Annotated in this window: 47 protein-coding genes (2 of these 47 running past the window's edge); 12 read left to right on the top strand and 35 right to left on the bottom strand. The window is 42.9% G+C overall.

The window, feature by feature from the left end:
• Positions 1-369, bottom strand: the start of a protein-coding gene (gene sufC, locus LKO28_RS10625) for a Fe-S cluster assembly ATPase SufC (protein ID WP_227694816.1). The gene continues 390 nt to the left of window position 1, outside the view; the window shows 369 of its 759 coding nt (coding positions 1-369); the start codon lies at positions 367-369; its stop codon lies beyond the left edge, outside the window.
• A 30-nt stretch (positions 370-399) separates the two neighbouring features.
• Positions 400-1851, bottom strand: coding sequence for a Fe-S cluster assembly protein SufB (sufB, locus tag LKO28_RS10620; RefSeq protein WP_227694815.1), 1452 nt, complete (start codon positions 1849-1851; stop codon positions 400-402).
• 329 nt (positions 1852-2180) lie between these two features.
• Between sufB and LKO28_RS10615 the strand changes: the two genes are divergently transcribed.
• Positions 2181-2651 (top strand): Lrp/AsnC family transcriptional regulator, encoded by a 471-nt coding sequence (locus LKO28_RS10615; RefSeq protein ID WP_227694814.1) that lies wholly within the window; start codon positions 2181-2183, stop codon positions 2649-2651.
• Positions 2652-2666: 15 nt separating this feature from the next.
• Positions 2667-3743, top strand: a complete 1077-nt coding sequence (locus LKO28_RS10610; protein WP_227694813.1) for a DUF6695 family protein — start codon at positions 2667-2669, stop codon at positions 3741-3743.
• Positions 3744-3776: 33 nt separating this feature from the next.
• Here the strand turns inward: LKO28_RS10610 and ung are convergent, their stop codons facing one another.
• The gene (gene ung / locus LKO28_RS10605) at positions 3777-4448 is read right to left on the bottom strand and encodes a uracil-DNA glycosylase (protein WP_227694811.1); all 672 of its coding nucleotides are present in this window, start codon (positions 4446-4448) and stop codon (positions 3777-3779) included.
• A gap of 98 nt (positions 4449-4546) precedes the next feature.
• Between ung and LKO28_RS10600 the strand changes: the two genes are divergently transcribed.
• Positions 4547-5086, top strand: a complete 540-nt coding sequence (locus LKO28_RS10600; RefSeq protein WP_227694809.1) for a DUF2892 domain-containing protein — start codon at positions 4547-4549, stop codon at positions 5084-5086.
• Between the two features lie 19 nt (positions 5087-5105).
• Here the strand turns inward: LKO28_RS10600 and LKO28_RS10595 are convergent, their stop codons facing one another.
• Together LKO28_RS10595 and LKO28_RS10590 are read right to left on the bottom strand one after the other, a co-directional pair.
• Positions 5106-5570 carry a hypothetical protein gene (locus LKO28_RS10595; RefSeq protein WP_227694807.1) on the bottom strand — a complete coding sequence of 155 codons (465 nt, stop codon included), beginning with the start codon at positions 5568-5570 and terminating at the stop codon, positions 5106-5108.
• Positions 5567-6040, bottom strand: coding sequence for a DUF4293 domain-containing protein (locus LKO28_RS10590; RefSeq protein ID WP_227694806.1), 474 nt, complete (start codon positions 6038-6040; stop codon positions 5567-5569). The genes LKO28_RS10595 and LKO28_RS10590 overlap by 4 nt, the downstream gene beginning before the upstream one ends.
• A gap of 363 nt (positions 6041-6403) precedes the next feature.
• Here LKO28_RS10590 and truA point away from each other — a divergent pair, with 363 nt between their 5' ends.
• Positions 6404-7171 (top strand): tRNA pseudouridine(38-40) synthase TruA, encoded by a 768-nt coding sequence (truA, locus tag LKO28_RS10585; RefSeq protein WP_227694804.1) that lies wholly within the window; start codon positions 6404-6406, stop codon positions 7169-7171.
• Positions 7168-8994 carry an ABC transporter ATP-binding protein gene (locus LKO28_RS10580; RefSeq protein ID WP_227694803.1) on the top strand — a complete coding sequence of 609 codons (1827 nt, stop codon included), beginning with the start codon at positions 7168-7170 and terminating at the stop codon, positions 8992-8994. The genes truA and LKO28_RS10580 overlap by 4 nt, the downstream gene beginning before the upstream one ends.
• 42 nt (positions 8995-9036) lie before the next feature.
• On the opposite strand, the gene LKO28_RS10575 is transcribed toward LKO28_RS10580, so the two are convergent.
• Positions 9037-11151 (bottom strand): M3 family metallopeptidase, encoded by a 2115-nt coding sequence (locus LKO28_RS10575; protein WP_227694802.1) that lies wholly within the window; start codon positions 11149-11151, stop codon positions 9037-9039.
• A gap of 74 nt (positions 11152-11225) precedes the next feature.
• Here LKO28_RS10575 and uvrA point away from each other — a divergent pair, with 74 nt between their 5' ends.
• Positions 11226-14036: an excinuclease ABC subunit UvrA gene (gene uvrA / locus LKO28_RS10570; protein WP_227694801.1), complete on the top strand. Its 2811-nt coding sequence runs from the start codon at positions 11226-11228 to the stop codon at positions 14034-14036.
• Between the two features lie 152 nt (positions 14037-14188).
• A complete protein-coding gene (locus tag LKO28_RS10565; protein WP_227694800.1) occupies positions 14189-15091 on the top strand; it encodes an AraC family transcriptional regulator in 903 nt (300 codons plus the stop codon).
• Between the two features lie 18 nt (positions 15092-15109).
• Here LKO28_RS10565 and LKO28_RS10560 read toward each other — a convergent pair whose 3' ends face one another.
• The 21 genes from LKO28_RS10560 to LKO28_RS10460 all read right to left on the bottom strand — a co-directional run bounded on the left by LKO28_RS10560 (position 15110) and on the right by LKO28_RS10460 (position 43883).
• A complete protein-coding gene (locus LKO28_RS10560) occupies positions 15110-17971 on the bottom strand; it encodes an alpha-L-rhamnosidase (protein WP_227694799.1) in 2862 nt (953 codons plus the stop codon).
• A 49-nt stretch (positions 17972-18020) separates the two neighbouring features.
• Positions 18021-19766, bottom strand: a complete 1746-nt coding sequence (locus LKO28_RS10555) for an alpha-L-rhamnosidase C-terminal domain-containing protein (protein ID WP_227694798.1) — start codon at positions 19764-19766, stop codon at positions 18021-18023.
• A 24-nt stretch (positions 19767-19790) separates the two neighbouring features.
• A complete protein-coding gene (locus LKO28_RS10550) occupies positions 19791-20180 on the bottom strand; it encodes a RidA family protein (protein WP_227694797.1) in 390 nt (129 codons plus the stop codon).
• 86 nt (positions 20181-20266) lie between these two features.
• On the bottom strand, positions 20267-21958 hold the full coding sequence (locus tag LKO28_RS10545) for a hypothetical protein (RefSeq protein ID WP_227694794.1): 1692 nt from the start codon (positions 21956-21958) through the stop codon (positions 20267-20269).
• Positions 21959-22029: 71 nt separating this feature from the next.
• On the bottom strand, positions 22030-22689 hold the full coding sequence (locus LKO28_RS10540) for a hypothetical protein (protein WP_227694793.1): 660 nt from the start codon (positions 22687-22689) through the stop codon (positions 22030-22032).
• A gap of 9 nt (positions 22690-22698) precedes the next feature.
• Entirely contained in the window at positions 22699-23964 is a 1266-nt protein-coding gene (locus LKO28_RS10535) for a hypothetical protein (protein WP_227694792.1), read from the bottom strand.
• A 14-nt stretch (positions 23965-23978) separates the two neighbouring features.
• On the bottom strand, positions 23979-25751 hold the full coding sequence (locus tag LKO28_RS10530; RefSeq protein WP_227694790.1) for a DUF4091 domain-containing protein: 1773 nt from the start codon (positions 25749-25751) through the stop codon (positions 23979-23981).
• Positions 25752-25792: 41 nt separating this feature from the next.
• The gene (locus LKO28_RS10525) at positions 25793-27013 is read right to left on the bottom strand and encodes a DUF1735 domain-containing protein (RefSeq protein WP_227694789.1); all 1221 of its coding nucleotides are present in this window, start codon (positions 27011-27013) and stop codon (positions 25793-25795) included.
• Positions 27014-27045: 32 nt separating this feature from the next.
• Positions 27046-28779 (bottom strand): RagB/SusD family nutrient uptake outer membrane protein, encoded by a 1734-nt coding sequence (locus LKO28_RS10520; RefSeq protein WP_227694788.1) that lies wholly within the window; start codon positions 28777-28779, stop codon positions 27046-27048.
• Between the two features lie 33 nt (positions 28780-28812).
• On the bottom strand, positions 28813-31974 hold the full coding sequence (locus LKO28_RS10515) for a SusC/RagA family TonB-linked outer membrane protein (protein WP_227694787.1): 3162 nt from the start codon (positions 31972-31974) through the stop codon (positions 28813-28815).
• 152 nt (positions 31975-32126) lie between these two features.
• Positions 32127-33494 (bottom strand): hypothetical protein, encoded by a 1368-nt coding sequence (locus tag LKO28_RS10510; RefSeq protein ID WP_227694786.1) that lies wholly within the window; start codon positions 33492-33494, stop codon positions 32127-32129.
• A 185-nt stretch (positions 33495-33679) separates the two neighbouring features.
• A complete protein-coding gene (locus tag LKO28_RS10505) occupies positions 33680-35161 on the bottom strand; it encodes a DUF4998 domain-containing protein (protein WP_227694785.1) in 1482 nt (493 codons plus the stop codon).
• 172 nt (positions 35162-35333) lie between these two features.
• Positions 35334-36935, bottom strand: coding sequence for an SLC5 family protein (locus LKO28_RS10500; protein WP_227694784.1), 1602 nt, complete (start codon positions 36933-36935; stop codon positions 35334-35336).
• A 25-nt stretch (positions 36936-36960) separates the two neighbouring features.
• Positions 36961-37668 carry a PIG-L deacetylase family protein gene (locus LKO28_RS10495; protein WP_227694783.1) on the bottom strand — a complete coding sequence of 236 codons (708 nt, stop codon included), beginning with the start codon at positions 37666-37668 and terminating at the stop codon, positions 36961-36963.
• Between the two features lie 37 nt (positions 37669-37705).
• Positions 37706-38389: an RraA family protein gene (locus LKO28_RS10490; RefSeq protein WP_227694782.1), complete on the bottom strand. Its 684-nt coding sequence runs from the start codon at positions 38387-38389 to the stop codon at positions 37706-37708.
• 30 nt (positions 38390-38419) lie between these two features.
• On the bottom strand, positions 38420-39202 hold the full coding sequence (locus LKO28_RS10485) for an MBL fold metallo-hydrolase (RefSeq protein WP_227694781.1): 783 nt from the start codon (positions 39200-39202) through the stop codon (positions 38420-38422).
• 8 nt (positions 39203-39210) lie between these two features.
• Entirely contained in the window at positions 39211-40356 is a 1146-nt protein-coding gene (locus LKO28_RS10480) for a mandelate racemase/muconate lactonizing enzyme family protein (protein ID WP_227694780.1), read from the bottom strand.
• A 35-nt stretch (positions 40357-40391) separates the two neighbouring features.
• On the bottom strand, positions 40392-41396 hold the full coding sequence (locus LKO28_RS10475; protein WP_227694779.1) for a zinc-dependent alcohol dehydrogenase: 1005 nt from the start codon (positions 41394-41396) through the stop codon (positions 40392-40394).
• Positions 41393-42256, bottom strand: coding sequence for an amidohydrolase family protein (locus LKO28_RS10470; protein ID WP_227694778.1), 864 nt, complete (start codon positions 42254-42256; stop codon positions 41393-41395). Before LKO28_RS10470 ends, LKO28_RS10475 begins: the two co-directional genes overlap by 4 nt.
• A gap of 146 nt (positions 42257-42402) precedes the next feature.
• The gene (locus LKO28_RS10465) at positions 42403-42591 is read right to left on the bottom strand and encodes a hypothetical protein (protein ID WP_227694777.1); all 189 of its coding nucleotides are present in this window, start codon (positions 42589-42591) and stop codon (positions 42403-42405) included.
• 11 nt (positions 42592-42602) lie between these two features.
• The gene (locus LKO28_RS10460; protein WP_227694776.1) at positions 42603-43883 is read right to left on the bottom strand and encodes a glycoside hydrolase family 2 protein; all 1281 of its coding nucleotides are present in this window, start codon (positions 43881-43883) and stop codon (positions 42603-42605) included.
• 319 nt (positions 43884-44202) lie between these two features.
• Between LKO28_RS10460 and LKO28_RS15450 the strand changes: the two genes are divergently transcribed.
• From LKO28_RS15450 to LKO28_RS10450, 3 genes are all read left to right on the top strand, one after another.
• Complete coding sequence (locus LKO28_RS15450; RefSeq protein ID WP_262906084.1) at positions 44203-44556, top strand: alkaline phosphatase family protein; 354 nt, start codon at positions 44203-44205, stop codon at positions 44554-44556.
• Positions 44493-45839 carry an alkaline phosphatase family protein gene (locus LKO28_RS10455; protein WP_262906083.1) on the top strand — a complete coding sequence of 449 codons (1347 nt, stop codon included), beginning with the start codon at positions 44493-44495 and terminating at the stop codon, positions 45837-45839. The genes LKO28_RS15450 and LKO28_RS10455 overlap by 64 nt, the downstream gene beginning before the upstream one ends.
• Positions 45840-45907: 68 nt before the next feature.
• Entirely contained in the window at positions 45908-46342 is a 435-nt protein-coding gene (locus LKO28_RS10450) for an RrF2 family transcriptional regulator (protein WP_165294678.1), read from the top strand.
• Positions 46343-46364: 22 nt separating this feature from the next.
• Here LKO28_RS10450 and LKO28_RS10445 read toward each other — a convergent pair whose 3' ends face one another.
• The 5 genes from LKO28_RS10445 to LKO28_RS10425 form a co-directional block, all read right to left on the bottom strand.
• Complete coding sequence (locus LKO28_RS10445) at positions 46365-47675, bottom strand: UDP-N-acetylmuramoyl-tripeptide--D-alanyl-D-alanine ligase (protein WP_227694775.1); 1311 nt, start codon at positions 47673-47675, stop codon at positions 46365-46367.
• Between the two features lie 56 nt (positions 47676-47731).
• Positions 47732-48616, bottom strand: a complete 885-nt coding sequence (locus LKO28_RS10440) for an SMP-30/gluconolactonase/LRE family protein (protein ID WP_227694774.1) — start codon at positions 48614-48616, stop codon at positions 47732-47734.
• 66 nt (positions 48617-48682) lie between these two features.
• Entirely contained in the window at positions 48683-51091 is a 2409-nt protein-coding gene (locus LKO28_RS10435; RefSeq protein ID WP_227694772.1) for a TonB-dependent receptor domain-containing protein, read from the bottom strand.
• Between the two features lie 3 nt (positions 51092-51094).
• Positions 51095-52819: a PspC domain-containing protein gene (locus LKO28_RS10430; RefSeq protein WP_227694770.1), complete on the bottom strand. Its 1725-nt coding sequence runs from the start codon at positions 52817-52819 to the stop codon at positions 51095-51097.
• A gap of 33 nt (positions 52820-52852) precedes the next feature.
• Positions 52853-53188 carry a PadR family transcriptional regulator gene (locus tag LKO28_RS10425; RefSeq protein WP_227694768.1) on the bottom strand — a complete coding sequence of 112 codons (336 nt, stop codon included), beginning with the start codon at positions 53186-53188 and terminating at the stop codon, positions 52853-52855.
• Positions 53189-53401: 213 nt separating this feature from the next.
• Between LKO28_RS10425 and LKO28_RS10420 the strand changes: the two genes are divergently transcribed.
• The gene (locus LKO28_RS10420) at positions 53402-53785 is read left to right on the top strand and encodes a VanZ family protein (protein WP_227694767.1); all 384 of its coding nucleotides are present in this window, start codon (positions 53402-53404) and stop codon (positions 53783-53785) included.
• An 8-nt stretch (positions 53786-53793) separates the two neighbouring features.
• Here LKO28_RS10420 and LKO28_RS10415 read toward each other — a convergent pair whose 3' ends face one another.
• Both LKO28_RS10415 and rlmN read right to left on the bottom strand, forming a co-directional pair.
• Entirely contained in the window at positions 53794-54624 is an 831-nt protein-coding gene (locus LKO28_RS10415; protein WP_227694766.1) for a ComF family protein, read from the bottom strand.
• A 121-nt stretch (positions 54625-54745) separates the two neighbouring features.
• Positions 54746-55804, bottom strand: a complete 1059-nt coding sequence (gene rlmN, locus LKO28_RS10410; protein WP_227694764.1) for a 23S rRNA (adenine(2503)-C(2))-methyltransferase RlmN — start codon at positions 55802-55804, stop codon at positions 54746-54748.
• Positions 55805-55856: 52 nt separating this feature from the next.
• Here rlmN and LKO28_RS10405 point away from each other — a divergent pair, with 52 nt between their 5' ends.
• Positions 55857-57035, top strand: a complete 1179-nt coding sequence (locus LKO28_RS10405) for a dicarboxylate/amino acid:cation symporter (RefSeq protein ID WP_227694763.1) — start codon at positions 55857-55859, stop codon at positions 57033-57035.
• 68 nt (positions 57036-57103) lie between these two features.
• On the opposite strand, the gene LKO28_RS10400 is transcribed toward LKO28_RS10405, so the two are convergent.
• A protein-coding gene (locus LKO28_RS10400; protein WP_262906082.1) for an Atu2307/SP_0267 family LLM class monooxygenase crosses the window boundary here: on the bottom strand, positions 57104-57671 show its 3' portion. The gene runs 470 nt beyond the window's last position; 568 of the gene's 1038 nt are visible here — the last part of the coding sequence; its start codon lies beyond the right edge, outside the window; the stop codon is at positions 57104-57106.

The raw sequence follows: 57671 nt of genomic DNA, 5'->3' as shown, positions 1-57671 counted from the left end.
CAACTGTAAAAATTCTTTCGCTTCCATAGGCGGCAAGCCTTTGTATTCCCGAATATCATTTACAGCTGTCTTCAAGAAATTGATGTTAGATACTCCCGGGATTTCTACCGGATATTGGAAAGCTAGGAAAAGGCCTTCGCGAGCACGATCTTCCGGAGCTAACTCCAATAAATCAATATTTTCCAACAATGCTGTACCTTCTGTAACTTCGTAAGCGTCACGTCCGGCCAATACATTACCTAATGTACTTTTACCGGCACCGTTCGGCCCCATGATCGCATGCACTTCGCCTGCTTTAACTTCCAGGTTTAATCCTTTTAATATTTGCTTGCCGTCAACTGACGCGTGTAAATTCTTAACTGATAACATCTTTTATTTTAGTTTGGAAATTTAAAATGACTACCCTACCGATCCTTCCAAAGAAATCGCTAATAATTTCTGTGCTTCTACCGCGAATTCCATCGGTAGCTGGTTCAATACCTCTTTTGCATAGCCGTTAACAATTAAACCGACAGCTTTTTCCGAATCAATACCGCGCTGGTTTAAATAGAAAACCTGATCTTCGCCAATCTTCGATGTGGTGGCCTCATGCTCTAACATCGCTGTCCGGTTTCTGCTTTCTATATAGGGAAACGTATGTGCTCCACAACGGTCTCCGATCAACAGAGAGTCACACTGTGTAAAGTTCCTTGCTTTATCGGCATTCGGTCCGATTTTCACCAATCCGCGGTAGCTGTTATGGCTTTGTCCGGCTGAAATACCTTTAGATACAATCTTAGAACGGGTGTTTTTCCCTAAATGTATCATTTTTGTTCCGGTATCGGCGAGCTGCTTATTGCGCGTCATGGCGACGGAATAAAATTCTCCCACAGAATTATCACCTTTCAGGATAACGCCAGGATATTTCCAAGTAATGGCCGAACCAGTCTCTACCTGTGTCCAGGAAATTTTCGAGTTATCTCCTTTACAAATACCGCGCTTGGTCACGAAGTTATAGATGCCTCCCTTTCCGTCTTTATCACCGGGGTACCAGTTTTGCACCGTCGAATATTTAATTTCCGCGTCCCGCTCGGCGATTAACTCTACCACAGCGGCATGCAATTGATTTTCGTCACGCATCGGCGCCGTACAACCTTCCAGATAAGACACGTATGACCCTTCTTCGGCAACAATCAAGGTGCGTTCAAATTGCCCGGTATTCTCGGCATTTATCCGGAAATAGGTAGAAAGTTCCATCGGACAACGAACTCCCTTAGGAATATACACAAAGGAGCCATCGGAAAATACTGCAGAGTTTAATGCCGCATAAATATTATCGGTTTGTGGCACGACAGTACCTAGGTATTTTCTAACGAGATCAGGATATTCCTGAACGGCTTCACCAAAGGAGCAGAAAATAACGCCTTGTTCTTTTAATTTCTCTCTAAATGTCGTTTTGACAGAGACGGAGTCAAATACCGCGTCCACCGCTACTACTCCTGCCAACACTTTCTGCTCATCCAATGGAATCCCCAATTTGGCAAATGTGGAAAGTAATTCTGGATCTACTTCATCCAAACTCTCTAATTGCTTTTTGGGCTTAGGTGCGGCGTAGTAGGAAATATCTTGAAAATCCACTTCTGGACTATCAAAATTTTGCCATGTTGGCATTTTCATGGTTAGAAAATGACGGAACGCTTTCAGCCTCCATTCCAACATCCATTCGGGTTCATTCTTCTTGGCAGAAATGAAACGGACAGTCTCTTCACTTAGCCCCTTCGCGGCTATTTCCATTTCAATATCCGTCGTGAACCCGTATTTATATTCTTCGAGCTCCAGCTCTTTTAACAATTCGTCGTCTTTGGTACTCATTTTATCTCCCCTCTTTTAATTCGGCGATCTTCTTTGTTTCGGACTACAAAGATACGATTAAATGACGACATACCCTAAGCTAACGACCACGCTAACCGACTTTTTCGCAAAAAAAATGACAAACATCACTTCTACGCAATTAAACGCAGATCACCTTTTGTCTTTTTGACATTAGCATGATTTGAAATAATCATTAACAATTAAAATTGATCTGTGTAATAAATTTTATCTATAGCAAATATGCCTTGCCGAAGTTTTTTGCCTGCCAAATAATATTCCGTATATTTACATTCTGTAAAATATAATATTCACATTAGCTGATTAGAGAAATGCCATATCAACCGGATAAGACAGACTTAAAAATTCTGAAGCTTTTGCAGGAAAACGGACGCATTACCAACTTGCAGCTAGCTTCCAACATCGGACTTTCCCCCGCTCCTACGCTGGAACGAGTGCGGAAGTTGGAAAATTCGGGATTTATTAAAAGTTATCATGCGTTTGTAGATGAAGAAAAACTCGGGCTAGGCATCAAATCATTCATCCAGATATCCTTAGACTTTCATACGCACAATGCCATTCCGGAATTTGTAGCCGCCGTCAAGACTATCCCCGAAGTAACCGAATGTCACCATGTGACGGGTAATTGCGATTTCATGCTCAAGGTATATGTAAAAGACATCAAGGCTTATGAAGCGGTGATCATGGAAAAAATTGCGAAAATCCCTTTCGTGAAGACTTTCCAAACGATGATGATTATGTCTACCAGCAAAAAAGAACCAATCATCCCTTTAGAATATTAAAAAGAAAGGACCTCTATGCAGTCAAGTACAACGTATAATGATGTAGCCCTTATCTTAACATGGCCTGATGCCACGATACGCGGAGACGAAAAGTGGATGATGTTTTTTAAGAAAATCGGTATCGTAAAAAACTTGAATTTCAAAGTAGGCCATACGGGTATTGTGATTATTAAACAGGAAACCGGCGAAATGCTCTTTTACGATTTCGGACGGTATATCGCGCCCCGGGGATATGGTCGGGCGCGCTCGAAGTTTTCGGATCCCCGTTTAGAGATAAAACTCAAAGCGAAGTTCGAAAAAGGCTGTATTGCCAATCTGGAAGAGATTGTGGAACATTTTGAAGCATTGAAGCATGCAATGTATGGGGAGGGTATTCTATATTTCTCTGTCGCGAGAGACATCAACTTCGAGCAAGCAAAAGCGTATGGGGACGATTGTGTTCACCAAGGCACCTATCCATACGGAGCCGTAGCGCGCAATAATAATAATTGCTCACGGTTTATTGCACGGATGCTTATACGCTCGTCAAAACGGTACAGTTGGCGCCACAGCATCAACTTTCCGGAAACAATTAAAGCCAGCCCGATCAGCAACGTGGTCAATGCGGTTCCAGACCGTATGGTGTACTCCTTCACTCCGCAACAGGGACTTAAATATTTCCGGATGAATCGTTGGCAGTCTTTTGGTTTTCTGATAAAAAAACTGGGCGATAATGTTGCCAGAAAGAAAGCTGACTTGCTGCCGGACGATATGGTCATTGGGTATATGAGTTTTTCTTCCAAGCCGATTTCGGTACCTAAAGATGCGCAGTATCTCGGCGGGGTGGGAGATGGTGCTTGGTTTTGCATACAGCCGGCTCCAGAGGAAAAGGTGGTCATCAAACGGTTCACATCTAAAGGGGAACTGGAATACGTTATTTTAGGCGAAACGATGGAACCACTCCATCTTTCCCAACCGTTTGAGATCACGTATGACAGCCATCTCCTCTTTACGCACGTTAAACAGCATGGCAGGAAGATACGAATCAATCATATACAACGGCTTCCCAACACCGACTACCAGTACCAACATCTAAAGGCACTGCTCGCGTAACGTCAGGTATTACCCGAGCTAATCGGTTATCACTTAGATTTGCCAATCAATCGGACTCCGGCCTTTTGTTTCTAGATAAGCATTGGTTTGAGAGAAATGTTTACATCCGAAAAAGCCGCGGTGGGCAGATAGTGGCGAGGGATGAACAGCTTGAAGTATGAGGTGTTTCTGGGTATCAATCAACATTCCTTTCTTTTGCGCGTAAGTCCCCCACAATATAAAAACGACATTATTCTGTTTCTGGGAGACCAGATGAATAATTTGGTCGGTAAATTCTTCCCAACCTCTTTTCTGATGGGAAGCTGCTTGGTGCGCTCTTACCGTAAGGGTAGCATTTAACAACAGTACACCTTGCTTAGCCCATTTCGTTAAATCTCCGGAAACGGGATACTGAAAACCGGGAATATCGGCCTCCAGCTCTTTATAGATGTTACGAAGCGAAGGCGGTAATGGTATCCCGGCCGGCACGGAAAAAGACAACCCATGGGCTTGCCCATCGTTGTGATACGGATCTTGGCCCAAGATAACCACTTTTATATCTTCAAGGGGCGTTAGCTTGAAAGCATTTAAAACAAGGTCTTCGGGAGGAAAAACGAGTCCTTGTTTGCGTTCTTGCTGCACAAACGCGGAAAGATTTTGCATGAAATCTTGGCGGAACAAGGGTTTTAAAACAGGTTCCCAGCTGGAATCATAACGTGCTGCCATAGTACAAACATACAATTTTACAATTTTATCGCGCAAACGAGTTGGATAAGCTCCAAAATAACCGGATATTTGCAGACAGTTCATTTACGCTTAAATATATGTCAAATATAGTTCGTATTATCCTTAGCAGCCTTCTTTTAATCGGAACGGTAGCGTTATTCTGGTTCGGTCATTGGGGATGGGGTATTTTGGGAATTTTTATTACCATTTTGGCCTGGGTTACCGTATTCTTCAACGAGAATATGCTCATCGCACAATGGTACCTCAGAAAAGAGAACATGGTTAAAGCGGAGCAGTGGTTAAAAAACATTAAGCACTACGAAAAGCAGCTAATCAGTGCTCAGCATGGTTATTATCATATGTTGTTGGGTATTATGGAATCTCAACGGGCACCATTGCAGTCCGAAAAATACTTCAAGAAAGCTTTATCGCTGGGCCTTCACATGAGTCATAATATTGCTTTGGCAAAGCTAAGCCTAGCAGGTGTAGCCATGGCAAAACGCAATAAACGGGAGGCAGAAAAGCTGCTGGCAGAAGCTAAAAAGGCGGACAAAAACAAATTGCTTGCCGATCAGATAAAAATGATGAAAAACCAGATGGGCTTAATGGATAAGCAACAGTTTCGGTATTCCAGATAAGAAAGAAAAAAGAGGTTGGCTATAAGCCAACCTCTTGTGTTATAAACTTTCCCTCCTCCGCACTGTCTTCAAAAACCAATCGTACTGCGGATGCTTTCTTACCTTTCCAGTTACCGATCTCTATAGTGAGCGGGACAGGCACATCTTCTTCTAACAAGTAGTGTAGATAGTTTTGTTGATCCGTCAACCTCACTTGTACGCGTCCCATCTGTATGTTAGCGAACAGATGATTATTGCCGGCACTGTCTATCACCTGTGTGGCATAGGTATTCAGCTTGAATTCCCGCGGGTCCATTTGGTAAGAGATGAGAAATAGCTCGACGGATAGGGTGTCGCTGTGGCTTTTTGTCGATACGTTCTTGACATCAACCTGTATGTTATCCTTTATGTTTATTAGGGTATGTTCGTTTTGTTCCTGTGCAACAAGACAGCCGGACAGCAGGATACAAAAAGTTAAAGACAGCAAAGACCTCCAGTTTCTCATCGCAAACGATCGGCTGATTTAATCAATTTCTCATCTTTACGGATCCCTCCTACAGCCATTCCTAGAAAGATTATCGCGATAGGCAAAAGGAAAAATCCCACTCCGATATTCCCGGCCCTGACGCTTTGGCTGATAACGCCTAGCGTAGCGTTTGCAGTACTCCACATCCATACGCCCAATAGCACAATAAGCGCGATCTCGATCAAAACATAAAGAACCTGACGTTTACGATTCTTGTACTGGAAAACGATTAATAAGGGAATTATCGTCACAATACCTGCGTAAATCGCCAGCACAATTGAGCTAGACTCGCGAACAGTATCATTGTTGTTTGACGAATATATACCGGTAACGTAAATTTGCTTGCCCAGCCCAACGAGGTCAATAAAACTTACAAATGGAAAAACAAAAAGCCCCAGTAAAATAACAGCGGCAGCTAACAGCCATAATGTTTGAATACGTTGAATCATAACTAAACTTTATTCTAGTTTAACAAAGATAATTCTTTTATGTTCTTTTCCCCGTGAAAAGAACCAAAAACTCGTCGCCTCAGATATTTGAGATAATGGATAGTACTAAGGACGGGTTTCTACATACCTCAAATACCTGGATGCGACATTTAGTGTTAATAAAGGATAGTGCAATTGTATAATGCCTAAATAACAGCGATCAGATAATGGGTAATGCTGGAACAAGTTTTTACATTCCTCAAATATTTGAAACAACGATTTATGAACCCGTGTTTACGTTGATGTTCATGAGCTCCCGTTGGTCGGTTTTTTTATTACTTTTTTTGAGGGAAAAAAAGTAAAGAAAAGAAGTAACTTTGTCATGTGGAAGATACTTTACAACGTTTTTTTCTGGAAATTGCATATGACGGGACGGCTTATCACGGCTGGCAGGTCCAAGATAATGCGGTTTCGGTACAACAGAAACTGAACGAAGCGCTGGGTAAGATGCTGGGCGGGACTATAGAGACTATCGGCGCAGGCAGAACAGATACGGGGGTGCACGCGAAGCAGCTATTCGTCCATCTGGATATACCGTTGGATCGCACGCGGAATGAAAGCCGTTTTCTCCACTCCTTGAATTCACTGCTTCCTCCAGATATTGCTGTACATCGTATTTTTGCGGTGGCAAATGATGCGCACGCCCGGTTCGACGCGACGGAAAGAGCGTACGAATATCATCTTCACTTTAAGAAAGATCCATTTCTCGTATTCCGTTCCTGGCAACTTCGGGAGATGCCCGACATAGCTCTCATGAACCGTGCGGCAACTTTTTTGATCGGCACACAAGATTTTAGTTGTTTCTCTAAAAGTCACACGCAGGTATTTACGAATATCTGCACGGTGAAGGAAGCTTACTGGGGGGAGACAGAAAACGGCCTCGTTTTCCATATCCGCGCAAATCGTTTTCTGCGAAATATGGTGCGGGCAATTGTGGGGACCTTATTGGACATTGGGCTGAAGAAAAAAACACCGGAAGCTATACTGGAGATTATTAGCAGCAAGGATCGTTCACATGCGGGTACTTCGGTACCAGCGCACGGTCTTTATTTAACAAAAGTTGTTTATCCTTATATTGACAATATATTTTGAGCGAACAAAAAGTAACAGGCAAAACCTACAACACAAAACTTCTGGAGCGCATGGCTCGCTACATGAGTCCATATAAAGGTATTTTCTGGACTTCGGTTATATTGACCGTCCTCTTAGCGGCTGTCGCTCCCGCACTGCCTATGCTCGTGGAATATACAATAGATAAGTATATTTTGAGGACAGATGCGTCGGGTCTTACTTGGATGCTCATTGCGATGATCGCCCTGTTGGTTGTCCAGACGGTGATCCGCTACTACCACACCTTGGCGACGAATGTGCTAGGCCAGAACGTGATCCGCGATATCCGCATTCAGGTCTTCAACCACATCATTAATCTCCGACTAAAGTATTTTGATAATACGCCTATTGGTAGGTTGATTACGCGCACTATCTCTGATCTGGAAACTATCTCCAATATTTTTTCGCAGGGATTGATACAGATTATCGGCGACCTGCTACAGCTGATCGTAATTTTTGGTGTGATGTTTTACACGGATTGGAAATTGACACTCATCGTGCTCATTCCGATGCCCATCCTCATTTGGGCAACTTACATTTTTAAGGAGTCGATGAAATCGGCGTTTGTGGATGTACGCACTTGGGTGTCCAACCTCAATACTTTTTTGCAGGAACATATCAGCGGCATGGCAATTATCCAGTATTTCGCGCGCGAAGAGCAGGAAATGGGGAAATTTAAAGCTGCCAACCGGATGCACCGCGACGCACATATTCGCGCGAACTGGTATTTCTCTATTTTTTTTCCGGTGTTGGAGATTATCCTTGCTATTGCGATCGGGCTATTGGTTTGGTATGGGTCGAAGCAGATTCTGGCCAACACGATCTCGCCGGGTGTCGTGGTCGCTTTTCTGATGTACATCAATATGATTTTCCGTCCGATACGTGAACTGATTGATAAATTCAATACCCTACAAATGGGTATGGTCTCTGCAGAGCGGGTATTTGATGTGCTGGACACGAAAGAGTTTACTCCGGATAACGGTGTTTTGGCACCGGAAAGTATCCGTGGTGAAATCGAATTTGAGGGGGTCTGGTTTACGTATAATCAAGATTCGGACGGAGCGACAACAGGGAGCTCACCTGCTTCAGAAAATGACAGTGTTTCCTCGGCGAAATGGGTATTGAAAGACGTTAGTTTTCGAGTTCAATCGGGAGAGACTTTGGCTCTAGTAGGTGCGACTGGCGCGGGAAAGTCTTCTACAATCAATATACTAAGTCGTTTCTATGAAATACAACGGGGACGCATTTTACTGGACGGAACCGATATCCGCGATTACAAGCTCCACGCCATCCGTCAGCATATTGCGACAGTTTTACAAGACGTATTCCTCTTCTCGGATACTATTTTCAATAACATCGCCTTGTATAACCCGGCTATCACCGCGGAAGAGGTAATGGAAGCCGCCAAAAAAGTCGGGGCTTATGACTTTATTATGCGGTTGCCGGGAGGATTTGACTATCAGGTGCAGGAGCGCGGAGCAACACTCTCCGCGGGGCAGGCACAGTTAATTTCTTTTATCCGGGCATTAGTACACGATCCGGCGATATTGATCCTTGATGAAGCGACCTCATCGATCGATACGGAGACGGAATTACTTATACAAAGCGCCATTGAAAAGATGATGATAGGCCGGACGGCGATTGTTATCGCACACCGACTGTCTACTATTCAAAAGGCCGATAAAATTATTGTGTTTGACAGAGGAGAGATTAAGGAAGTCGGAACGCACAAGGAGCTGTTAGCTATTGAAGATGGCTATTATAAAAAGCTGTACGATTTACAGTTTAACTCATTAGGGATATAAAACAAACGAAAAAGCAGCCTTTAAGGCTGCTTTTTCGTTTGTTTAATTTAATCCGCGTTTTTTCATAAGATGCACCGGATCGGGATCTTTGCCCCTAAACTGTCGGTACATTTCAGCCGGGTTGCCGGTTCCCCCTTTTTCTAGGATATGTTTGCGGAAAGAAGTGGCCGTAGCCGGATCGAAAAGACCTTTCTCTTTGAAGGCTGCAAAAGCATCGGAATCCAGCACTTCTGCCCAAATATATGCGTAATAGCCTGCGGAATATCCTCCTGCAAAAATGTGTTGGAAGTAGGTGCTTCTGTAGCGTGGGATAATCGCATCGATCAATCCGATTTTCTGCATTCCCGCTGATTCAAAAGCATTCACATCGTCTTCGATCGGTTTTGTGGTAGCATGATAATCCAAATCTAATAAAGACGCTGCCACATACTCCACGGTTGCAAATCCTTGATCAAAGGTGCCCGCTTGTTCCATCTTTGCGATCAATGTATCTGGAATAGCTTCTCCTGTTTGATAATGTTTAGCATAGGTCTTCAATACTTCAGGGGCTGCAGCCCAATTTTCCATCACCTGTGATGGTAATTCTACGAAATCGCGGGACACAGATGTACCTGCTAAGCTCCGGTATTTTACGTCTGACAACAGACCGTGCAATGCGTGCCCGAATTCGTGGAATAGCGTACTAGCCTCGTCAAAGGTCAATAAGGCCGGCGCATCACCTACGGGTTTCGTGAAATTACATACGATAGAGATTACCGGTGCTACGCGTTCGCCGGCTTTTGTATGCTGTGAACGATAGGAGGTCATCCAGGCACCTCCTCTTTTAGACTCTCTTGGGAAGAAATCCGCGTAGAGCAGGCCTAAATGCTTTCCATCGCCGTCTTTCACTTCATAGACTTCTACTTCTTCATGATAAGTAGGCACATTACTCAAAGCAACGAAGCTTAAACCAAATAATTTAGTCGCCGTTTCAAAAGCACCTTGACGTACCGCTGCTAAACTAAAATAGGGTTTAATCTCTTCTTCATTTAGCGCGTATTTCGCTTTACGGATTTTCTCCTGATAGTATCTCCAATCATAAGGAGCAACTTGGAAATCTCCACCCTGCGCTTCAATCTCCTTTTGGATGTCGGCCGCTTCTGCCTGCGCTTTTGCTAATGCGGGGGTCCAGATTTTGTTTAATAAAGCGTATACATTGGTTGGATTTTCGGCCATGGATTCTTCCAGCACATATGCCGCGTGCGAACTGTATCCTAATAATTTTGCTTTCTCCAACCGTAGATTAGCTGTTTTACGAAGCAACTTTTTATTGTCGTTAACGTTGTCGTTATTTCCGCGCAGCTGATAAGCATCCCAGATATCTTTACGCAGGGCACGGTTATCGGCATATTGTAAAAATGGCATCACGGAAGGGTTTTGAAGTGTGAATACCCACTTCCCTTTTTTACCTTTTTCAGCTGCAACATCCGCAGCAGCCTGTTTTAATGCGTCGGGAAGTCCGGCAAGGTCTTCTTCGTTCTCTACAACGAGCTCATAAGCGTTGGTCTCGGCCAATAAGTTTTGTCCAAAATCATTAGTGAGCACAGATAACTCTGCATTTATTTTCTTGAGCGTTTCTTTGTCGCTTTCCGAAAGATTCGCACCGGAACGGACAAAACTTTTATAGGTTTCTTCCAATAATTTAGTGTCTTCTCCATCCAACGCTAAATCGGTGCGACCGTCATATACTTTTTTTACGCGGGCAAACAATTTTTCGTTCAGCGAAATTTCATCTCCATGGGCAGACAATACCGGAGCCATATCTTTAGCAATGGCCTGAATCGAATCATTGGTATGGGCTGAATTGAGATTGAAGAACACGCGGGAGACATTCCCCAGCACGCTTCCGGCATTTTCCAATGCGACGATGGTGTTCTCGAAAGTTGGGTCTTGTGGATCGTTTACGATAGCATCAATCTCCTGATTGTGTTGTTCTAAAGCCACCTTAAATGCTGGCCGGAAATGCTCATTCTTAATTTTGTTGAATGGCGGTACTTGAAATGGCGTTTCGTAAGTCGATAGCAACGGGTTATTGGTATCCTGCGCGTTATCTGCCTGTTGGCATCCCACAACTACCGTAGCCACGATACAAAATGGTAATAATTTTAATTTAATCATTCCTCGTTGTTTAGTTTGTGGCAAAGATAGGGATTCCAAATTAGAGTCAGACAAAATCCTTACCTTTGTGGGTTATGTCAAAAAAATCGGAACAAAACGCGAAATCGTTTATCCAAATCAAGGGTGCACGGGTCAACAATCTGAAAAACATCGATGTTGATATTCCTAAAAATAAACTGATCGTCGTTACGGGCATGTCTGGTTCTGGGAAATCCTCCCTTGCCTTTGATACCTTATATGCGGAAGGACAGCGGCGCTACGTGGAAAGTTTATCTTCGTATGCCCGGCAGTTTATGGGACGTATGCACAAGCCCGAAGTAGATTATATTAAGGGCATTGCTCCGGCAATTGCTATTGAACAGAAAGTGATTACGTCCAATCCTCGTTCTACGGTTGGCACCTCGACAGAGATATACGATTATCTTAAACTGCTATATGCGCGGATCGGCAAGACCTTCTCGCCCATCTCGGGTAAGGAGGTTACTAAAGACACCATTTCTTCCATTATCGATGAGCTGATGACTTATCCGGAGGACACCACGGTTACGATTTTTGCAACGCTTATCCCTATCAATAAACGAAAGTTAAAAGAGGAGTTGTCACTTCTCCTCCAAAAGGGATTTGTACGGGTACTTTTTGAAGACAAAATTCAGAAGATTGAAACCATTATTGAAGACACCAACATTTCCAATAAAGATTTCAAGGAAGGAGATGTAAAGATTGTCGTGGACCGCATTCGGTTGGATAAAGAAGACGAAACGAGCAGTCGTATTGCCGATTCGTTACAAACGGCTTTTTTCGAAGGTAAAGGGGAATGCTACGTTGAAACCGATGGTGAACATAAACATTATTCTGACAAATTTGAACTGGACGGCATCCTGTTCGAAGAACCTACCCCCAATTTTTTCAGTTTCAATAATCCTTATGGCGCTTGTAAACGTTGTGAGGGATATGGCAAGGTTATTGGTATAGACGCTGACCTGGTTGTTCCGGATAAAAGCCGTTCGGTATACGATGGTGCTATAGCTCCTTGGCGGGGAGAAAAAATGGGTGAGTGGCTGAACCGCTTAGTACAGAATGCGCTGAAATTTGATTTCCCTATCCATCGTTCTTATAGCGATCTCACACCTGCCCAGCAGGAGCTGTTATGGACAGGTAACGCATATTTTGGCGGGTTGAATCAGTTCTTTGAAGAACTGGAACAACAAACTTATAAGATACAATACCGTGTGATGTTATCGCGTTATCGGGGAAAAACAGATTGTCCGGATTGTAAGGGGTCGCGTCTGCGTAAGGATGCAACCTATGTCAAGGTGGGAAATAAATCAATTACGGATATTGTCTTGTTACCGCTGCGAGACGCGCTGCGGTTCTTTAAAGATCTGCAACTCTCCAAACACGAACAGCGGATTGCGAAGCGCCTGCTGGCCGAGATCATAAGCCGACTTCAGTTTTTATGCGATGTAGGTCTAAGCTACCTCACGCTGAATCGCTTAAGTAATACACTCTCGGGCGGAGAATCACAACGCATCAATTTAGCTACATCGTTGGGAAGTTCCCTCGTCGGCTCCATCTATGTGTTGGACGAACCGAGTATTGGTCTGCATCCGCGCGACACACAACAACTGATCGGCGTGTTGAAATCACTACGTGACGTAGGTAATACGGTTATCGTCGTAGAGCATGAGCAGGAGATGATGGAAGCTGCGGATTATCTGGTCGACATTGGGCCAGAGGCGGGAATAAATGGAGGGCAACTCGTTTTCGCAGGAACTTATGCTGAAATCATCCAGGACAAAAATAGTTTAACAGGGCAGTACCTAAACGGTGAACGGAACATTCCTACACCCAAAACACGGCGCAAATGGCGCGATGCTATTACCGTGAAAGGTGCCCGGGAAAACAACCTTAACGGAATCGACGCAACGTTTCCGTTAAATGTATTCACCGTGGTGACTGGGGTGTCTGGTTCGGGTAAGACATCGCTTATCAAACGCGTGCTTTATCCAGCTTTACAAAAAGCAATCGGTAATTATAGCGGAGAACAAACCGGCGCTTTCGATAGTTTGGAAGGAGACATCACGCGTATTGAGCAAATTGAAATGATCGACCAAAACCCGATCGGCCGATCTTCACGCTCTAACCCGGTGACTTATGTGAAAGGTTGGGATGAGATTCGGGCGGTGTATGCGAATCTGCCCGCGGCAAAGGCAGCGGGACTAAAACCGGCTGCGTTTTCTTTTAATGTCGAAGGTGGTCGCTGCGATGTGTGTCAAGGGGATGGTGAGGTCAAAATCGAGATGCAATTTATGGCCGATATTGTCCTGCCTTGTGAAGCTTGCGGTGGTAAGCGATTTAAACAACATGTGCTGGATGTGCAATATAAAGGTAAATCGGTAGCCGATGTTTTGGACCTTAGTGTGGATGAGGCAATGGTGTTTTTTGATGATGCTCCCAAAATCATCGCAAAAATTAAACCGTTGCAGGACGTTGGTCTGGGCTACGTCAAACTGGGGCAACCGTCAAGTACTTTGTCTGGAGGGGAAGCACAGCGTATCAAACTTGCCTCTTTTTTAATAAAAGGTAATAACAATAAAAAAACACTTTTCATTTTTGACGAGCCGACAACTGGACTGCATTTTCACGACATCCATAAGTTGCTAAAGGCTTTTGATGCGTTGATTGCCTTGGGCAACAGCATTCTGGTCATTGAGCACAATATGGAGATGATAAAAACGGCTGATTGGGTTATTGACATTGGCCCAGAGGGAGGAAATAACGGTGGAAAGATTGTTTTCGAAGGCACACCAGAAGATTTGGTGAACTGTGAGGAATCTTATACCGGGAAGTATCTAAAAAATCATCTCATTTTCAAAGAAGCATAGGGCGCAGAAGTTTATGTAAGTTATGCGATTCATAAAAATTTTTTATTAACTTTAAGCTATTGAGCCAATATCCAGGTATATGCTAATATGCCATATTTAGCGTGTATAATTAAGGAGGCATCAATATAAAAGTATCCGTATAAATTTTTATTATGAAAGCAAATTACAAGCCTATTTCATTTGATGAATCGAATTTATTGAATGTGGACTTTCAAGAAAATCAAAAGGAATTCGACTATCCTTGGCATTATCATCAAGAATATGAATTAACTTATATCCCTTCGGGCCAAGGGTTACGATATGTCGGGAATAGTGTGGAAAATTATATTGAAGATGACCTCGTACTATTGGGTTCTAACCTTCCACATTGTTGGATTGACGAAACAAATTCGTCAAAACAGTCTCCAAATGCGGTGGTTATTTATCTAAAAGAAGAGTTTTTAGATAAGATTTGGATGCAAAGCCATGAATTTGGTGCCATTAAAAATCTGCTGCAATCCTCTAATAGAGGCATTAAATTTCATCAGGATGTCGCTAAGAAATTAAAAGATAAATGTCTTACTTTACACAATTTACGGCCATTGGAGAAATTTACCCACGTTCTACAGATCTTGGATGAATTAAGTCAATCTGTCGATTATCGCTTTTTATCAGAACATGATTTCTCGTCTGCGCTAAATAGCCATAGTAGTAATCGAATTAATACAATCTACCGATATATTGATGTCCATTACCGTGAAAAAATATCACTTGACGACATTGCTGCCGAAGTATACATAAGCCCGAAATACTTTTCCCGATTTTTCAGCAAAGTGATGAAGAAACCATTTTTTGAATTCCTAAATGAATATCGAATTAGCAAGGCCTGTAAATTACTTATTGAAACCGATAAACAAATTAGCGATATTTGTTATGATTCGGGGTTCGAAAGCATTCCATTTTTCTACAGACAATTTAAGAAATTCAAGCAATGTCAGCCAAAACAATATCGATCGTATCATTTAAAAGCGCTTTCCGGCAATGCTATTACTCCTATAGATATACTCAAACGTTAATTGCGCCTTCCATTTTACTTACTTATTCTCGCCATTCCAATTTATATTGTCAATTTTAACCGTATACTTGCCTGATCCTAATTTCACTTTATACTGTTTCCCCTCTTCTTCCACAGACGTAGCCCATTCACTTTGCCCGATTACCTTACCGTTAATATATATGCACTCCAGAGAAGGAGCTTCGGTATAGAAATAAGCAGTGGTATTTACCGGTATTTCCAGCACGTACACTAGGGTCTGCCCCTCATACCGCCATTCCGACCGGATTAGACCGGCTACTGAGCGGTATGAGCCTTTTACATGCTTAAGCGCTGTATCGCCTGGAGGTAGCTCAGGTCTGATTATAAAAGAACGATAACCGCGATCGATCGGCTTGATACCTATCATATATTCAAACATCCATTCATTGACCGCACCAAAAGCATAATGGCTGAACGAGTTCATAGCCGCATTATGCACAAACCCCTTGTCCTTTGTATAGCTGTCCCAACGTTCCCAGATAGAAGTAGCGCCGTTAACGACTTCATATCCCAAGGAAGGGTATTCCGTACTCAGTAGGAGCCGATAAGCTTTATCCGATGAACCGGTATTCGACAATGCAGGTAGTAGAGGTTTGAAGCCTAGAAACCCTGTGGTCAGCTTATTATCGTTTTCTTCCATCAACTGTCGCAAAAGCCTGCCTGCGTTCTCCCGGTCTTCTCCTTCTAAGATATCCATATAAATGGCATTAGCATAGGCCGTCTGTGTGTGTCCAGAAAATCCGTTTCTTCCTTCGACATACCCAGCTCCGTCACCGTAACGGAAAATGTCCGTTTTAAATTTACCGGATGCTGTATAGTGGTCCCGAAAACCCTGCCTAATCCGCTCCGCAGTTTTGCGGTAACGTGCTGCAAGTTCCATGTCACCGATAGCACCGCACATTTCTTCCATCAACTTGGCACAGTAGAAATAATACAGTGTTGCCAAAAGATCCGGACTTGTTTTTTTGCCCACTGAAAGCCAGTCACCAAACCCACCCTTTGGCTCAACCTCTTCGAAACTTCCTTCGGTCAGGACACCCCGGCTATCTGCCTTGCTCTCCAAAAAATCCATAAACTTCACCATATAAGGAAGCGAGCGTTCCACAATCCGTATATCGTTATATGTCCGGAAAATCTCGTATGTACAGATAACCCCCGCTTCGGACCAGCCCGGTGAATAGGTGTCGAAAGCACGTATGGCCGACACACCCCCCGCATTCAGCGGCATCGGGGCATAGATCGGATAAGCTCCATTATCCCACTGTGCATCGTTCAGGTCTTGTATCCATTTGGTGTGGAAAGCAGCAATGTTGTTATTGTAAACAGCTGAGCGTATGTATACCTGTGCATCTCCTGTCCAGCCCAAACGCTCATCCCGCTGTGGACAGTCGGTAGGAATATCTAAATAATTGGCTCGCTGGGTCCAGACGATATTGCTATAGAGCTTATTCAGTAGATCGTTGTCCGATTCAAAATACCCTGCTATTTCTAAATCTGAACTCAGCGCTAAGCCTACCAGGAAATCTTTTGTCGGTTCTTCTTTTAATCCTGTAACCTCCACATACTGGAACCCGTGGTAGGTAAACCGCGGACTCCAGGTTTCGCCTTCCGGATTCCCTTTTAAAACATACGTATCCGTCGCCCGCGCACTTCGCAGGTTCTCGGTTACCAAAGTACCGTCTGGATGGAGCATTTCACCATAACGGAATACCAGAGAGTCATTGGTGCGGCCCCGAGTATTTACGCGTATGATGCCTGCAAAGTTCTGACCGAAATCCACTATATATTTTCCATTGTCTAGGCGCTTGATCGATTTTATGGGCAACTCTTCGACTACCCGCACCGGCTCTCCCGGATAAAGCTGCAGTTCTCTTCCCTCACGGTCTTCCACAACCTGGACCGCTTTCCAGTCCCTATCATCAAAACCCGGATAATCCCATCCACTTTTCTCCTCAGTCGCATTATAAGTCTCCCCTTGCAGAAAATCAGATTCCATTAATGCACCTGTAGATGCTTTCCATCGATTATCGGTCGAAATAACTTCCCTACTCCCATCGGAATATTGGATCTCCACCTGCACCTTCAGTAGCGGGAAATCTCCGTAAAACCCACGGACCTGTTGGCTTCCTACTAATAAAGCGTACCCTAAATAGCCCGAATACCAGCCATCGGAGAGCACGGCACCGAAAGCATTTGCCCCCTGCCGGAGATGATCTGTCACATCGTACGCTTGGTAATACACTCGCATGTTATAGTCTGTCCAACCTGGCACAAAATAATCCCTACCGACCCGCTCGCCGTTTATGTAGAACTCGTGGAGTCCCAGAGAACTGATATACAAGCGTGCAGCCTGTACTTTCTTATTGACTAGAACTTCTCTTCTCAGATAGGGAGACGGCGGCAAATGGTACTTACCGCCTTTTGCCAAGTGGTTCAGATCATAACCGATCCACTTTGCTTGCCAGTCGGACTTATTCAGTAGAGTTATCTCCCAGTATCCAGGCTCGCTCCATTTGCTCTCCTGGTTATCTGTATCCCATACTTTTACTTTCCACCATACCTTCTGTCCCGAAGTCAGTGGTTGTGCTCCGTATGCGATCTGGTTGGTCTCTCCGGAAGTCTGTTTACCGGTATCCCATAGATCTCCTTCATTGTTATCCAGCTTATCCGGCGATGATGCTACGAGAATCTGAAAAGCAGACTGGTATTGATTATATTTTTCGGAGGATAATTCCCAGCTTAAACGCGGCATCCGTTCGTCCAAAAATGGGTTGTTTTTATACTCTGCTCGCAGGTTAACGGGTTTTAAATCGATGCCGAGTCCCATAAATGCTACATGCAGCAAACAAAACGTAACCATGTATCTCATTTTTATCTCCTTATATATTTTTTCAGATACAATACCGTATTCATTCCCTAATTATTTTGACTTCCTTCGGTGCGTTGATAATTGATTTAATCTTTCCGTCCTTCCCCTTGGTATGTTTTACATATAGAATACCATAAGGAGTAGGATAAGAACCTTCTGCAAAATCAAGGTCTCCCAAATTTGGCTTGACCAAGATGCTTTTGCTACCTGGCTCTATCACCTTGATGCCAAGCACGTGCTCCGTTAGCCAGGCTGTAGGACCCGATGCCCAACCATGGCACAGGCTATGGCGATACCCTACATAGCAGTAATCACCATAATCGGCATGTACATCTATCTTACCTGTCGGGATAAGCTCGTCAATACGTCCAGCATTATGTATCCAATTTATATTAAAATCTTCCCAAAACGTGGTTGCGCCTAAATCCAGCATAGCTCCCCAGTACGTCTTGATAATATCCATTGCTCCTTTATAATTACCTGCTTTTGCCATCGCCTGCAACATATAATATCCATAGAACGTAGAAAAGTTTGCCGGTCCGCCGACAGATAATACCTCTTTGTCAGCTTGCACAGCAGGTAGCATGTCTGTCATTGCCATCAGGGCCGCCGCTTGCTTAGTCGAGCCGGGGGCGGGAATATAGCCCTTCATTCTTGATAAGGCGTCCACAGCGATTGCCTTCGTTTGCCGATCACCCAAGATTTCCGTCAGTTCCACGGCTATGGACAATGACCATTGTGTCATTGCCTGTAAACCGGCATGGATAGCTACGGGGTCTTCGCTTGACGGCCAGTCAAGGAAACGGTTTCCATCCATATTCTCCTTGCCTTTCTTGTCTATCTTTGCTGCTATCTGCCGAACCAGACCTGCAAGATAGGGTTGTTGCTCCCGTAAATAATTTAAATCCCCATGGTGTCTGTACCAGTCATGATGCAAGATGATCCACCACATAGAGTAAGTACTGATTCCGCTCATCCAACCGGGCAGTGGCGTTACATCACGTGCCAAGTCTAAACTCTTTGGAACAACTTCGTTATGACCGAACACCGCATTCACGGTAGCTACTTCTGGATGGAGGTCTCCAACCCAGACTAACCGGTCTCTCTTGATACCATCCCAAAGATATTCCTGCATATTGAGGTGTACTGTATAAGCTCCGGTTTGCCAAATTTGGTTTAAACGCTCATCACTACTGTTGAAAGATCCCAAATAGGGAATATCCCGATAGGCAAATATAGCCCGCACCTCTTTGAGGTGGAGTTCAGCGTTGGCATCCAAAAGGTCAATGCGGACAAAGCGAAATCCTGTTTGTCCAACTTGTATTTTGCCTAGCCAAGGTACAAGAATCTCCATATCCCTGATAGCATGGTCGTTGGTTGCACCTTTCTCACCTAGTTCCGCCATCGCTTCGCTCGCTGATTCTCCAAAGCGAACACGGATCCGTCTGGGAACATTCCCCGGATTCCACATGCCTGTGACAATTTCTAGTCCACCATGTAATTCTTTTCCAAAATCGAGTAAGATACTGCTTGTATGTTTTCTTTCATTTTTTAATATAGTCATGCTTGCATTAGTCAAATCGGCTTGACCATTTCCTTCTTGAAGAAGCTGATTTTCATTACGAATTTTTCCGGTTTTCCACAGGATACGGGTAGGCGAGATATAGCGGTGTGCAATCTTGTCAGTTGAATCCCCTTGCTGCCAATGAGATTGTTTGCCAGAAGCATGCGCATGGAGACCTATCCATTGTAGAACAATGAAAGCGACTATATTTATTTTAATCATTATCTATTGTGTTTCTCTTTTGGTTTATTTATGGAGACTAACAATACAATCTATCTCCACCTTGATTCCCTTCCCAAGTACCGACTGTACCGTCGTCCTAGCAGGCTTTACACCTGGAAAATACTTTTCATACACTTCATTATACCTATCAAACTCATTCCAATCACTTAAATGAGCAGTGCATTTAACTACATCGGCCATTGTTGCTCCGGCTGCTTCCACTATAGCTTTTATATTTTCCAGTGTACGCTCGGTTTCCTCTTCTATAGTCCCCAGCACAAATTGAGATGTTTTAAAGTCTACAGAAGCCTGCCCACTAACAAATAAAAAACCACCAGCCACAATACCGTCCGAAAAAACGCCGGTTACAAAATTCTTATCCCTCTGGGGATTGTCAATTTTAATTTTTCCCATAAATATATGTGTTTACGATTTCTTTTCTTCTTATTATCAAAAAAACTTGTTTACGTAAGCAAAGCCGCGACAGTTTAATGGCCATCCTAGTCGACTCCTCGTACCCAAAAGTTAAATCTGCCTCCCGGTGCTACATCACCGTTGACATACCAGTCCAATGGTTCTTCTTCCTGCATATTGTCTATCCACTTAAACTCAAAATCCTTCCCTTTCATTTGCAATATCTTTCTGGGGATTGTAAGCATGAGTCTCGATTCGTCCAATTTATTGGTAAGAGATTTTATATCCTGCCAACAACCATCTGTATATCGTTGTAACTTGTTGCCAGATACGACACGAAAATCGTATCCTTGCCAACCCGTTGCATGTGAGCGGTCGATATCGATATAAAGAGCCATCCAGTTATTGGCGGTGCGATTGCCCGAGATCGTGTTTGCACATTGGACGTAGAAGTAGATATTCTTGCGATCTCGTGCTACTTTCATCAGTTCAAAATCATTTCTGCCCGTGGTATTCGCATATTGCGTTATGGGGTCAGACTGTGCCCCACGATGGCTTCGATGTATAATGTCTCCCACATAGTCGTGGTATTCGGGATAGACTTCATCCCAATCCGTCCATGTGCGTATTGTTTTACTTGCTCCTAACACCTGTTGTGCTTCCACACCTTTATATCGTCGTATATTAGCGACCATTTGCATATAATAGTGGTCTTTTAGCCCTGCCGTTCGCGTAGGTTCTATGTCCCGACTATATTCAGGGCTAGCCTGATCGACAAAAAGAGCCTGCGTGGTATCTCCGATTGTCCTCCTCCATTTGCCTGCAATCCATTCATTCCATCCGGTAACAAATACGAATGGTACATCTTGTTTTAGTGCAAAATCCCATTGCTCTTGGATATTATAACCGTACAGCATGTCTTTTTCTGGATTACCAGAATGACCGTTACGGAAACTACGTCCCCAATTACCGGATTGACCATAAAATGCTGAGCCTCCCATGCAGGCGTCCAAGTTAGGGTGCTGCGCTGCGGAAACATTCACAATTTCTCGTTGTCCCAAATGGTTTTCATAAACATATTGCGGCCGTTGGAACTCAATCCATGGCCATCCATTGATTTTCTGTGATTCATTGGGCCATTGTGATTCGCGAATCGTAAAATAATTTTCATAATCTCTTCCTTGAGCGTCTTTACTCAACCCAATAATTAACGGTTTGCCTTCCAGATAAAACCAACTTTCAGGGTATCGGTAGAGTGCCCCCGGTTTATAATAGTTATCGTAAATCTCCTGCATAGCGTCTCCGGAGGCTGTATTGGTATAATAGACGATCTTGGGTGGGTTTTTACCTTGTTTTCGTACTGCTTCCATGGCCCGCATTAAGGCATCTGATTCCAACGGATAGGTAATGCGGTTGGTTGCATCTATAATCAATATATCTACTGCTGCATCGGTAAGCAATTGGATATTTTTGAGATGTACCCAATAATCATCCCCTTTGTAATAACCGTAAACCGGCTCTCCCCAATAATAATATCGACCTGGATTTGTTGCTCCTCCTCCCCAGCCGGGATGATTAAAATCGCGAAACACTTCTGATGTATGCGTATAAAGCTTGTCCAGATCCCAGTGTGTCTCTGAAGTTACGGATGCCCCATGTCCCTGCCACAGGAAATAGAAAACGGCAACATGTCGGTTATCCTTCGGCAAACCGACATGTTCGGTCGCAGGTAGCACACGACCTAATCCATCGGTACCTATCAACGTTTGACTTTTCACAAAAGTTGTTAAAGAAAACGTACCTATCCCCACTATTACAACGAAATAGTTCCTTATCGCCAGAAAACACCTCATTTACTAATCCTTAAAAGTTCCGTTCCGATACCTTGAAATCCATAATCTACCTCTTGTGTTTTTACGGTATAACAGCTACTAAAGTTGTTAATCAAATCCTCTAGAATCGCTGGCTTATTTCCTGTAAGATTTACTAACGGATAAATCCTAATTTCGTCACAGATTCTGAGCATCTCGGTAATTGCTTTAATATGAAACGCTAAGCCGTAATTATCATATAATAACAAAAAATGAGCACACAACCCTAACTCAAAGCTATTATCAGAAAAGGGAAAAGGACCGGGAAAAGACCCCGCGATATAACGTTGCTCCTTTTTCCCAAGCTCGAAATCAGCAAGAAAAGTTCTGGTTGCTGCTGCTCTTGAATCAGCAATGGCCGCAGCATTCTGTTTTTCGTGAGATGGCAATTCTTGCTGATACATTTTTGCGCGTGAAATCACTTCGTTCAATCGATAATCCAGGTCGTTTCGGGTAAATTGATAAACAGGATCAACGGATATTATTTTGTGTCCCATATTTGTTAACTCGCTATTGGCACTTGAGGTGCCATCTGCAAAACTAATGATAGATTTGTGCAAATCTTCATCATCCAAATTAAAGATCGACCTATATTCTGTCAAATTATGTCCCCAGGGATGCACCTCATTTAATCTCATATAATAAGCCTAACTTTTCAATTTAACTTTAAGCAATACTCCCTGGCCTGGGGCAAGGCTATACCAAATCTTTGGCCATTCGCCTAGTTTTCCATTTGCATGAGACAAAAATTCTATACTTTCTGTATCAACGTTATCCGCAAATTTAGGTCGTATGAACGTGGAGCCTTGCAAATTCTTATTAACCACCATAATCCATTTAGATCCATCGTCCTGATGCGTAAATTCACCAACAATAAAGGATTGACCGCTGTCAAAACCTTGTATTAAGCTCTTTTCTGTCACGCCATGATTACGGTCTGGTATGTCCTCACCAATATGATAGACATCATCGCTCCGCAATTTTAACAGGGTTGGTGCCCATGATTGGATACGCTTGTTCAGATTTTTGATATTATAATAACTTGGGGTTATATCGCCAAATTCATCCAACGGCGCGAACCGCCAATTTCCTAATTCGGGGGCACCCAATACGCTCAGGGTTTCCCCTACAAATTTGTAGTAGGCCAGACCCTGCGCACCATACGCCAAAGCACCATAAATCTGCAAAGCCAAATCATCGTAGGACGGAATACGGTAAGCGAAATGGGCGCCTGTCAATAAGATGGTATGAAAAGGAATATTATTTCTCAGCGATGCCGACCGAATATCTGCAATATTTGCCCAATATCCCCATGAGAAACCATATTTATCGCTTTCTCCGATGGGGTAATTATCATAGGAAATAAATTTTGGTTGGCATTGATCTACAAATAACTGCAGATAGGTTGTATCATACCAATCTCCCATACCCGGAGGTAGATTAATGTACGCCCACTTACCTGGCGCAAGTTCATTCACTAATCTCGCAGACTTTCCTAATTCATAAAGCTGGTTTCCGTCCGGTTCATCTTTTAAGTGATATCCATATACAGCGGGATGGTCATTGTATTTGTCTATTAATTCCCTCAAAATAACATTTCCCTTTTCTGAATCAAACTGCTCATCCCACTTAGGTGTAACACGTGGATCAAATACAATCGCTTTGACATTATGACGCTCACAAGCATCTAAAAATTCCGGCGGAGTGAATGCTATAGCGTTGATACCACATTCAGCCATTTTACGGATAGTCTCCTCGTTTCGAACATCGTCCCAAGCCATAATCGGAAAAAATACTTCTTCCGGATTACCTCCCTCGTTAGTGTCTTTTTCCCTATTGGTTTGATTTTGAAAAGCGCTCAGCAACAAAACACAGGTCACTAAAGCCATAAGATAATATATAATCTTTTTCATGCTTACATCTAAATTTAATACCGTTCCAATATTGCTCTCCGAACCTTGTTAAACCACTCCGCTGATTTTGGGAAATTTGCATAATCTTTAATCTCATCAAACATAGGGTCATCCTGTTTGATTCCCGCTGATTGCAATAACGCAAAATCCTGCAAGCTTTCTGCAAAGACCTCATATCGGATGGAATCTAGCGGGCCTTCTGGACCGGGGTAAACAACGAATGCGTCACCATAAGGCAGTCCAGGCCAAGCTTTGACATCAGCTTGTGTAAATGGGTCTCCAATGTCTGGTGTACAGAATATAAACCAGTAATTATGTCCCCAATGGAGAAAACCTTTAGCATCAAGTTTGTAAAACAACAGCCCGGACATTCTAATTTTCGACAATGGTGTATCAAGCAGCCTTTGTAAGTATTGGTCGCGAGGTCCGCAACAATAATATACCCAGGCGGGGCAACCTGCCGCTGCGAAAGCCGGTGCCGTAGTGATGCTCGGAACGGGCATATCCGATAAGCGCTCAACTGCAAAATGGGGATCACTCATAGCATCCATCACTTTCATCCAAGGGGCTAACTCTTTTAAAAGTCCTCTGGCTTTTCTATAATCTGCTATCTGAGCTTCTCCGTCCGGTTCGTCGGCACAGTGAAACAAAGACATTTCCAATACATTTTCATCGATTAAGAATTGCTTAAACTGTGGTAGAAATTGCTCTAAAAATTTCCGGTAGGTATCTGACATGGCGCTGATTTCCGGTGCCCATAACATTTCACCTATTTTATCATCGTTACGTTCGAAAATACGTTGCGGATGCTTGCCACTAGTGGGTGCCGGTGTAAAAAAATGCGTCCATTCTACGTACTCTGCGCCATGTTTAACCGCCAACCGTACCCATTTGCGCACATCACTGAAATCAAAAACATATTTATCTTTTCCTGTCTTTTTGATTTTCAGTAATTGAGCTGGCGTACGTAATATTTCATGTCTGGCATTAAATATTGGCGTATAGACTACGTTAACATTATGCGCAACGATATTGGCAATATATTGCTCAGCTAATTCCCAAAAACGCTCTCCTACAGGTTTTATCTTATACCATTCCCAAATGGAATCCGCCGAAATCCAATGCGTTACCGGAAAATCTTTTCGTGGCTGAATAACCAAGGAGCGAACATCTATTTCAACCGGTAATTCTATTGTAAAAGGTGGTGGGTTAGTCTCTCCAACATAACCATATCGATTAATCAGACTTACTTTTGCAGTAAGTTTGTGTACGCCTATCGACATATCCTTTGGCACTTTCAACGTAATCCAGAAAACGCCGTTTGACTCCGGACCTACCTGCACGCTGTCTTCCGGATAAAGCGGATCTGGGCATAACCCCGGAATAAAGCCAATCCCTTCAATCTCGTCTTTAGGAACATAGGTATTTAGATGTTGCATGGGAACAAAACCGACCCGTCTTACTTTGGGATTAAATGCATTTCCATCGGCTATTTCACACTTCACTTGAGCGGAATCTGTAGCCAAATTGCGGAAACAAACCTGAAAAGATAGTTGCTCGTTTTTCGCAGCGATGAACATCAGGCTCTTTCTACCTTCAGGAAGAGAATTGGGGTACACCCGCTTTAAAGATGTTTCTAACCAAAATTTTAACTGGTTTTTTTCAATATATTCATTATTACCCTTCTTCAAATCTGCTTCCAATTTTTCATCTGCTCTTGCAGATATTCCCGAGAGTCCTAACACACTAGCAGCTAATCCACTTTTTAATAATGTTCTTCTGTCCATTTTAATTTATTTTAATTTATTTTACTTTCTTATTTATTACGCTATCTTCTGACATTCCAAATTCCTCTCAAATCGAACTTGTAACGCCATAATATGCCGGAAGAGGTCTCCAAAGCCAACAGATCATTACCATCTACCATTAACCTGCTATATATATTCCAACCACTTCCGACCAATTGGGGTTCTGAAAGTTCTCCACTTTCAGAAATGGCGACAAACCATAATCCTCCATCTTGCGTGACAGCCAAAACTCCATTCTGATAAGCCACCATGTTGGTATATATCTGGAAACCTTCACCTATCTTGAGTTTATTTGACCATTGCGTACCTTCTTTCCGAATTATATACAAATCCCCTGTTGCCGTTTTCGCAAAAATTGCATTATAATGGGCAGAGTGGCTCATTATATTGTAGGCATTGAAACCAATACCTGTAACGCCTAGTCCGGCCAATGTTCTATTGGCCACGTTAACCGGATATTCAAATATAGAGCCCGGTACTCCGCTGTAAACGCCATTGACATCTCTCGCAATCAATGTAGTTGGCGTCGGGATAGTAACATCGAAAACTCCCCATCCTCCACTTCCAAGTCCTGTAACAGGGTCATTATTAAAGACACCAGTTAAATTATTGTATTCCCAAAATTGTAAAAGATCTACTTCTAACCCCGATAAAGCTCCTTGAACAATGAAAAGATCTTTGAAGGTTCTGCCTCTTAGTTCCCAGACTTTGACCGGAGGTTCTTCGCCTAATGGATACGATCCGGTTATGCGTAGATATGCTATTTTTAGCTTTTCATTAACGGGAATATCCGAATCTACTTGCGCTATACCAACAGGTAAAAGATAAGACACGCCGGGTTCAATAAAGTCCCGGGTTCTTAATCTAACGTTCAATGCGTTTGAATAGCGTGCATTACTTGCTATGGTGACGTATCCGCTTTCCAGCTCATAACTACCTTGCGGCATAGGAAGATAGTTGGTTCTGTTTTCATCATTATATTCTGCTATCAAATCGGGGTAAGCCTCCATCTGGACCTGCACCTCCCGATCTATCCTTTTCGCTCCCCCCACACCTACACTGAATTTAATGATCTGAATCTCATCGTTTATATCCAGTACATGGTCCCCATACCCTTCGTTGGCTTGTACTAAATATATTGACCTAAAGCGACTTAAATCCTCTATATCTATTGGGTTATTGCCACACGACGATAGTGTAACAATACACCATAAAGCTGATAAAATGTTGACTAATTTCATGGCTATTTTTCTAATTGTTAATTCCCTTAGTTTTACCAACCCGGATTCTGATTAAGTCCAAAATCTGGAATAATGGATGCGTCCTGGGTTGGTATAGGAAACAACAGATATTTGGTCTGCCAAACACTGGTGCTTCTTACGACAAACCGTTCAAAACTGAACGTATTATTCGGGTTCTGGATAGGTTCCATTCCGGTAACGACCCTATCGGTCTGATCCAAAATCCTCCACCTTCTTACATCCCAAAAACGGTGTTCTTCAAAAGCAAATTCTACTCTGCGTTCGTTGCGGATACGTTGACGCATTTGCTCTTGGGTAAGTCCTTGTGGTAAGCGCGGCATGTTTACACGTGCTCTCACGGTATAAACTGCATCATATACTTCTGCACTCGGGCCATTTGCTTCATTTTCTGCTTCTGCAAAATTCAGATAAAGCTCTGCTAATCTGAATTTCTTCCAGTTACAAGAGTTCTGACCAATATTATCGGGGATAGAAGGGTTCAAATATTTCCTTAAATAGTAACCTGTATGTGTATTTCTTCTGCTAGGTGGTGCTTTTAATATCTGATCTTGACCTCCGGCATATGTCTGAATAGTATGCGTAATGCCACTGCCCATATTATATTGGGCTCCATTATACCATACTGTTGCATAGAACCGGGGGTCACGTCCAACAAACGGATTTGCCGGATCATAGCCCGATCCCGGATTAGGAATCGGATCTAAATGGTTGATGTCACGATAACCTAGAATAGCGGGCTCTCCTGTGGCCTGCATGTCGTAGCTATCGACCAATTCCTGGGAAGGACAAGTCCCTGCTTTCATCATTCCCACTTTGCTGGGGATACTGTTTATGGCACCTGTAAAACATCCACTTGGTCTCTCAAAAATGGTTTCCCGGTCGTTTGGTGATTCGGAGATGTCGGATACATTGAGGAAATATTCACCGTAATTATGGAACAAACGATATTCACCATTTTGTGTCAAGGCGGTTATTGCAGCTTTGGTTGCATTAGCTGCAGCCGTCCATTTAGCTTTGTCATTTGAAGGATTCCATAAAGGACTCGCATTAAATAATAACATCTGTGATTTAATGGCGTGTGCAATCGCTTTTGTAAAACGTCCGCGCTCTCCAACAGACGTAATTCGCATCGGCAACGCAGAACTGCTCAATGCTTCATCACAATCCTGGACGACAAAATCCGTGACCTGCTGAAAGGTAGGGCGGGTTAAAGAAGTATAATCAAAGTCGCTCTCAAAAGGCGTTTCTACAATCGGTAATGGTCCGTATTTCTTCGACATTTCCAAATAATAGAATGCACGAAGCAAGTGGGCTTCTGCTTTAAATCGTTGTTTGTTATTCCCTGTTGGAACATAAGCCTCGTCGATATTTGCTATAAAGACGTTCGCATGGCGAATACCTGCCCAAAATCCATCATACGAGCCTCCTCCTACTGTAGGATCTGCCCCAGCTGCCGGTGTTAATGCACCACTTATCCATCTATTGGCCATACTATTGGTCTCATTTCCTACATCACTATCATGCCCCTCATCCGTAATACCACCCAGTAAAGCCATAAAATGGTAATTGATATAATATCCCGGTATTCGGCTATAGACAGTATTTAAGTACGCTTCTGTCCGTATCTCCTGACCAAATATATCATCAAGTGTCATTCGCCCGTCTGGCGTAATGTCTAAGGGATCATTCTTACAACTACTTAGCAGTAATGACACTAATCCTGTTATAAATATTATCTTTTTCATGATGAAAATAGTTTTTTACTGTATACCAACCTGTTAAAATCTAACATTGACACCTAAGTTATATATCCGGACATTTGGATAAGATAGATCACCTACAAGTTCCGGGTCAAAGTTCTTTGTCGGCAAGCGATCCCAGGTTATCAAATTCAATCCGTTCACGTAAAATCTGGCTCCTTTAATCCTCAATTTATCAGCTATGCCTTCCGATAGATTATAACCTAATTCCATGTTCTTGAGACGTATATAACTCGCATCGTTGATAAAAAAATCATTCATCGTTTCGTTGGGGTTAGCCTGCGTAGTTAATCGGGGGTAACGGATTGGCAAGCCTGCAGCATGCCGTTCTTCTGTCCAGCTTTCCAAGTGGCGGTCTACATAATTTGCAACAGAATTGGTTCCTCTAAACATATAATAGCTGGACACATTCGTTACACCTTGCAGTAATACACTGAGATCAAATCGTTTGTACATCACGTTAAAGGCTGCCCCAAAGGTATATTCCGGAACAGGGGAATATAATATAGGCGCCATATCCCTTTCATCGACTACCCCATCTCCATTTAGATCCTTATATCGAAAATCTCCGGGTTTAGAGGGTCTACCGCCCACACTTTGGATAGGTGCAAGTGCTACATCTTCTTCGCTCTCAAAATAGCCATCCACTAACCATCCGAACTGTTGACCTATGCGATATCCGGTTTGTCTGTAACGATAAGCATAATCCTCCGGCCGCATTGCCTCATCGGCAAAAACTTGTCTGTTGCGCGCGTAGTTCACATTAATCTTAGAAAGCACAGAAAGGTCATTATTGAAGCGCTTATTATAATTAAGTTCTATCTCATACCCTTTATTCTCAATAACGCCTATATTTACAGGGGCTAGCACCTCTGTAGGCAATCCATTCAAAATGGGTATTGTTCCACGGTAGCGCAAGATATTATCTCTTTTTTCCTTATATAGGTCTACCACCAGATTAACAGAGTTGAACAGCCCTACCTCTATTCCAAGATTAGTCTTTCTCGCTACTTCCCATTTTAATTTGTCATTTTTAAAGAGAATCGTATTGACAACCTGTCCCAATCCTAAACTACCACTATAGCCTCCCCCTCCCAATTGAACATTGTCCAAATATAAGAACCGACCTCCTCCAATACGGTCATTTCCGACAAGCCCATACGAACTCCTTAATTTAAGCAGATTCATGAAACTAACATCAAAAAACTCTTCGTCAGAAACTATCCAAGCGGCAGATATGGCGGGAAAGAAACCATATCGGTTTCCCTTTGCAAACTGTTCTGATCCATTATACCCTGCATTAAATTCTGCGGTATAGCGATTTTTATAGGTATAAGTAAATCGAGAAGAAAGTCCGCGAAGGTTGTAGGGTAAGTCTGTATTAATAATTGTTTTTTGCTGTTGGAAAAGCAGCATTCCAGCCAAACTGTGGTCATTAAATGTCCTATTATAGTTTAGGAAAGCCTGAAAATTAGATAGTGAGGTAAAAGTACGGCTACCACCTATAGACAAAGGTGTATTCACGCCAGCATTGGATGGAACATAATACACGCTATCTCTACCGTCTTGTCCGGTAAGATTAGGGTCTATCACTTGCATCCAGCTCTCATAACCTCTTGATGCACTTAAAGTATTCGTCGGATTGATATCAAAAGATACGACTGCTCTGGTGGTCAATCCTTCTGTTATAAAATCCAACGACTGCTCCATGCCATACGTTGCCATAATGTTTCCACGTGTGGTCTTGAGATAGCCAGAGCGATTTATCAAGGCAAACTGCGACCATTGTCCGGCGCTTCCTACCAATATCTCCCCATCCTCTGTAAGTGGGCCGGGTACATTTGCCGGCATATCATTCCCATAGGCTATGATGTACAAGGAAGGATCGGCTCCGGTGGCACCCCAGGGAGAGTTTACGTTTTCTACATATCCGGCAACATTGAGAAAAGCCGTCAATCTTTTGTTCAGATTTAGATCTATGTTCGAACGGAAATTATACCTATCCAATTTAAAACTCGGATCATATCCCATCGGTTGGCCATGCTCTGTCTTAAATTGGCCGCCTTGTCTTAAATAACCTGCATTTACAAAATATCTCGACATTTTTCCTGCCCCTGAAACATTTAGATTATGCCGTTGCATTAAGGCATATTTTCGTAGGTTTATCTCATTCCAATTGTTATCGGGATAACGTTTAGGATCGTCTTGTAATAGATATCGCTCTAAAGCGTAGTCTGAATAAGCGGGTGGCAAGCCATCATTGGCATGCGCCTGATTGCGTAATGTAGCAAATTGATAGGCATTAACAGGCTTGATTAACCGTGGAAAATCCTGTGCGCTATTCTCTAGGGAATATACAATTTCCGGAATTTCGGAAACACCCCGTCTAGTTGTGACCAAAATCACGCCGTTGGCTCCCCGTACACCGAAAATCGCTGTTGATGAAGCATCTTTCAAAATAGTAACCGATTCGACCTCATTCGGATCAATGGAAGTCAGTGGCCTTTCAATACCATCGACAAGAACAATCGGGCTTTGTGCGTTTACTGTACCTTGACCACGAATAAAGAGCTCTGTAAGGTCTCTTCCCGGCTCACCACTTCGTTGTATGGCGGTAAGACCCGGCAAACGTCCAGCCAGTGACACAGCTAAGTTGGCAGCAGGGCTTTGCTTAATCTCTCGTGTTTGGATGGATGCTATTGCTCCTGTAACACTAGCCTTCTTCTGTGTTCCAAAACCAACCACAACGACTTCCTCTAAGTCGGATTCTGCTGCCTGCAATATAACTTCTATATTTTGTTGCGCACCAACAGCAATCATACTTGGTCTATAGCCCACATTATTAAATATCAACACCTCGCCAACAGCCGCTTCAATCTCGAACCTACCGTCGCGATCACTGGATGTTCCACGCGAAGTGCCCTGAACGGTGATAGAAACCCCTTCAAGACCATTTCCCAATGAATCCCGTACAGTACCCGATACCAACTTCTGGATAACCTTATCTTGAAGAGAGCCAACATGCACTTCATACGTATTCGAACGGAACAATTTGTCAAAATCATCAGTAGATGCGTGGATTATGGATGGTATACATAATACCAAACATAACGACAGTATTTGCGACAGCACTAGCAAATAGGATCCAGCATCCTGTATTTTTCTTATTCTAGTTTTCATAATTTAATGCTCGTAGTGAATATTCTATTCATAATCGAAAGGGAGTTCTATAATTTATATCTCCTATTTTTTGTGGTTTATGTCTACTTTTTTTCATAAAATGATTTTTTATTTTTAGGTTATACATATTTGATGTTTAGTCTCCCTCTCCATTATTTGAATCCACTAGGTACCAATTCATAGACCGTATTCACAATGATATCTTCGACTTCCTCTGAAAAAGGAGAAGGCATGTTATACCAATACATACTGGCATCTGCTTCATATCCACCTTCCCTCAATATCCGTTTTGAAGGGATATAGCAAGAGACATCATTTGAATAGGCATTTATCCAAACACGATCAGCACCGAAAGCATTCTTCAGTTTGATAGCATAATCAACGACTACCTCTCCCCCCATATTGATCATCATCATCTTATCATCGAATGTCCACGTTTGGATAGGATAGTCTAGCGCAGTCGGCAACATTTCACCTCGCTGAACACGATACAACGCTAGTCTGGCATAGTATCCTTGAATAGTGGAATCCCTTGTCATATCGATCAATTCTCTTACACTGGCTACTTTTTGAAAAGGAAGACGCGTCCATTTCATACGACCAATGGGTGCGGTATGAAGAGGCTGCAGGTCCGTTTTTAACAACTTATCGGTGTTATCCGCTATTTCTTTTGCGTAAGCTCTTAAATAGGCTATCTTTCCTTGTTGTATCGGATGTGCGTCACCGGCACACCCTATAGCAATCAACGCAATAGCCCCGGGGTATCGCTTTTCGATAGCAAGCTGTGCTTCCCCCATCCAGTCGCCGTGTATTTCATTCACCTCCGGTCCGAGTGCAATGCCATGACAGGCATAATTTACTAGGACTGCCCGAAGTGTACCATCTGCATCCGTTACACGGAGTAAAGGCATCGAGCGATCTACAGGACCGCCTTCGGTTCTTCGGTTCTCTGCAAATGACGCAGTTCCTTGTCCCCAAGCCACCAAAGCAGGTTTGCGATCTTCCAGTGCTGCCAAAGCTACTTTCTCGAGTTTCTCCAATACCTGTTCGTTAAATTCCGCAAGGTGTATTAATTGGTCTAACGCTAAAAGGGAATCACTAAAATGATAGTCTGTTGGATAGTCACCACGGCATTGCAGATGGTTAATCAGATTACCTATTTCGGGACCGCCATGTGTATGCGAAGCGGAGACGACAATTTGCTCCGGTTTAACACCGGTCGAAGCGCCAAGCTTCCTAACCAACTGTTCTGTAATACGCCATTGTATCCCTAAGAGGTCAACTGTAATAAAAAGTGACGGATTTTCGGCATCAGCGCCGAATGCGAGCGCTTTTGCCGAAAGATTGTGCAGTATCCGGTCAGTTTCCAACTTTTCTCTCGCTCCGAAACCAGACAGACGAACCGGGGTATTTGGTGTAATATCAATTCTGGCCACGCCGACTTCCATCATATTATCTTTCTCGGTATGGTGAGATTGATTACATGCCGCAACGGACTTTATATTTGTAGTGTTACACATAAAAAACAGTTTATTTGCTGGTATAATGATCTTTAAAACTTTGTAGCAATAAAATCATTAATTCAAATTTAGGGTGCTAAACGCAGGTCTTCATATCCTATATTTGTCATGATATACCCTATTTTGTCTTTTTATTTTATGGGTCCAATCAAAAACATTGCTAATGATTATCAATTAGCAGTGTATCACTTTTCAACAATCGCTAAACTGTTTGCCACCGCTCGAGGGTTCGCATCGGAATAACGATTCATAATCTCAAAGACACCATTTCTTTTAGCCACCATCGTACTCGACCCACCGCCATCGAGGTTGATAGCGCCATGAACCTGAAGGCTGTTCATGATAGCAGAAAGTCCATCAATGGTAATACCTACTGAATGCGTTGCACGTCTGCCATCAACAACAATAAGATAGATGGTGTTATTACTCGTATATCCTACCATAGTACGTGGCTCCGGAGTGACATCTCCATAAACCATTCGGGTTCCTTCAACCATCAAACGATGTACGCCACCACCAACCGCGTCCCTTAGATTGGTATGCTCTGTTGCGGGCAGTTGCGAAAAAATACCAATCTGTGGTTGACCATCTTTTCGTATGGCAAAATAGGATAGGTTGTTTTCCAAAGATTCGTTTTTAACCATTACACCATCAATATATACCAGACCCCAGGGGATTCCTGTCCATTGAAAAAAATCAGCATTGACCGCGGCAAATACTTTTTCACCGGACCCGTCGCGATATTCTGCCATCTCTTTCACCGGTTGTAAGGCAAAATTTGTCTGATTATTCGGCATCAACGTACGCAATGTCAGTTTGCCGTTACCCAGATCCGCTTTCAAAATATAGACGCTTAACGGCTTTTGCTCATGGCTCTGAAACTTCATGGCAGAATATTCAATATCTTCATGGATTTTCTCCGCGTGTTGTTCCGTAAGAGAAGCCACTAACCCCGAGTAATCTACAATCCGTTGAATAGCTGAACTGAAATAATAAAAAGGAGGAGGAATACTCTGTATCGCTGAATAGAATGTATCGATAGCTGTATTGGAAGGCAGATACAGTGACCGATGTTCGATTGGTGTACCAAATTTGTATCCGGGTAGTGGCGTAGTTAACTGATTTCTGAATATTTTTGTCATTTTACGCTCATCGCTTTCGCTTGTGTAAAAAACCTCTAAAGCAACTTCTTCCAGAGCGGGTGCAAACCATGTGATATGGGGTTCTTCGTGTTTAACAAAATAAAAATTTGTCGCATTTCTATTTTTTAGCGATGTGATGTATCGATTGCCATATACTCTTGCTTTTGCCGTCGTTGAAACACCTTTTGAAGCATGTTGACCATAATAAGCTACTACTTCAAACTGATGTTCACCTTCAGAAAGTTCTTCTATTACCGTTGTTATAGTATCGTTTTTGGCTTCACTTCTGTTTATTTTGCGTGATTTCTGTTTTTCCTCCCAATAAATTTCACAATGGCTAATTCCTTCGTTTCCCAGTGCAATAGCTAGTTTTACACGATTGTTCCCGGAAAAGATCTCAAGTTTTTTGACGGCGGCAGATGGTGGTGTAACATCGTCTGGTTTAGGTGAATCGCCTTTACCACATCCTTGTATTTGCAAACTGGTAATCAGTATAATCACCAAAAATTGGAAACAGTTTCTCATGATACAAAATTTAAGTTGTCTTCTCAGTTCCTCAGATTTATAGATTCAAGGTTGACCATATATATCTTATAGAAATGTATATATACCCTATTTCTACTTTATATAATGATGTATGGGTGCACAACGAATGACATGAGGGAAATCCTGTGATGCACCCAATTGAAAAAGCTGATTACCAGAACAGCCAATAGACAAAACACCAAGTCAATGCATATAACGCTGCCCAAAACTTCATCTGCTTATACCAAGGTCTTTGCACACCATCATTAAGCGTTAGGAGCCAAGATGGATTCCAAATAAACGATCTCACCTGATCAACTGGCGGCGGTGTTGTATACAATGAGACAAAAACAACTAATAACATCGTTAATACTTGCGAAATACCGCCAGCGTATAACCAATGAAGCTTGATTTCCAACAAGTTCAAAACAGATGCAATAACGAGCTGAATAACGACGCCACCCAAAAGTCCAACAACAGCCCCTGTATAACTTGTCCTTTTCCAAAGGATTCCCAATATGATAACTGAAATAAAAGGTGTTGCAATATAGGTAACGCCCATCTGGAAATATTTGAAAAGCCCAACTGTTCCAACAAACGGAGCAACTACTGAAGCAACGATCAATGCGAGCCCACCGGAGACTTGGCCAGAAATAATCATTTCCTTATCTCCTGCATTTTTTCGAAAAAAATTACGATAAACATCCAATGAAAAGATGGTAGAAATCGAATTGGAAAGTGCACTTACCGAAGACATTACAGCAGCGAAAAAACCAGCCAGCACAATACCTTTAACACCCGAAGGTGCAAATGTCTGTAATGCAAGTGGAAATGCTTTATCGTAATTATTGGGCAATAAGCTTGGGCCTTGATGCATTACATCTAACCAATGATACATCACTAATCCCATCAAACAGGTTACAATCGGCAATACGATACCGATAAAACCAGCAAATACGATTCCCATCATACCATCCCAGGTGCTTTTCGCAGACAAGATACGTTGTATCATTACCTGGTTGGACGACTGATAAAACAGAAATACGCCAAAGGACGCCACTACAAGTCCTAGAAAAGGAGCTTCGGGATCTGAGGGCGGATGATATAAATGAAAGCGCTCAGGAGCCGCCTCCACCATAGCGTTCCAACCTCCTGGAATGTGATCAAGCGCCAGCCAGAAAAAGAGAACACCACCTACCATGAAAAGTATACATTGTATAGCGTCTGTCCACATCACGGAGTTTAACCCTCCAAGCAACGTATAACTCCCTGTAGCTACTACAATACCGGCCATCACATAATACTGGTTCCATCCGGTCAATTCACTAACGGTAATGCTTCCACCGTAAAGTACAGGAGGAAGAAAAACAAACACATAACCAATCAGCATAACCACGCTATAAATACTGGCACACACCGGACCGAAGCGGCGTTGCAAAAATTCCGGCACTGTCATGATCTTATTACGTAAATACATCGGAATGAAAAAAATCATCGTTAGCAAATACGTAGGCAAAGCCCACCAAGTCCAGTTCGCAATACCCATCCCATCTTTATATGTAGCCCCCATGGTGCCGACAATCTGTTCGCTGGAAACGGTGGTTGCTACAAATGCAGCCCCCACAAGATACCAGGGCATTTTGCCCGAAGCCAAAAAGTACCCTGTTACAGTTCGATCTGCCCGTTTTGCCGCCATCAGTCCGATAACAATAACAACCAAGGTGATGCCACCGATGATCACAAGATCGAGAAAGGAAAGACTAAAATTATCCATTTAATACTAATTTATAAGTTGGCTGTTAAGGCAGAACCCGTCGGGTCAATCCACGTTGTGATGCATCTAGTCGCGTAAAACCTTCTGCATACCGACATCCTGCTGCTAAGCCCCTAAATCCCGCCTGCATCTGAATCATCCAGTTCATATCAATACTGGCTAAATCTTCCATAGCGACAAATTGACTTTTATGACACGCGAGCATGGCTTTCTTCGTGTCAAATACGTCGGTTATATCCACATACTCGGTTGGGAGAAAACCTATCCCACCTATGTTGTCCATGTAATACAGCTGTGCTCCTGCGAATCGGCAAGCTGGTAAAGATTGCCCGGGCATGTGCGGAAGGCCTTTCTGGAAATAAGAATCGAAAACGAGCTGACTTACATAGCGATGGTCAGGATGATAGTCATTCGGGGAGTGCGTAAAAATAACATCGGGATCTGCTTGTCTTAATACGTCAATCATAAGATGTCGTTGCTCTTTGTCGGGGAAAACCAATTCATCGGTTACGCCTGCCCATATAAAATCCGCACCAAGTATTCCAGCCGCCGCACGGGCTTCTTTTTCCCGAGTAGCGCTAAGAACATCAGGTTTCACGACGGCATCTCCTATGCTGCCATCTGTAAAAATAGCGATAGTGACGTTATGCCCTTCTTTCGCGTATCGGGCAAGTGTTCCGGCACAAAGTAATTCCGTATCGTCGGGGTGTGCAGCTACACAAAGTATATTCATGATTTCAGGTTTTTTTAATTTAAAAAATTTGTGTCGATTATAACACGCCGTACCGGTCGTAAACCGTTCGTAAGGAGTCTCCATTCAATAAATCTGCTCGAGATTGGTTTTCCTTGCAAACTTTTTGATAAGCTAATTCCAACATTTTATCCTCAACCTCGCGGGGCACTACCACAACACCATCAAAATCTCCAAAGATAAGATCGCCGGGATGTACAATGACATCTCCGCATCTTACAGGGACATCATAAGCCATCACGCGTCCTCGTCCGAGGCTATCAACAGGGCGAATACCCACATAAAATAGCGGATAACCCATATCGATGATTTTGCGACAGTCTCTGATCATGCTATCACAAATAGATCCCACGGATCCGTTGCGTTTGGCAATAGTACTCATTAATTCGCCCCATGGCGCGTTGGTACAGGCATAATCGGTGGAATGAACCACCACATCGCCATGCGTAAGGGAATCCACGGCTTCAATTTCCAAGTCGTAAGCATCTGCTTCAACGTAGTCTGTTTCCATCCAACGAAACGTACGTGCCCGACCTACAATAGTACAGTTTTCAGCATCTAAGGGTCTTAAACGTTGGTGCATAGCACAATTGCGATAACCTAGTATGTCCAACACATCGCAAACAATAGGGACATAAAGATTTTTCCGTATCCACTGAAACTTTTCGGCGTCATCCATTAAATGAATTGATTCTGTATTCATATTTTTTGTTTTTAGTTGTCTAATTAGTTTTTAGCTAAGCTTTCTATAATCTTGATCATTCCATATAAAAGGTCGCATACGGACCGGAGTTATACATCGATCGGCCAAATCATACTGCCCGCAATACCATTGAAAAATTTCGGGATTTTCAGCATTCAACGCCATCAAATCATAGTGATTGGGTTGCACAAATCGAGGTTCAACAGTCTTCGCAAACAATACAGCCTGTTCAGGGTTTGGGTTACCCCATTTCCCGTTAATCGGTACAAGCATCACTTCCGGTTTTTTTGGTGCAGCAGCCAATACAAGCGGATGGTATTCCGTATCACTCGTATGATATACACTCCTTCCATTCGAAAACTGTATTTTATAACCGGTTGTATCCAATACATCTATGCTTGTAGGAATGGCGAAAACACCGCTTATTTCGATCGAACCAAATTCTCTATTTTCATTGGCGTGCAATACAACAACTTGTTTTTCCGGCACACCAAGTTCAATTAATTTCTTCGCTGCTTGCCTAGGTGCAACAAACCATGTGGTGTCTTTGTATCTATAGGGAATGATTGTTTCTGGATCAAGATGGTCCAGATGGTCATGGGTCACCACATATAGATCGGCACGCAACGCTGCAGGTTCGATAGGAACCGGATAGAGACGCGAGAATTCAGGGGCACCTTGAGCCGCAGAATCCGAAAGATAGGGGTCGATAACGATTGTCATATCGGCTGAACGAATAATATAGCCTGCTTGACCCAACCACCATAAGGCGGCCTCAGACGGTGATAGTTGAAAATCAAGAATCTTTTCCATGAGACACATTATAGGTTTACACAAAATTTTCGCACCGCGTCTTCATTCACCTCAATACCTAATCCGGGACCATCCGACACAGTAATATAACCGTCTCCCTCAAGCTGTACAGGGTTGCCGATCACTTCCCGCAACATCGGATTATCACTAACATTGTATTCCAGAAAGAGCGAGCGTGGCAATACCGCATTCACATGTAAAGCAGCAGCTGTATTTAAATCCGTGAGCCAGGCATGTGGACATACATCCACGCCCGCATACTCCGCTTCCCACATAATTTTACGGATCTGAGTAAATCCTCCGCAACGCGTAATATCCGGCTGTACTACATCAATACCACCCTGTTGTATCAATTGTCTAAATCCCCACCCCGTGGCCTCTTGTTCACCGGCCGCTAAACGGGTTTTAACCCCTGCGGCCTTTGTTTTGCCATAACCTTCATAGTTTTCGGGATGCATAAAATCTTCCAACCAGTATATGTTATATGGCTCTAAAGCCCGACAGAGTGCAATAGCATCGTATGCACTGCGATCTACCATCCATCCGGGGTCTACCATTAAATCAATATCGGGTCCTACCGCCTCTCTAGCGGCTTCCACCAACTTAATATCCAATTTGGGATCTTGACCAAACACCCCCCATCCAAATTTGATAGCCGTGAATCCTCGCTCCAGATAAAAAGCGCAAGCGTCCTTGATGGCTTCGGGCGTCGGTCTGAAAAGTGTAGACGCGTATGCCCTTACCCGGTTACGTCGGGCACCGCCTAATATTTTGTAAATCGGTTTATTAATTGCTTTACCAATAATATCGTGACAGGCTATGTCAAATCCAGACAACAGCTGCATTGCAACACCCCTCCGCCCATAATAGATAGAGTGCCTGTAGACCTTATCCCACAAACGTTCGACATCAAATGGATCTTCGTTAAGCACAATTGCACGTAATCCTTCAAAAAAGGGCTCGTTCGGAGCGTTCACCGCAGCTACACCGACATGCGAAGAAGTTTCAATATCCGACCAACCTATTATACCCTCGTCGGTGCTTACTTTTAACAGTAAGCAGTGTTTGACACCTCTCGCTTCTTCGCTGCCTTCGGGAGCGGTGTTCTCGTAAGGAGACTCCAAAATAAAAGCTTCTACGTTTGTTATTTTCATCTGATTTTAGTTGTTTTTCGTCTTCTCGTATTTCATTATATTTCGCTAAATGTTATCGCTACTTTAAGCGCCAGATCATGTCGGTCTTTTGCTAAATGAAAAGCTTCTGCCCATTGCACAAAAGGCACCTCATGCGTAACAAGATCCGAAAGACGCAATGCTGGATCGGACAGACACGCTAATGCTTCGTCCATTTTATCTTCGTCGTTACAACATCCCACAATTTCCTGTTCAGAGACGTGCAAAGTAAAAAGATCAATTGGTACTGGATCCTGAAGCAAACTGAAAATCACCACCCGACCGCGTTTTCGAAGAGCAGACAGACAAGTCTGCAATGCCGAAGGAGAACTTACTGCCAATATCGCAACATCTACAGATTCCGGCGCGGGATTATCCACAATTTCTACCCCGGGAATCATCCCCAAACGAAAAGGCTCCTTACCCGTCACCATTACGCGTGATGCTCCTGCCCGTATAGCTAAACGTGCAATGATATTTCCAAACGGTCCATCACCCACCACCAATACATCTTTTCCTGCGATATCCCCTGCCCGCGAGATCGCTTGCAAACAATTGGCTACCGGTTCCATAAGCGCCCCCAAAGAAAAGGAAACTTCCTCGGGCAACTCCCGAACCCGATCAGCACGTTGCACATAATATTCAGCAAAGGTTCCGGAGCGGTCAATGCCGAGATGTCCCATGCGTAAACACAGATGACCGAAGCCTCGAAGGCATTCCGCACATTCTCCACATGGTACAACAGGATGTGTAGCCACGGGCATGCCCGGAAAAAGGTCGTTTACGTCAGCTCCGCATTGTACTACAATTCCTGCTCCTTCATGTCCCAATACCTGCGGCAAGACAGTTCCAAACGGGTTTTGTGCTATATCATGTAAATCTGATGTACAAATCGTCGTCGCCATTGTCCGAATCAATACTTCATCGGCTTTCAACACGGGCAATGGAAGTCTGACTTGAACCAGTTGGTTTAATCCTTGTAGCTGCAATGCACACATTGTTGCCGGAAGTTGAGTTATCATCGCTGTATGGATTTAGGGTTAGGTAGACCTAAGCATTTTAATGTATCTCGGTGTATAATTCCTTCAATTACCTCGCTCGGAACGATAGGCAAACCACTTCCAGCGATAATATTGTTCAATTCTCGCACACCTTTCAGCGAATCCCCGGTGGTAGTGAAGGGAAAATCAGAACCAAAAAGTACTTTCTCATGCGTGCGATATTCTACTAATAAACGCATGGAATTATAAAATTGCCAAGGTCTGTAATATAAAGCGGAAAGGTCACAATAGACATGCCGATGCCGTCGGATAAGCGCTATCGCCTCTCCTTCCCAAGGATGTGCCAAATGAGCGAGAACCATTCGTAACTCGGGAAAATCCATTGCAACGGCATCAAAATGAATAGGGCGCGAATAATCTAAAGGTGTACCGCTTACAAACGATGTACCCGCATGAAAAAGAACAGGTAGGCCATGTTTCACACAGTAACGGTATATTTCATAACATCTCGGATCCGCAGGGTGGACATTTTGATACAAGGGAGACATCTTGACACCCACTGCACCCCATTGTTGATGACATTTCTCCAATTCTTCCATAAAGCCCGATCCGCCAGGATCGACAGAGGCAAAAAACAAGAGTCGATCTGCAGCTCTTGAAACATGAGCCGCAACATGCTCATTTGGAATATTCCAGTCTGTAGCGGCGGCTTGCAACCCGAAGACAACAGCTACATCTGCGGCTTTGGTAGTTTCCAAATGTCGCTCGGCTACATTTCCCCATACTTGCGGATCAACACCGCAACGATCCAAATCGGCTTTTAATTTAGGACCGAAGTCTGTTTCGGCTAGAAAAACATGAGTGTGAACATCTACTATCATAAAATATTCGTTAAGCTATTTTATTTGCCTAATGTGTATTAACTAATACAATGATAAGGTTTAATTTGTCAAGCTTTCTGCTCCATATAAACCAAAAACTATCCTATTTCTTCTTTTTATATAAAACTTGGCTATCTAGCAGTCCGTTATTTTACCAGATTTTTATCGTACAATTTTTGATGTATCTCCATTAACTCCTTCTCCGGAATCTTCATTACTTTTCGATCATACGTCATCAGTCCGTTAGTCTCTATTTCTACATCGGTTGTCTGCGTGTAAACGCCAGCAGACAGTCCTTTAGGAATTAACAAGCTTAAGTTGCGAACTAATTCCATATATCTTTTTCTCAACTCGTTCTTATCTTTGAAAGACTGATATCCCCAATTGTCTTTTCTTGCCAAGTATGCCCTTCTATAGGCAGTCCTAATCCACCATATCCTCCCAAGACTAATACATAATCTTTTCCAAAAAATTGTGGGTTAGGCATAGCTGCATCCGGATAATTATGAACATCCAGTATATGACCCGGGGCATTGAAGTTCCCACCACTTGCAACATTAACCAACCGAGATGGGTCGTATTGCATAGTCCAATCTACAATTTCTTGTGTTTTGAACTGTCCCCACGCCTCATTGAACGGTACCCAAATAACAATACTTGGAAAATTGTGGAGTGCATCCATGATATTTTTCCATTCTTTTCTAAAAATAGCCTCAGATTCAGGAGTACGATTTTTTTCCTGCTTTCCATGGCTTATTTTTCCTGGATCTTTATTCCAGATATTCCCTTCAAAGTCATCTCCACTAGGCATATCCTGCCAAACTAATATGCCTATGCTATCACAGTGTCTATACCATCGAGCAGGTTCTACCTTGATATGTTTACGAATCATATTAAAACCCATCTCCTTGGTTTTAAGAATGTCAAACTTCAACGCTTCGTCCGAGGGAGCAGTGTGCAACCCGTCTGGCCACCATCCTTGATCCAACGTACCATAATGAAAAACGAATTCATCATTGAGATACATGCGCTGTATACCTTGTGCATCTTGTTTCATCGTTATTTTACGCATAGCAAAATAGCTTTTTGCTTGATCGATGATTTTCCCTTTACGTAAAATTTTAACCCTAAGGTCGTATAATTTGGGATTGTCCGGTGTCCACAACTCTGCGTTAGGAACATGTAAGTTCAATTCTTCTTCGACCGTTCCCTTTTTTTCCACTATTTTTTTATTGCCGTCATACGCTTCTACTACCAACTCGTCCCCGGATTGTGCTGCTACTATCGTGGCCGAGAATTTCAATTCTGCGCGATCAACATCTGGCGTTTGCTTTGTGCTTACAATATATGTTTCGGGAACATTTTCCAACCATACGGTCTGCCAAATTCCGGAAACAGGGGTATACCAAATGCCATGGGGATTATTGACTTGTTTTCCTCTGGGCTGAGGTCCATCACTTGTAGGATCCCATACGCGAATGGCCATGTCTTGTTTATTGCCCTTTTTTAGATGGGAAGTAATATCCATACTGAACGGATCAAAACCACCTTCATGCCTACCAACGTGTTTTCCATTTACATAAACATCACACTGCCAGTCTACTGCACCAAAATGTAATTTGTGCATACCCAACTGTGACTACTGCAATCAATATACAAATAAACGCTGTAGTTGTTTTTACCATGATTTAGTATAATTTATAAAGTTACATATTCTTTGATTTCACTTCAGCGAAGCGTTTTTTCAAAACATCGTTGTCGAATACAATTATAAGAGCATTTGGATAAAACTTTTTGCTCCATATAAACCAAAAACTACCCTATTTCTTCTTTTTATATTTTGCAAGCGATTAAAACCATCTTTTTTTATGTAACGAATCTTATACTGGGAAGTATCTAAAAAATCATCTACCTTTATTTACTCTTTCTAAGTAAACTAAACTAATATGTGGAAATCTTTCTTTACGGGAGTATTGACCGTAGCTGTAGCTTTTCAAGTATATGCGCAACCTGCACGCCCAAAGTTGGTTGTGGGATTAATGATAGATCAAATGCGATGGGACTACCTCTACCGATTTGCAAACAGATATGGTGATAACGGTTTCAAGCGTATATTGAATGACGGTTTTTCTTGTGAAAACACCCTTCTTAATTATATTCCAACTTTCACAGCAATAGGACATAGTTCTGTTTATACAGGTTCGGTTCCTTCTATCCATGGTATCGCCGGAAATGATTGGATTATCCAGGCAACCGGACAACCGATGTATTTACACAAGATGACAACGTACAAGGAGTAGGCACACAGGAAAGGGACGGGCAACAATCTCCTCGCAACCTGTTGGCTTCTACTATTACCGACCAACTAAAGCTTGCGACCAACTTTCAGTCGAAAGTTATCGGTATCTCGATGAAAGACCGTGGCGGTATTTTGCCAGCGGGTCATTTTGCTGATGCAGCATATTGGTTTGAGGGAAAATCCGGAAATTGGATTTCAAGCACCTTTTATATGGAAAAGCTCCCCCATTGGGTGGAAACCTTTAACAAACAAAAACTAGCGGACAAATATTTAAAACAAGACTGGAATACACTATATCCTATCGAAACGTATACGAATAGTACGGCTGACGACACGCCATATGAAGGTAAGTGGCCCGGTGAAGAGACGCCCACATTTCCTCGAAAAACTTCCGAACTGATAAAAGATGTTGGCTATGAACTCATAAAAACAACACCACAGGGGAATACGTTGACACTGGATTTTGCCAAAGCGGCTATTGAACAAGAACAATTAGGCAACAATCCAACAGAAAACACTGACTTTTTGTGCGTGAGTTTATCCGCGACAGACTATGTTGGACACCGCTACTCGTTATCGGCTGTAGAGATAGAGGATACTTATCTTCGCCTGGACCAGGACATCGCAAATTTTTTGGCGTACCTCGATAAACATATAGGCAAAGGCAATTATACCTTTTTCCTCACTGCCGATCATGCAGCTTCCTATAACCCCATGTATTATACAGACCAACAAGGCAATGGTGGTTATTTGTTTACAAGGCAAATCCAACGTAGTCTAAATAGCGAACTTAAGGAAAAATTTGGCAACGACAAGATTGTTAGGAGTTTGATGAACTACCAAGTACATCTTAATTACACGCTCATAGATTCCCTTCAACTCGACACTAAAGATATCAAGGAAACGATTATCAATTCGCTTAACAAGGAAGAAGGTATTACATATGTCGTGGATATGGAAGGGAATCAAAATATGTTTATACCTGCTCCACTTCGGGAAAAAATTATCAATGGTTACAATCGTAGACATAGCGGTGCGATACAGATTATTGCCGACCCCCAATGGTATGCCGGCACACCACGCAGCCCCGGAACAACCCATGGTGTGTGGTCACCGTATGATTCACACATACCGCTGGTATTTATGGAATGGGGTATAAAGCAAGGTGTGAGCAATAAAGAAGTGCATGTGGTAGATATAGCTCCTACTCTTGCCTCATTACTGCATATTATGGAGCCAAATGGTAATATCGGAAAACCTATCGTAGAGGTATTAGGGCAATAAGTCAACGGCAAATTATTTTTTCTGTATCTTTGCACTACTATTGATTGATCCATAAAAAAAGGGAACACATGCTTTCTAAGAAAACAAAATACGCTATCAAAGCGCTTATGGTGCTGGGACGTAACTACGGAAAAGAACCTATGCAAATTGTGAGGATTGCAGAAGAGGAACGTATTCCGAAAAAATTCTTGGAGCAGATTCTTTTGGAAATGCGCAACGCAGGTATTTTGTACTCTAAAAAAGGTGCCGGTGGGGGATACAGTTTAAACAAAGCGCCAGAAGATATTTACCTTTCTCAAGTGATGCGGTTAATTGATGGTCCCATCGCTTTATTGCCTTGTGTGAGCCTCAATTTTTATCGCTCCTGTGAGGAATGTGTGGAAGAGCATGCTTGTGGTATTCGTGACACCTTTATTGAAGTACGAAACGCGATGCTGCAGATTCTTAATGATACGAGCATCGCACAACTTATCAATAAAGAGAAGCATTTGTCCTTGGATTAACGCAAAAAAGCAATACCTTTTTTTACAGTATCTCCATCAGTTTTTCAAAAGCCATTCCACGAGAAGCTTTCAGTAGGATAGTACTGTTAACAACAGGATGTTCTCTGAGAGCTTCTTTAGCATTGTCCGTCGTTTCGTAAAATTCAGCCTTCGTATTTTGATGGGCATAAAACGCCTCACCCACAAAGATGGTCCGATCGGCATCGATGGCTAGCGCTTTGTCGACCACATATCGGTGTTCTTTCGCAGCATCGTCACCCAATTCAAACATATCGCCTAGTACGATTACTTTATGTTCCGCTTCGATAACTTCCAAGTTCGCCAACGCGGCTTCCATACTACTCACATTTGCATTATAATAATCGGCAATGACGACATTTTGTCCCGTCTTTGTGATTTGCGAACGGTTATTGGTGGGCGTATAGGTCACAATCCCTTGATTGATATGGACATCATCTATACCGAAAAAATGTCCTACCGCAATTGCAGCTAATATGTTCTCCGTATTATACGAGCCTGTCAATTGCGTTTCTACTGTTTGATACACCTCCGCATCACGTATTTTCCAAGAGACACAAAGAAGAGGATTGGCATATTCCAATCGTCCTACGATGTCGTTTGCGGGCGAAAAACCATAGCGAACAATTTTTGAAATACCGCGCTGCATTTCCATCTCTCGCAGGTATTTATTATCCCCTTGAAGGAACAACACGCCGTCATGCATTTTGAGAAAATCATACAGCTCGCCCTTGGCTTTCTTCACCCCATCAAACGAACCAAAACCTTCCAAATGTGCTTTTCCGACATTGGTTATGAGGCCGTGTGTAGGCGCTGTGATACTACATAGAAAGGCAATCTCCTCCTGATGATTTGCTCCCATTTCAATAACAGCTACTTCGATACCATCATCTATCGCAAGCAATGATAGTGGAACACCAATGTGATTATTCAGATTTCCTGGGGTTGCGTACGTCCGGAAACGCTGCGAGAGTACAGCGTGTAACAGTTCTTTTGTGGTTGTCTTACCGTTGGTTCCCGTAATCCCGATAACAGGTATATCCAATTGCTGACGATGATAGCGGGCCAACGCTTGTAAGGTCGTTAGCACATCGTCCACCAGGATAAAGCGTTCGTCTGTCGCGTAGGCCTCATCGTCCACTACCGCCCACTTCGCTCCGCTTTCTAATGCTCGCGCGGCGAACGTGTTGGCATTGAAGCGATCTCCCTTTAACGCAAAAAATATACTAGAAGGGGGTATGTTTCGGGTATCGGTAGATATCGCGCTACACGCTTTATAGAGCTGATATAATTGTTCGGTCGTTATGCTGTTCATCGCCAGCAAATATAACTATCATTATAAAAAAAGAAGAGGGGTCTCCCCCTCCACTTTTATTTATTTTCTAGCGTAAAGGCTTTTACGCTGTTACTGTTAAATGTAGGGATATAAATCGTGTTGGTTTCGGGGTGTATACCTAAATCTGCAGTATTCATTTCACCCTGCACGTCCATTAATTTCTCAAAACTGCCGTCTGCTTTTACGTAATAGATCAGTCCGCCCCAACAAGTTACCAGAAAATCGCCATCGCTACCCACAGGCTCTAATCCGTCACCACCCAATTCAAACCCTTTGGCAATAACCGTACTTTGCTTATCCGAATCAATTTTCCACAGTTCGGGTCCTACTAAAGCATAAAGCGTCCCATCGACAATCTTCAGACCATTGGCATTCGGTGTATTATCCAAGAAAACCGCAGGTGTATTATTTTCCATTCGGTAAATCGTGCCCGTACGGGTATCGGATACATACACAATACCATCTTTATCGACTGTTACATCGTTCAGAAATACCGCGTCTGGAAATTCTACTTGATGAACCGTTTCACCTGTATTTAGATCGATAGCGAGGACAGCGGTAATATCAGCAACATACAGCAAACCGTCATGAATGGCCATACCTTTTGGGGCGTTCATTCCGGTCACCCACTCTTGGTTTTTAATACTTCCATCCCGATTCAATATAGCAATACCGCCTTTTCCATCTTTTGTGGCACCTTCACCATCTATCAAAGACACATACAACACATCGCTTTCGGCATGATAGAGTACAGACTCCGGCGTTGGTAAATCTTTTGTTTCCCAGACCTCTGTCAATTGCAGTTGTTGCTCTTGGCTTTGTTCCTGATTCTGTTCTTGCTGTTTTTGTGGCTGACCGCATGCGGCCGTCAATAACGTGGCTCCTGCAGCCGCTACAGCGAAAAGAAATAGTCGTTTCATAATAGTCTCGTTTATTTAAAATGCTGACAAGATAACAATTTTTCGGGAATTGTGTCTGCGCCACCTTTAGCGCGCGCGGCTTGCTTCTTCAGAATCCGTGTCACGCTTTCTGCTCTGTTGTTTTAAGTTACCGAATTTATACGTGTAGGTCAACCGAATGGTCTGATTGTCGTTATATTGCCGGATGATGGAATTGAATTGTCCGAAATTGGTGGAAACGTTATTCTGTTGTGTACGAAAAATATCTGTTCCTGCCAATTTCAAGGAGCTTCGCCCTTCTTGGAAATTATAATTTAGCCCTATGTCGGTACCCCAACGGGCATGAATTTTATAAACATTGTATAGAAACGCACTATTATAATGGACAGACACTTCTGCGGAAAATGCTTTGTTCAACTTAAAGTTATTTGTACTACGCCCTTGAAAGAAAGTAGAACCTAAGTCTGCATATTCTCCGGCAATCGGACCTTTAAAGTGCATGTAGACCGTCGTTAGATTATTGTTCATCGTCCAAAGTTTTCCAATACGCAGTGGCGCATTAATATTTAAATACGATGTAACCGTTTCCGCTAGATTTTCGCGGGTAACCCAGGCCTGACCCGTTACCGAGTCCTGTCCCAAACTCTCGACCATGGCGTCGGTGGTTATATCTGTACCGAGTGTAAAATTAAACATCTTATACAGGGTATAGTTTAGTGTTAAACCGTTCGTATACTGCGGACGGACATATGGATTTCCTTTCATATACGTAAACTTGTCAATATAGTACTCAAAGGGATTCAAGTATCTGTAGTTGGGACGAGCTACCTTTCGCGCATAGCTTAATGAAAGGATATTATTCTCATTCCAAGTATAAGACAGGTTTGCCGAAGGAAACCAATCTAGATAATCTCTTTTCACCCGCTTCTGCAGGGTCACTGAGTTTCCGTCGGAGATGGTGTATTCGCTTCGAAGACCGACTTTCATCGACCAGCGCCCGAATGCACGGCTATAGTCACCATAAGCTGCTGCAATCTGTTCGGTATAGACGAAGTGATTCGGACGTCCGGCATATTCTTGCCAATTGTTGTCCACAAAGTGCTCAAATTGGAGGTCATTATCAGAACGCACGTTACTGTATTTTACACCCGTCTCTAACTTTCCGCCTCGACTTAGTATTTTTTCAAAATCCAGCTTGCCCACGTAGATATCAATTTCAACGGGCATTCGACTTCTTTCTAATTCCGGATCGTATAGCAGATTCCCGAAAGTATCAGAAGTACGATATGCGTAATTAATATTTGTATTATTTCGAAAAGTGGTCCAATCGAGATCCAACACCAATTTGCTACCCAAGGTGTCCAGCCGCAATTCGTTGTTAAAATTGAGAGAATTACGCTTAAAGGGAGTGGTGGATTGCGATACGGCGTTCAACACAGAATCTATTGTACCAATGCGAGGACCAATATTCGTCAAACTGTTATTATTAGAAATTTCTTTGTCACTATCGCCTGAAAATTGCAATACGAGGGTGTTGCGTTCGGAAGTTTTTTGCTCAATCCCAAGTCTATAATTATGGCTCTTGTTCGTTTCAACAAGCGCAGCGTCTTGATCAAAGACTCGATCCGTGCCATTTGATGGAATAACGCGTTCCATATTCAAATCAAATTGCCGTTTATTACGGTTAAATCCATACATGCCGAATACGGTCGTATTATTTTTCTTATAGTTGATGTTCAAAGAAGAATTCCCTCGGAGATACTTACCTTGAGCGGCACTTGCCAAAAATGATCCGTTGAATCCTTCTAGCTTATTTTTCTTCAATACTATATTAATCGTGCCCACCGCTCCTTCCGCGTCGTCCTTCGCACTTCTTATGGTACTCACCTCTACGCGCTGAATCTGATCTCCACTCATAGCTTTAAGAAAGGCGGTAAGCTGCTCGCCACTCATGTAAGTCTGCCTGCCATCAATCGTGACATTTACCCCCTGCTGTCCCATCAATTGAACGTTCTCATCCTTATCAATACTGACACCAGGAGCACGCTGCACTACTTCGAGCGCATTATTACCCGCTGCCAGTGTAGAGTTTTCCACGTTCAAGATCAACTTACCATCCCGTTGCTGCACGAGCGGCACCTGCCCTTCTACCGTTACCGCGTCGATGATGTGTGCCTCAGGCTTCAAGATCATATCGTCTACCACGATCCGCTGATCTGCGATCTTCAATGTCGCAGATTTACTCATTTCGTACCCTACCGAAGACGCCTGGATGATAAATTCTCCGGGAGGTATATTTTGTATAATATAGTTGCCCGTTTCATCGGTTACCTCGGTCTTGATAAGGCCGCCCACCTTCGCCGTTAACAAGTAAATCGTTACATTTTCCAATGGTTCTTGCTTTTCATTAAAAACACGACCGCTTACCTCCCCCTGTTGTGCCTGTGCGGAAAACACAGTAAAAAGGAGAAAACATAAATTAAAAATAAGGCGCATATATTAGCTTTTTTCTTTCTTCGTGTTGATTTTAAGGCTATTGTCTTTCACTTCGATAGTCACATTCGAACCGTCGATATGGATAACCGAATCTTTCTTTATCTCTACGCCATCCAATAACGCTTTCTTTTCCGATTTTACTTCCTCTTCTTCTGACTGGGTGGGTTGGGCACACCGTAATCCGGCGTCAGACATCGTCCATTCCGTATACTTCTGTTGATCATTAGGATAGTTTTCGCGGCATTCCCAATAAGAAATATCTCGAATTTTATGCTCTATTTCTTTTTGGAGCACCACATTTGCACCTTGCGGTAAATACACCGTTACAGTTACTTGTTGATCTCTTTCCAAAGTGTTTTTCGTCAACAAAAAGTGGCTTGGGAATAAAATGGTCTTCTGTTCTTGAATAGCCTCATAGACAATATTGCGCGCACGTTCAGAAGCCAATTGATAGGTTTTTCCTTTCGCAGAATAACTGTACTGTATATAGGGCTGACTCAAAGAATCAATGCTCTCAAAATAGATGTTAATGTCACGATGCAGGTAATTTCGCAAATCCTGTCCGTCTAGTTGTATATTGAATTTTGATTTTAGCGAGTTCTGCTCACTAGCATCCAATACACGAATATCTTTCTCGGTGAAATAATAAACTTCCTGTGGTTGCAAGCTTTTTTGTACATTGACCGTGCTCTTTTCCCGAAAATCTTGTGAAACGGCTATACAATAATAAATAATACCGACAATGGACACAATCCATACAGCAAACATGGTCAACATCATATAATTATTTAACTTTTCGACGCTAAATAGAATCCGAATAAGCCAAAAAAACAATGCAAAAAATGGTATAGAAATAGCCAAAAAACCAAACGTCACCGCAATAAAGGCTTCTTGCGTAGCTAATCCTCTCAGTGGCGGAAAAAACATCGGATTCTCAAGTCCGAAAATGTTCATCACATTAAAAATGTAAAAGATGAAAAGCCCCAGTAAGGTTAACCCTGCGGACACCAACATAATCCAGGCAATCATTTTCCCGATCAGCCCCAAACAACCGCTCAGTAAATTACCTGCACTACGTACGCCCCGACCAATATGCTCTCCTGTGCTAGAAAAAGTTTCGGAAAAGCTCCGAGTCTCTTCATCGAATGATTTTTTAAAATTCTGCAGATTAGGCTCTTCCCCTCGCATAGCCATTTTATCGGCTCGCGTTTCGGCCATAGGCATCACCAACCAGAGCACAATGTAGATCAATACACCCGAACCACCGACTAAGCAGAAAACCACCAATATAACGCGCAGCCAGACAGCGTCTATACCAAAATAATGTCCTAGTCCGCTACATACACCGCCAATTATTTTGTCGTCCGGATCGCGCATTAATTTTTTGCTCATATAGTCTACCTGAGGGGATGGTCCGACACGTGCCTCTTGCTCGTAATGCTGCCCACCGACACTGTCAGCGCTTTCTTCAAAATCACGCACATGTCCCATTTGTCCAATAACTCGTTGTACGTCATCCAAATTGATAACTTCTTTACGCCCCGTTTGTATATGTTCGTTAAACATTTCCGCGATACGGTTTTCTATATCTTCCAGTATTTCCTTACTCTCCGCTGTATTCCCGAAATGCTTTTTAATATCAATCATATACGACCGTAAGGTATCGTAAGCATCCTCCTCGATATGGAACACGATGCTGTTGATATTTATGATAATTGTCTTGTTCATAACCTTGTTTAATTAATATGTAGATGCGTTCTATTAGTCATTCCGTCCTTCCAAAGAGATTTCCACTGCGAAAACAAGTTCCTTCCATGTAACGTCTAGCCGAGATAGCACGGCCTTCCCCTCTGCTGTAATTTCATAATATTTGCGAGGCGGCCCGGAAGTGGACTCTTTCCATGTATAGCTCAATAATCCATTATTTTTCAAACGGGTGAGTAACGGATACAGTGTGCCCTCCACCACGAGAAGCTGGGCTTTTTTTAGTTCCGCTATAATATCTGAAGCATAAATCTCCCCTCGGGAAATGATGGAAAGGATACAGTATTCTAATATGCCTTTCCGCATTTGGGTTTGTGTGTTTTCTGCTATCATAACAATACAAAGTTATATGTTTTCTACTGTACTATGCAATGCATAGTACTATAAAACTAAAACAAACCCATGTATAACCTTGATTATCAGGAAAATTATTTTTAATCTTCTGATTTAGAACAGTGGCTTTTCCTCGACAATTATAACGTAATAACGTTTTGTTAACGTAAAATGACTTTGAAAACTGCGTAATTTATACGACTTTTATCCCCCATGTTGAGAAACCTAGTGAATTACATTTGGGCTATCGTTTGGGGCATTTTTATGCTGTTACTAATGGGCTTACCTTCCGATGATATGCCGGGAGTGGGTTTTTTCGAGGGGTTTGACAAAATGGCGCATTGCGGTTTCTTTTTTGTCTTTACTGTCCTGTTGTTATTGGGCTCTTTGTCAAAACCTGCTGGCAATCCATCCAAAATAAAAGCCGTCTTAATCTCATTTTTCGTTGCCAGTATACTTGCTTTTGGTACAGAAGCCATCCAATATTACCTGTCAACAGGACGTCAGGCGGACTGGTGGGATATTTTTGCTGACTATGTGGGAATAGGAATGGCACTTTTTAGTTATATCTTGTTTTACCGGAGAGCGGTGTCTTAATAGCCAACCTATCGCGCCATTGCCAATACCGCAACAGAAACCTTACAGTTACACTGCTCAACGAGTGTTCGCGCTGCTGACGCAATCGTAGCGCCCGTCGTGCACACGTCATCTACGAGCAATACGTGTTTGTTTTCGAACACAGAAGAAGTTATACATGAAAAGGCATCTTCGAGATTGTCGTAACGCTCCATGCGGCTTTTCTTCGTCTGCGTTTCGGTATTTATCGTCCTTATAAAATCCTCCTGATTGACCGGCAACGACATTACTTCCGCAATACCCCTAGCAATATATTCACTTTGGTTATAGCCTCGAATACGCTTTTTCGTAGCGTGAAGCGGTAGCGGAACTACCACATCTAAGCTCCCATAGTATGGCGAAAGAAGGAGCTGCTTTCCTAAACATTTTCCAAGATACTTTCCAATACGATAATCGTCCCGGTATTTTAGTTTATGGACAATCGATTGCACGGAAGAAGATTTAGAAAAAGAGAGGTAAGCGGCAGCGGTATAAATCGGAGCTTTTCCGATTAAACGTTGGGTGAGCTCATTCATTAAGAAAACATGATGATCATTTATAGGCAGATGGTAGTGACACATCGTACAAATGAACGCTTCTTGATTCAACAACACATTCTCGCAGGACACACACAAGGGTGGAAATAATAAGGAAATAAAGCTTTTCCAGTATGATAGAATTTGCATATCGCTACAATTGGTATACACAAATTTAATATTATCTTCCATTTTCCCGCAAAAAAAAGCAAAACGGGACGAAGTGAGCTCATGGACACCAAAATGAGCCTTGTCCATAATCTCTTCACTTCGGATATTTGACATATTGGATAGTGCTAAAAGGCGATTTCTACCTACGTCAAACATCCAGATGTGACCATTAAGGTTAAGGATGGCTATTGCAATTGTGGGCAATATCACTGATACCAGTGAACTGTTATGCTCTCTAAACGGCAGCTTCTTCTTTGATAGCAAGTTGACCGCAGGCTGCATCGATATCTTTCCCACGGCTACGTCGTACATTGGTTACGATCTGCTGGCTACGTAAATATTCTGCAAATTGCTCAATTTTATCTGCTTCCGCATTGACGAAATCGGCTAATGCTATCGGATTATACTCGATAATATTTACTTTACAAGGTACGTGTTTACAAAACCGGGCTAGTTCTTTCGCATCCTGCAGTTCATCATTAAAATCATGGAACACGATGTACTCGAAGGTAACCGGATTTTTAGTTTTAGCGTAATAATATTTAAGAGCATCCGCTAAAGCTGCTAGGGAATTTTGTTCATTGATCGGCATAATCTGATTACGCTTCTCATCATTGGCTGCATGCAAAGATAACGCGAGATTAAAGCGAACTTCATCATCACCCAATTTTTTGATCATCTTAGCGATGCCAGCAGTGGACACCGTGATGCGTTTTGCGGCCATATTTAATCCGTCCGGAGCAGTTATACGCTCGACGGAATTCATCATATTACGGTAGTTAAGTAGTGGCTCACCCATACCCATATACACAATATTGGTAAGGGGCTGACGGTACTTTTCTGCTGCTTGATTGGCAAGTAGGACAACTTGATCGTAGATTTCATCTGCCTGAAGATTCCGCTTACGTTCCATATAGCCCGTAGCACAAAATTTACAGGTCAAACTACACCCTACCTGCGAACTTACACAAGCAGTCATACGATCTGGCGTTGGAATTAATACGCCCTCAATCACATTTCCGTCGTACAGGGTAAAGCTATTTTTTATCGTCTTATCCGAACTCACCTGGGAGGCACGAACTTGCACCGCGCGTATCTCAAAGTTATCTTTCAGCGTCTCGCGCAGCCCCTTGCTCAGATTGGTCATCTGGTCGAAATCTGTACATGATTTGACCCATAACCATTCATATATCTGTTTGCCCCGGAACCCTTGCTCGCCCATCGCCGTAAGCTTATCTTTCAATTCGGACAAACTTAAACTTCGGATATCTATTAATTTGCTCTGCTGTACCACAATGCAAAGATAGGTAAATAATTTTTTGGAAAAATAAAATGTATTTTAGCGCATGAAAAAAATCACTGGTAACTTGCTATTCAGAGTCGTCGTCGCTATCATACTGGGTACGATTTTCGGCTTTATCGTCCCGACTTGGATAGGTCGCATTTTCGCCACTTTTAACGGATTATTTGATGAGCTTTTAAAATTTTTAATCCCGTTCATTATCGTTGGCCTTATCGTTCCGGCTATCGCTAAGCTAGGCCAATCGGCTGGAAAGTTACTTTTATATACAGTGTTGATAGCATATGGCTCTACCCTAGCAGCTGGTTTTTCATCTTACCTGACCAGTTTGGCTATTTTTCCCAGCCTATTGGAAAATCAAATAGCGACGCCCATCACCGGAAATGAGACGAGTCTTTTGCCATTCTTTCGCGTGGAGTTTCCTCCATTTTTTGATGTTATGCCCGCACTGGTATTCGCTTTTTTAATCGGTATCGGCTTAACTAGGATACCCCGGTCCGCATTATTACGCGCGGCAGAGGATTTTGAAAAGATCGTTACCTTCCTCATTGAAAAATTGATTATCCCCCTTTTACCCTTATTCATATTCGGTATCTTCCTCGATATGACCTATTCCGGGAAAATAGAAACTATATTTCAGTTATTTTTAAAGGTAATCGGTGTTATATTTCTGATGCACATCGTTTGGTTACTGTTGCAATTTATCATCGCTGGGGTCGTTTCTGGTCAGAATCCTTTTCGTTTATTGAGGACAATGATGCCCGCCTATTTCACCGCTCTCGGAACGCAGTCTTCGGCCGCTACAATACCCGTTACACTTCAGCAGACCAAAAAGACCGGGATACAGGAAAGCATTGCTAGTTTTGTAATCCCATTATGTGCGACGATACACCTGGCAGGAAGCACGCTTAAAATAGTTTCCTGTGTTGTGGCGTTAATGTTACTACAAGGTATGCCAATTGACTTCTTCCAAATGGCTGGATTTATTTGTATGCTCGGTATTACAATGGTCGCAGCGCCTGGCGTACCCGGTGGCGCCATCATGGCCGCGATAGGCATTGTTTCTTCGATATTAGGCTTTAGCGTGGAAGATCAAGCGTTGATGATTTCCCTATATATCGCTATGGACAGCTTCGGCACGGCCTGCAACGTGACTGGTGATGGCGCGATCGCAGTTGTTCTCGACGCTATTTATAAGGCTCCGCCCGTATCTCCTGAAGAATAGCGTGTTTAATGTTTAAACAAACTTGGCGATGCATAGTCCGCGACCATACAACGCCAAGATGTGTCTGTTTATTTTTCTAAAGCGGCTTTTACCTTAGGGATGATCTGCGTACCATACAGCTCGATAGCCTTCATCATATCTTTATGATGTGGACTGCCCACGTCCATATGAGCAGAGAACCGTGTTAAACCAAACATTTCGATAACATGTAGTATCTTCTCTACAGTTTGGTTTACATCTCCGACAACCAGATGTCCATGAATCGAGCGGCCGAAATCGTATTGTGTACGTTGGTACGTCGGCCATCCTCTCGACGCACCGATCCGGTTCATCTGCGCTGCATAAAGAGGGTAATACTGATCAGCCACATCCTGTCCCTTTTCACCAAAAAATGCATGCATGTGCACCCCCACCTGAAAGTTTTCTTTCGCGTGCCCATTATCTTCCCAGACTTGTTGATAAACTTCGAAAAGCGGCTTAAAATTTTCGATGGCGCCACCGATGATCGCAAACATGACGGGAAGTCCGAGTTTCCCTGCTCGAATTACCGAGGAGGTCGTTCCTCCAACGGCAACCCAGATCGGCAAAGAGCCGTTTACTGGCCGTGGGAATACTTCCTGATTAACCAATGGTTTC

This window comes from Sphingobacterium sp. FBM7-1 (genome assembly GCF_020687765.1).
Taxonomy (GTDB): Bacteria; Bacteroidota; Bacteroidia; order Sphingobacteriales; family Sphingobacteriaceae; genus Sphingobacterium.
This window is presented reverse-complemented; position numbering and strand designations above follow the sequence as displayed.

What these genes read in the sequence shown, in the direction of transcription:
- sufB (WP_227694815.1), bottom strand. Translation starts at nt 1,851, where the DNA reads ATGAGTACCAAAGACGACGAATTGTTAAAAGAGCTGGAGCTCGAAGAA.
- LKO28_RS10445 (WP_227694775.1), bottom strand. Translation starts at nt 47,675, where the DNA reads ATGAACAGCATAACGACCGAACAATTATATCAGCTCTATAAAGCGTGT.
- LKO28_RS10610 (WP_227694813.1), top strand. Translation starts at nt 2,667, where the DNA reads ATGCAGTCAAGTACAACGTATAATGATGTAGCCCTTATCTTAACATGG.
- LKO28_RS10530 (WP_227694790.1), bottom strand. Translation starts at nt 25,751, where the DNA reads ATGGACAGAAGAACATTATTAAAAAGTGGATTAGCTGCTAGTGTGTTA.
- LKO28_RS10490 (WP_227694782.1), bottom strand. Translation starts at nt 38,389, where the DNA reads ATGAATACAGAATCAATTCATTTAATGGATGACGCCGAAAAGTTTCAG.
- LKO28_RS10500 (WP_227694784.1), bottom strand. Translation starts at nt 36,935, where the DNA reads ATGGATAATTTTAGTCTTTCCTTTCTCGATCTTGTGATCATCGGTGGC.
- LKO28_RS10575 (WP_227694802.1), bottom strand. Translation starts at nt 11,151, where the DNA reads ATGATTAAATTAAAATTATTACCATTTTGTATCGTGGCTACGGTAGTT.
- LKO28_RS10560 (WP_227694799.1), bottom strand. Translation starts at nt 17,971, where the DNA reads ATGGTTACGTTTTGTTTGCTGCATGTAGCATTTATGGGACTCGGCATC.
- ung (WP_227694811.1), bottom strand. Translation starts at nt 4,448, where the DNA reads ATGGCAGCACGTTATGATTCCAGCTGGGAACCTGTTTTAAAACCCTTG.
- LKO28_RS10540 (WP_227694793.1), bottom strand. Translation starts at nt 22,689, where the DNA reads ATGAGATTAAATGAGGTGCATCCCTGGGGACATAATTTGACAGAATAT.
- LKO28_RS10515 (WP_227694787.1), bottom strand. Translation starts at nt 31,974, where the DNA reads ATGAAAACTAGAATAAGAAAAATACAGGATGCTGGATCCTATTTGCTA.
- LKO28_RS10485 (WP_227694781.1), bottom strand. Translation starts at nt 39,202, where the DNA reads ATGGAAAAGATTCTTGATTTTCAACTATCACCGTCTGAGGCCGCCTTA.
- LKO28_RS10470 (WP_227694778.1), bottom strand. Translation starts at nt 42,256, where the DNA reads ATGATAGTAGATGTTCACACTCATGTTTTTCTAGCCGAAACAGACTTC.
- LKO28_RS10550 (WP_227694797.1), bottom strand. Translation starts at nt 20,180, where the DNA reads ATGGGAAAAATTAAAATTGACAATCCCCAGAGGGATAAGAATTTTGTA.
- LKO28_RS10505 (WP_227694785.1), bottom strand. Translation starts at nt 35,161, where the DNA reads ATGAGAAACTGTTTCCAATTTTTGGTGATTATACTGATTACCAGTTTG.
- LKO28_RS10425 (WP_227694768.1), bottom strand. Translation starts at nt 53,188, where the DNA reads ATGATAGCAGAAAACACACAAACCCAAATGCGGAAAGGCATATTAGAA.
- LKO28_RS10600 (WP_227694809.1), top strand. Translation starts at nt 4,547, where the DNA reads ATGTCAAATATAGTTCGTATTATCCTTAGCAGCCTTCTTTTAATCGGA.
- LKO28_RS10450 (WP_165294678.1), top strand. Translation starts at nt 45,908, where the DNA reads ATGCTTTCTAAGAAAACAAAATACGCTATCAAAGCGCTTATGGTGCTG.
- LKO28_RS10520 (WP_227694788.1), bottom strand. Translation starts at nt 28,779, where the DNA reads ATGAAAAAGATAATATTTATAACAGGATTAGTGTCATTACTGCTAAGT.
- LKO28_RS10460 (WP_227694776.1), bottom strand. Translation starts at nt 43,883, where the DNA reads ATGCACAAATTACATTTTGGTGCAGTAGACTGGCAGTGTGATGTTTAT.
- LKO28_RS10565 (WP_227694800.1), top strand. Translation starts at nt 14,189, where the DNA reads ATGAAAGCAAATTACAAGCCTATTTCATTTGATGAATCGAATTTATTG.
- LKO28_RS10480 (WP_227694780.1), bottom strand. Translation starts at nt 40,356, where the DNA reads ATGAAAATAACAAACGTAGAAGCTTTTATTTTGGAGTCTCCTTACGAG.
- LKO28_RS10420 (WP_227694767.1), top strand. Translation starts at nt 53,402, where the DNA reads ATGTTGAGAAACCTAGTGAATTACATTTGGGCTATCGTTTGGGGCATT.
- LKO28_RS10435 (WP_227694772.1), bottom strand. Translation starts at nt 51,091, where the DNA reads ATGCGCCTTATTTTTAATTTATGTTTTCTCCTTTTTACTGTGTTTTCC.
- LKO28_RS10525 (WP_227694789.1), bottom strand. Translation starts at nt 27,013, where the DNA reads ATGAAATTAGTCAACATTTTATCAGCTTTATGGTGTATTGTTACACTA.
- LKO28_RS10555 (WP_227694798.1), bottom strand. Translation starts at nt 19,766, where the DNA reads ATGATTAAAATAAATATAGTCGCTTTCATTGTTCTACAATGGATAGGT.
- LKO28_RS10415 (WP_227694766.1), bottom strand. Translation starts at nt 54,624, where the DNA reads ATGTCAAATATCCGAAGTGAAGAGATTATGGACAAGGCTCATTTTGGT.
- LKO28_RS10495 (WP_227694783.1), bottom strand. Translation starts at nt 37,668, where the DNA reads ATGAATATACTTTGTGTAGCTGCACACCCCGACGATACGGAATTACTT.
- LKO28_RS10465 (WP_227694777.1), bottom strand. Translation starts at nt 42,591, where the DNA reads ATGGAATTAGTTCGCAACTTAAGCTTGTTAATTCCTAAAGGACTGTCT.
- LKO28_RS10430 (WP_227694770.1), bottom strand. Translation starts at nt 52,819, where the DNA reads ATGAACAAGACAATTATCATAAATATCAACAGCATCGTGTTCCATATC.
- uvrA (WP_227694801.1), top strand. Translation starts at nt 11,226, where the DNA reads ATGTCAAAAAAATCGGAACAAAACGCGAAATCGTTTATCCAAATCAAG.
- LKO28_RS10475 (WP_227694779.1), bottom strand. Translation starts at nt 41,396, where the DNA reads ATGATAACTCAACTTCCGGCAACAATGTGTGCATTGCAGCTACAAGGA.
- LKO28_RS10510 (WP_227694786.1), bottom strand. Translation starts at nt 33,494, where the DNA reads ATGTGTAACACTACAAATATAAAGTCCGTTGCGGCATGTAATCAATCT.
- LKO28_RS10405 (WP_227694763.1), top strand. Translation starts at nt 55,857, where the DNA reads ATGAAAAAAATCACTGGTAACTTGCTATTCAGAGTCGTCGTCGCTATC.
- LKO28_RS10590 (WP_227694806.1), bottom strand. Translation starts at nt 6,040, where the DNA reads ATGATTCAACGTATTCAAACATTATGGCTGTTAGCTGCCGCTGTTATT.
- LKO28_RS10535 (WP_227694792.1), bottom strand. Translation starts at nt 23,964, where the DNA reads ATGAAAAAGATTATATATTATCTTATGGCTTTAGTGACCTGTGTTTTG.
- LKO28_RS10595 (WP_227694807.1), bottom strand. Translation starts at nt 5,570, where the DNA reads ATGAGAAACTGGAGGTCTTTGCTGTCTTTAACTTTTTGTATCCTGCTG.
- LKO28_RS10615 (WP_227694814.1), top strand. Translation starts at nt 2,181, where the DNA reads ATGCCATATCAACCGGATAAGACAGACTTAAAAATTCTGAAGCTTTTG.
- LKO28_RS15450 (WP_262906084.1), top strand. Translation starts at nt 44,203, where the DNA reads ATGTGGAAATCTTTCTTTACGGGAGTATTGACCGTAGCTGTAGCTTTT.
- LKO28_RS10440 (WP_227694774.1), bottom strand. Translation starts at nt 48,616, where the DNA reads ATGAAACGACTATTTCTTTTCGCTGTAGCGGCTGCAGGAGCCACGTTA.